We start from the raw sequence: 54,797 nt of genomic DNA, 5'->3' as shown, positions 1-54,797 counted from the left end.
CGCTTAGTTGAGTCAGCATCTTCAAATCTGTCAAAGGGTCGGACAGCAGCGTCAGTAACTCGCCATCGAGATTTCGTAAACGCATTTGAAAGCGCTACTCCGAAGGGCAACGAGAGTGCCCAATTCCTTAGGAATAGTGGATATTCGATTGCCGAGTTGGTATTGATGTCTAGGGCTCCTGCACCACAAGAGAATCCTGCATCTACCAAACCCTTCGCCAGATACTCGCTCTCACAGGCTGTAGTATAAAACATCCGCAGACGCTCATCGGCTTCTAAGTCGTCGAAGGCATTAACAATGTCGTCAACGTGATAGCTTCCCTTATGTGCAAGACTTTTTGTATAGCTCTCAGCACCATCTTCCGGTGCCATAGAAAAGAAGTAACCGTTATCTCTCTTAGAGCCGTGTCCATGCCAGATTAAGTCAATCTCTTCAACATCATCGTCAGATAGTACATCTTCAAAGAGTTTAATCAGTTTCGATAGAGTTGCAGTAGAGCCGGTGCATGGAATGATTTGGCTATATAGCTGAGATAGTACTCCTGTTGCGGCTGCGACACCTTGTCTTTCTACAAAACCGTACAACATTTCCATTACCTTCTTATCTTCTTTGAACTCATTAAATTCAGAGAAGATAATCAAAACTCTTTCACTAGTCCGAACGATGCGGTCTTCGCGTTTTTTCAAACTCACGCCATTAGATGACACACTCTCGGCAACAGTAGTGCCTTTATCAACGGCGTCTGTTACTATCCGAGTAGCATTCTGAACCCTGACTTGTCTGCGTTCTTTACGTTTCTCACGGCGTTCTTTACGTTTTGCTTTCTTAAACACTGGCATGTTTTGTTCTTCAGATTAAGCTTGCCTGTCTTTGAGTAGACAACCTCATTTAACCTTCCGCCAAAGGAGCTTAGTGGTACCCTTTAGGGTTATTTGTAGACCATAGGTAGTGCAAGCACAGCTACTTGCTCAAACAACTATTCGCCAAATCGGGGTATGGCCCAGACTTGTGCAAAATTTAGCCATAGGCTAATAGCACTGCGGTTAAAGACTCACAGCCATCAGAAATCGGCTTCTCAGAGAAAGTACTAACTGACGGGCAAAATAGTGCAATCACAGCCGATTTTTGCTTTGTCATATTTTGCTGGCGCAGTGTATATCGAAGATGTTGCATCAATAGAAAGCTGCCAGCAAATACAGTTTTTGACAGTCTCATTATCTAGACCTTTTTGAACATGCAGACAAATAGTGCAATCACAGCCGATTTTTGCTTTGTCATATTTTGCTGGCGCAGTGTATATCGAAGATGTTGCATCAATAGAAAGCTGCCAGCAAATACAGTTTTTGACAGTCTCATTATCCTGATTGGCTGACAAAAGTTTAATCAGGAACAAACTTAACGGTAATCACGCTGAAATCGAGCAAGCGCCCGGACTTCTTGTTGTGTTGTGGCCTAGAAGCCATCGCCGGTTGCGGATCAATGTGAGAGGTAAAACAAGCCTGTTTAATCACCTGCCAACCGTTGAGCAGAGCCGCCTTAGTCCACTCCAATCCGATGCGAAAGTAGCTGTTGCCTCTATCCCAGTGTGTGTCAATCCATCGCCTACGGCCTGATTGCACAACCGCTACGCCTTGAGCCGTGACGTAAAGCGTGGCTACTGCCAGAATAAACCATAAGCGAGAGAGGTCAGTGAGGCCTCGAATCTCAGAGCGTTGTAGATTCCAACCGGCGGACTGGTCGTCTAAAAATCCTTCCTCGATATCGAAGCGCAAGGCATATTCCATAAAGGTTTGCGGGCTAGTGGGCTGGTCGCTGACGACGGCCCAAAGTTCACCATTGATGTTGTTGCGCCCGATGATGACATGCACTGGGCCGTACTGTTCGTGACGATGGAGTCTGATGTGGTGGAAACATAGTGCCCGACCTCGTTCTAGGTGAAACGATTTAGGTTGACACCAGCCGGAACCGGGTCGCCAAATCCAGGTGTCACTTTTGATACGGATGCGGTAGTGCCAGCCGAGTTGTTTTATCAGCGTCATCGCACGGGTATGCACAAAGCCTCGGTCGGCCAACAGAATCATGTTTGCGTTTGAAGGCAAGTATTGCGTAGACTGCCTGAGCAGTTCTTCATAGGCTTCAAACGCAACAGAGGCACTGTTGTGTTCTAGAACTCGCCAAGCCAGAGGAATGGAGCGGCCTCGATACACCACGGCTAGCCGAATTAAGCAGTACTGCTCCCAAAACAGCGAGGTGTCTAAACAAAGATAAAGGCACTCGGCTTCCCAGGTCGCCAAGGCCGCTTGAATCAGCGGTTTGTACAATCGGTGGATGTTGATGCGGCTATTGCCTAACCAGCGACGCACCCGTCTTTGTTTACTCTGGGCGTAGAGACCGCGACAGGGCAAGTAGGTTGTCCACTTTGTCAGGCTGACGCTGCCGGTTTGAATCAGCGCAAACACCATCCAACAGCAGGTCGTTAGATGCGATAGATGTGCCCAGGGGCAATCTTGACCCAGCCAGGCTTTCAAGGCATCGTAGAGGCGGGAGTTTTTTTCACAGCGTTCCTTTGGTTTTGAGTTGCATCTAAATCTTAGAACGCTGGCTCCCCCTCGCAACCTTTGCGGCTCTCAAGTCCCTGTATGACAGCGATTCAACCTGGCTATTGCATCTTTTGTCAGCCAATCAGGTAGTAGGCCTGGTGCAAGCGTAGGTGTTACCAAGTGCAATAAGCTCGAAAGCATTGATACACAAGGGTTTTAGATTAGTCTATTTGTACTTGTTTTTTAGAGACAAGCTAGATTTTAGCTAAATTTTTAACGAGTCCTCGACGTTTCAGGCTTTGACCTAGTCCTTATTGCACTTCCTGACAGCCACGCTTGCACCATCCCTTACAGATAGTTATGCCGCAAGAAAGGAAATGTACAAGTCTGAGTAAGACTAGAGGGGAGAGAAATTCGTGATTGGAAGAGATCAGGTGAAGAAGATGCTGTCGAGGTTACTAAATGGCGGACTTCTCAACCGATTGCCTAAGAAGTTTTCTGATACAGAGTTGCTCATGGCATCAGCAGCATCGAGTTTTAGCGCGAAGCAACAATATTCTGAGCAGGAGGTCAATGACCATCTTGTAAATTGGCTTAGAGGATTTACCGACCCAACTGGATTAGATCATGTCACAGTAAGGCGTTGCTTAATTGACCTGAAATTTCTTCTCAGAAATCCATCAGGGTCTTCCTACTGGACGAACGAAGCGAAAATATCATCAGTCTTAGCATTAGAGGCTAGAAGCATTCATCCACGTGATGTCTTATCTGAAATACAACGTGAACGGGAAGCGAGAAAGCGAGTAGCACGAAACGATCATGAATAAATTAGCAGGTCTTACATTGAGTCTTCCTGGGTACTCAGTAAAGCTCCTCAGCCCAGAGGACGCGACAATGCTACAAAGCCTTTACGAACAATGCACGGAGTTTGCTCTTTTAACTGATGGTCAATCGCCCCCATCAACAGCAGCGCGTGACGAATTTGAGGCTCTGCCAGATGGAAAAACGACTCAAGACAAATATATTTTTGGTTTATTTGATAAGAACGACTTGATTGGGATGATCGAGTCGATTCGACACTATCCGGACAATCAAACATGGTGGCTGGGGTTGATGATGCTGAGTCCCGAGCAACGAGGTAAAGGATTGGGTTCAGAGCTTTATCAGGCGTTTGAAACCTGGGTAACAGCACAGGAAATCAAGCAAGTATCATTGTCTGTGGTTGAGGCTAACAAGCTAGGATTACAGTTCTGGAAAAGCTTGGGATTTGAGGTTGTCAAAAAAATGGAACCTCAACAGTTTGGTAATAAAACTCATGCAGTTTATGTAATGAGTCGTCCTGTAGCAACAACAGCATAGAGCAACGAAGGTGCAGACGGATTGAAATATCTACGTGTTTCTCAAAACGTACCAGCCGCCGCTCTCAACTCCACATGACGGCGCGTCTCATGATCTCTTTGACGTTTCAAGAAGGTAATATTGAGACATGATTTGAGACACACTTTTCACAGGGCCTCAAAAGGTATGCAATACGAGACATCGGGGATACGAGAAAATAGTTATTCCGTGATTATACAAACCGAGTTTATGTTCTGCTAGCTGACATTCGATTTTATGAATCTCCGTTCATCTTGGATGTATCCTCTTGCCTCATAAAAACGGTGGGCTGCTTCTCGATGGTCGCCGCTAGTAACTTCAATTCGTAAACAGTTATTTTCTTTGAACCACTTTTCCAAAGAAGATAGAAGCGCTGTTCCAACGCCGTGCTCTCGAAATTCTAATCCAACAACGAACACCGTTATCCGGCCCAAGCTTCCTGATTGATGCATGAGGGGAATGAGACTTCCCGCGATAAGTCCTGAAATTTTGTTCTCGTCTGATTCTGCAACAAGAAGTCTACAAAAATCAGATTTGTCATAGACGGTCGATTGCTCTCTGAAAATGTCTTCCGTAGTTCTATAGCCTAACTCAAGTAGCAATCGAATCAACTGATTACAATCGGATGGCTGAGCTGGTCGAATCTGCATTGAATAGTACCTACTTTACGCCAGGCTGGTTGAATTCTACTCAAGGCTTCTGCAAGTATCAGATGTCAATAGCTAACGGGGTTCGAGTAGTAATGGATGCTGTTGGCGAAGTCGAAACAGAAACTTAAGCACATGGCCTGAGCGCAGCGAATCGCGAAGTTCGGGTTTTTGCATGCGGAACGCCGTCAAGCCATCGCGCTATTCGCACGATGTTCATCGCCGCTGCTGTTAGCAGATGTTGTAAGTGTGTTTTGGCCAACCCGATGTAGCGTGTCTGTCTCATACCAAAGACGCGGACGCCTTGCGAGAGCGTCCCTTCAATTCCCGCTCTGACGTTGTAGCGTTTCTTCCACGTCTTGGTTGACTGCAATCGCCTATTGGCTTGAATAGCTTTATGTACAGCGTGAGGTCGTAGTGTGACTGACCTTGGTTCTGTTTTCCGCTTCGTGCACAAGCCCCGGTTTGGGCAAAGACGGCAATCTGTGCGGGAGAACTTGACCCGAATTGTATCGTTGTTCCAAGCGTCTTTAGCAGGCGTCCAGCCAATGCTTTTCTTTCCTTCCGGACAGACCATCTGCCGTTGCTTCCAGTTGATCTGAAAGTGGCTCAAATCATAGCCGTTATTAACTTTCCCCTGCCAGCTTACATCGGGTCGTACTGGACCAACGAGCTTAGTATCGAAAGCTTCAAGACTTTCAACTAAAAGCGAACCGTCTACATATCCTGCGTCTACTATGTGTTCTTTAGGCGAAAGCGCTTTACGACTCAAAGCTTCGTGAATAGGTTGAGTCTGGTCAGTATCTGAAAGATGTCCTTGTGTCGTTTCAACATGAGTGATTAGATGCACGCTCTTCTTATCGCAAGTTTCTGTCAGATGGACTTTGTAACCTGTCCAGGTAGTGCTGCGTTTGTTGCCGTATCTAGCTTGCGGGTCATAAGGCGAGTCGTAGCGCTGACCTGCTGGGGGCAAATCTTTCGCGGAGCGCAGTCGTACTTTACCTGCATCAACGAAGTACTGGTGAACCCATGTCTGTCTCAAAACTTCTACGGACGGAACTTGCCTGAGCCAATCAGGACCCTCTTCGTAGATGACGTTCAGCAATTGTATGCCGTCGCGTCCAACTGTCTCAGCATAGGTTTGGCGAGCTGGAATACCTTTTGGCAAACGATACTCTTCGATAGCGCGGCTGTAGCGGTCAAACCACTCACTGGGTATCCACGCTTGCAACCAATCAGGAGCAACAGTTGATAAGTCGTTGAGTGTTGCTCGCAGCGTTTCACCCACCCCCTCTAGTCGGTTCAGCGTGCGGATAGCGGCCAGAACATGGGTGGAGTCTGTTCTTTGTTTTTCGCCTGCTTTTAGCCAGCCCTTTTCTCTAAGACGTTCTAGCAAAAGATCGAGTATCTGCTCTTCTTGGCCGCCGCTCAGTAAACGAGTGCGAAACTCGCTGAGTACTGAGAAGTCAAAGCCAGGGTTGGCGAGCTTCAGGCCAAGCGCGTACTTCCAGTCAATTCGTGTCTTGACCGCTTCGGCAGCTTGCCGATCCGACAAGTCTTCTGCAAACTGCATCACAGAGACGAGAGCTAGCCGCCAAGGGCACTGGGCTGGTTGGCCGTGCGTTGGAAAGAGTGATGAGAAATTGCGATCGCTATAGATTGAACCCAGTTCGTCTCGTAGCGTCAGATAGCGGTTACCGTTAGGCAAAATTTGGCGAGCGATGCGAGCGGTCTCGGTAGGTACTAAACCAGCAGGCTGAACTTTCAACATAAACCCATTCCTCTCAGCGCTTCAGCATAGAGTACGGAAGTGATAGCTCGATTCTGACACGGACACCGCACTTCGACTTCGCCAACAGCATCCATTACTACTCAAACCCCTTAGCCCACCAAAAGCCACGTGTATATTCCGGTTTCTAAAAACGTTGGCGAAGCCTCTCCTACGGAGAATCGCGGACTGTCATTGAGATCGCGCTCTGTCATTTAGATCGCTGACTGTCGCCTTACATCACCAGTCTTACGGTGAGGCTGGTTAGTCTCTCTTAAATGTCAGCTAACACGACAACCTCTGTCATTTGGCCGCCGATGCCCTTGACGTTTGATACTGGTACGTTATCTCGTAAAAGAGAGAAAGTAAGATCGCCCGCAAGGAGCTTTTACAGTAGATTAACAGCGGTTTAGGAAGGCTATGCACCTGCTGAACCGCTGAGTCAATCACTGAAGGTGTTATCTCCGAGTATGTTATTGGCAAGTGAACGTAGGGTAAGCCCAAAGACTCTATCCGATGCTGATCTTCAGCGGTAGCTCCAGGTTCGGCGTAAGGACGTAGATTTATGACTGAGCGAAACCCTTGCGAGGCCAAAGACTCAAACTGGTTAGGGTCGGGCTGCCCTGCAACACTGATGAGATCGCTAATGTTGCGAATACTAAGACTCAAAAAACTTGCCTCCTCCTAAAATATTTATACAACTATATAGTAATATAATGCCTCAACCATGTCATCGGGACACATTACTTTTTTACTGAGCGTTTGCGCTTTAACTGCTCGGAGAAGCGGCTGCTAGCTCTTCGATTTGTTTGTTTTGCTCATTGAGCTGGATAGAAAGCGTTTCGCAGACAATTTCACAAAGCTGAAAAAAAGACTGATTCGCAATTTGATAATACGCTGAGACGCCGCGTGGTTCCCGTGAAACAATGCCAGCTTGAGCCAGTAGCTTTAAATGCTTCGATACGTTTGCTTGTCCAAGTCCTGTTTCCTCGATTATTTCAGTCACGTTGTGAGGACCTGACTTTAGAACACAGACAATTTGCAATCGACTAGGTTCAGACAGAACCTTGAAGAAGTTTGCAACCAATTCTAAGGACTCTAGTGAAAGCTGAGCCACTTTTGAGTCTGTCGATTTAGAGTTAGTGTGCTTACGTTTTAGGGTAGCTTTTCGTGGCATGGGGTACTTTTCTCAGAAAGATAAATTAGATCCCTCAGTCTCAACTATATTACCATATAAGAATCTAGGCTTGAGGTAGTGTAATTACCACTGCTATAACTGCGTACACGCTACTCGAACTGGTGACTGCGATAGCCTGTAACGAGTCGGCTTCCATCTTTGAACACATGCACTTCTACTTGGTCGCTAGCCCAGGTTATGCGATCTGCTAATGCTGGGTTAAATACATGCACCCGTTGATTACGAGAGGATACAGGTGAGCTCGGTTCATGAACGGCTAAAGAGTCAATGTAAGGCCCATCAATCAAAATATCGAGCTGATCTAATAGAGCCTGAGAATCCGTAGGGGCAGATTCTTTTTTCAGTTCTTCTAGAGTAAAGCCGCTAAAAGACATCACATTTAGCCCGTGCGCCTTAAGCTGACGAGAAACTGCGGCTAGGGCTGTGGCCTGCCAAAAGGGTTCGCCTCCAGAGAAGGTAATGCCTTCATTCTCAGGTTCATCGAGAACCCATTTCACCAGTTCATCGATAGAGAGTATTTGGTTTTCTTCAAAAGACCAGGACGCTGGATTAAAACAACTTGGACATTCTCTTAAGCAACCTTGTAACCAGACGACGGCGCGACGTCCTGGGCCATTCACCTCTGATCGGTGAATATAACCCATAATATTCAGATGATTGGGTGGTATGTCGGCAAGTTGCTCTAATGCCTGTTCAACTTTCATGATGACGTTCCTACTAAAAGAGGCAATTTGAGTGACAGATGTATCTTCAAAACCCTTATCCACAGTATTCACCGGAATTCTCCTGATAAAAAGTTATTTCACAGAGGATTTGATATGAGCTGGAATTTTGACTACTTTGTGAGCTAGACCCAGTGATTTGAGCAGCCAGATACTCCACCAAGTAACATCAATTTCCCACCATCGCCATCCAGCACGAGCCACATTGGGGTAGGCATGGTGGTTGTTATGCCAGCCTTCTCCGTAGGTAACAATAGCGGCCCACCAGAGGTTTCGAGAATTGTCTTTACTCTCAAAGGTACGATATCCCCACATGTGGGTAACAGAGTTAATGAACCAAGTACTGTGCCAAAGAAGCACTGTTCGCAGGAAAATGCCGTAAATAACAAAAGACCAACCACCCAAAGCATACAGGACTAGCCCAAGGGGAATTTGTAAAAAGATGAAGTAGCGATTGAGCCAGCGATAGAAGGGATCTTTGGCTAAGTCACGGGCATAGCGATGGTATTGGGTATAGTCAAAAAACTTGTCGTCGGGATATACCATCCACAGCATGTGGCTCCACCAAAAGCCTCGCTTGGCAGAATAGGGATCTTCTTGTTCATCTTCGGTATGGGCATGGTGTAGGCGATGGCCTGCGACCCAAAAGATAGGGCCACCCTGCAAGGCTAACGCGCCAATGAAGGCGATCGCATACTCTAACCATTTGGGAACTTGAAAACTGCGATGGCTGAGCAAACGGTGATATCCCAGGCAAATGCCAATACTGCCAAAAAACCAATGCAAGAACAACGCAATGCCCAGCGCAGGCCATGAGAAGAACCATGGCGAGAGCAGTGCAATAAGATGAACTAGGCTGAAAAAGAAGACAGCGATCCAATTAAGAGGGGAGTTGGGCACTGTCTGGGAGGGGGAAGTGGGAGTCGTGGTCATGCGCCTTTCGAATATAGCGGTTAATATCATTAAACTACTATATAGCGATATAATAACCAAAAGTCAATGACTTTCAGTCTTGTTATTTTGTTCTATTTAGCGCTCGGCTAATAGCGCTGATAGGTGCTCTGTGATTGCTGCCACAGCTTGAGATTCTTTGTTCTTCATGCCCAGAGCGGTGAGCAGCACGCCTAGTTCTACAGCATCGTCTGGTTGTAGAATGAGGCCCAATGATCGCGTCTCTTCAAGAACAGCTTTAAGATGGCTAGGCTGCTTCACGTCAAAATCCACATGCACAGCCGCCGGACTTTGGACACCATCTCTCACACTCCCTTCTATTCGAGCAACTTTATCGCCTGTAGCAGTGATGCTGGTAACATTGCTCATAATCGAAATATCGCCTGTATGCAGCGCTTGAGCGAGAAGTTTCTTCGTTGTCATGTCACGTTACTCCTATTGCTTAATAAATTGTCTCATCCTGAATATTGATCTTTGCAATAAATACAATTATATCGGCATTTAGTTATATAACGCTTAGAGATGATACATTTCAACATCTCTCTTCTTTGAGCCTTCCTAAAACTTATGAACCCCTCTGACTGGATAATTCAGCATCGCTTTGTAGACTTGCACACACCGTGGCTGAGGTTAATAGGTGAATACATAACAGACGATAAAGAACAAGCGTTGCAGTACTGGCACATAGAAAAAGCTGATTCGGTCGTTGTTTTGCCTATTCATCGGCAGCACATCCTGTTACCAATGCCCGTTTATCGGCCTGGCATCGGCAAAGCGACTTGGGATTTCCCCGGCGGACGTGTCCCTGACAACCATTCCCCTAGAACGGTTATCCCAAGTATTTTGCAGCGAGAACTCGGCATAGAACCCACAACAATGTCACACTTAATCCCGCTTAATTCAGTGGGGTGGCCGGTCAACAGCGCTTTCTCAAATCAACACCTCTACGGGTTTGTTGCCATGCTCGACTCATTTGCCGAGATTGACTCGGCGCTCATTGATCAACGAATTCCTGCGACTCAATCAGGCGTCCAAAAGCTGCGAGAACAACTCACCTGCTTACAATGCAGAGCTGTTTTATTGGAATGGTGGACGAATCAATAGTTAGCGCAATAAGTGTCTTTTATGGTCGGTTAATTGGGTTCATTCGACTAACTCAGTGTAAACACTTATTGCACGCTAGGGATTTGCACGGGAGTCGGCGAGAAAGAAGGGCACCCGGCACGTAACCGGTATAAATTTCTAGCTCAGCCTCGGAGGGTGTCTCAAAGAGAAGAGATTGATGGGGAGGTATAGCGCGTTCAAAGAAAAGATTGGGGATATTGACGATCCGAATGATTTGGAACTGACCGGTTTCATTTAGATAGTGGCAGAGGATTTGTTGAGCATGCTTGAAATCATAGAATTGGATAGGCCTTAATTGAATTTCCAAATAACTCATGGATTGTTTTTGTTCACTCAAAGCGTCTGTTGAATTAAACAGATTGGGAGAATTGACGATTTTTGAAAGTTTTGGGGCGAGAGACTGAGCGATCTCGCAAGTACACGTCAAAGACCGCTGCAATATTGCGAATCAACAATCGCCCGGAGGGTGTTACCTGAATATGATTCGGGGTGAGACTCACAAGCCCATCGGTGGATAACGCTTCTAAATCCTGTCGTTCGTGGGCAAAGTAGTCGTCAAAGTCCTGATCAAAACTGAGATGATATTTTTCCTCAAGGGCGGATTTTGACAGCTCAAATTGACACATGAGTTCCATAATTACCGCCCGTCTTAACCTATCGTCGTGACTCAGTACCAGTCCTCGCTTCAGAGGGAGCGTGTTCGCTGAAATCGATGCGGAAAAGTCTTTTAGTTGCTTGTGATTTTGAGTATAAATATGCTGAGCCATACTAATAGCCGTCATGCCAAAGGCAAACAGGTCTGCCTCTGGCTGAGTGGTGTACCCCTGAAAATTGCGATGAAGCCTACCTTCATTTTGCGCCAGCGTAAGTTCATCATTAGGCTTAGCAAAATGATCCATCCCAATAAACTGATAGCCCCCGGCGGTTAGCTCATCAATACTCATGTGCAAAATATCCAGTTTTTCAGCAGCGGCAGGCAGCGTCCGCTCATCGATGTGTTTGCGTTGGATCGGCAGCAAATGAGGCAGATAAGCAAAGTTAAAGATAGCAATACGATCTGGATTTAGCATCAACGTTTTGCGGATCGTATTGTGAAACGTCTCTAGGGTTTGATAGGGCAGACCATAGATGAAATCGACATTGACACTTTGAAAGCGCGCTTCTCGTATCCAGCTCATCACCTGAAAGAGCATTTCTTCCGACTGAGGGCGATTAATAGCGGTCTGTACCTGAGGATTAAAGTCTTGAATGCCAAAGCTAATACGATTAAAGCCGAGCAGTCGCAAACCCAACACGTAATCTCGGGTTAAATAGCGAGGACTGACCTCAATCGAGATTTCAGCATCATCGGCAAATGAGAAGCGCTTCTTCAGTTTCTGCATCAGCCGATGGGCCTGCTCTAGACTGAGATAGTTCGGTGTACCACCACCCCAGTGCATTTGGTTAACCACACGCTGAGGATCGCTTAGGGCAGCAACTTGTTCAATATTTCCTATTAAGGCAGCAAGGTAAGGATCTACCACAGCTTTGTTTTGGGTGATGATAGTGTTGCAACCACAAAAGTAGCAGGCACTGTTGCAAAAGGGGAGATGACAATAAAGGGAGATGGGAGTTTGTTGGTAGTTGCCAGTCGCCAAGGCGAGATTAAACTCTACCGGATCAAAGGTTTCAGTGAGTTCGGTCGCGGGTGGGTAGCTGGTGTAGCGAGGTAAGGGGCGGTTGTATTGGGTGATCAAATCAGCGTCAAATTCGACCGTTTGGGCTAAGGGGGACACAAGTGGTTTTATGGGCGATTTCATACTTCTTCTGCGGCAATGAGTTCGATGGAGGTTGCTCCCTGGCGGCGGTCTGTGCTGCCGGGCTTGTCTTGACGGGTAATTAAATCGAAGACGTGCTCGCCAACAGCCTCTTTTACAAGCGGTTCTAGTTCATGCATCACATTGCGATTCAGCTCGAAGGCAAGATTCGCTTCGTCAATAATTTTTTGGGCCATAGCTGCGTCAATCGGTAGTGCGTTTAGGGCATCGCGATATCGCCCTTTAATAGCTCGTCGCACTTCTACGGTGGGAATACCTTCAAATTCGTAGAATGCGGTACCTTCGCCTGCGGGTAGATCCAAAGCTGAGCGGATAATATTTTTCAGGGCCTGTCCGCCAGAGAGATCTCCCATATACCGGACATAAGCATGGGCAACCAGCAAGGCAGGATCGTGGTTTGCCACCTCGCAGATGCGCCCCACGTAGCGACTCCCTTCAGGAGAGGTTCTGACCTGATTACGCCAGTTCTCTCCATAATGAAAGGCGAGGTCTTTCTCTAACTGGGCGGTGCGCTCTAGGATTGGAAAGTAGAGCGGGCCAACGATGGGATCTTGCTGACGTGAGCGGATGTCTTCTTCTAGAGTGCTGTAGACAAAATATAAATTTGCGATCAGCTGACGGAGCGGTTCTCTCTCGAGAATACCTTTGAGGAAACACTTCATAAAGGCTGTGTTTTCGGCTAAGGTATGGGAGCGTTTTGTGCCTTCTCGTAGGGCTGAGGCTAGTTGGTAAGACATTATAAATACCTTGGAGTCAATGATTAGCAAGGTTTGTTGGAGTTCGTAATCGGATAAGCTGAGACTGTTGTGACAGGCCAGCAGTTGAATAGGCCAGAAAAGCCTTATTGTAATTCTATAAACATTATATAACTATACAGCTATTAAATGATTTTTCGGTTTGCGACTTCAGAAATGAGTCTAAAAAGTCCGCTGTTTGTTAGTCACGTTATGGATCTAAAAGCGTTCCGGTTAGGTCGGCACCCCTAAGATCGACCTCGCTCAAGTCCACGCCAGTTAGGTCGGCATAGCTGAGATCCGCGCCTTGCAAGTTCGCGCCGCTGAGCAGGGTCGGGAAGCCGCCAGGGTGAACGTCTTTTTTAAAGTTGGCTCGGCACAGCTTGGCATAAGAGAGATTGGCATTGCATAAAATAGCCCCGTTGAGATGCGCGTAGCTGAGGTCGGCATGGCTTAAATTTGCCTGACCCAAATCAGTCCGCTGATCGCTTGTTGAGCGCAAATCAGCGTCGCACAGCAAAGCACCAGAGAGATTGGCCTGGGCCAAATTAGCCCCACATAGGCTGGCTTTAACGAGATTCGCATGAGACAAGTTCGCGCCGGTTAAAATAGCCCCACTGAGGTCAGCTTCGCGAAGCTGGGCATCTTTTAAGCTGGCTGCGTGTAGGTCACTTCCCCACAGGAGAGATTCACTCAAATTGCTTTTCTCAAAATTAGCACCCGAAAAATGAGTTCGTCCCAAGCGTGACTGTCGTAAGTCAGATCCGCTAAAGTTGGCACCACAAAAGTTTAGCCCAATCAGCTCAATTTCGAGGAGCGTTAGGGCCGAAAAATCGCGCTCACCCGCGTTGTATTTTGATTGCAGTGTTTTGGCATCTATACCCATGTCTTTGAGCTTTCTGTTGTTGAATATTTTGCTATCGGATCTTCTACTATCTTGGCAGGGAGAATTTTAATCAGATCATAAGTGGCCAAGCGTGACTGTTAATGCTTAAAGCAAGGGTAACGGGTTGAAATGCCTGAATAGGTTTCAATTTCGGTAGCGAAGGCTTTGAGCGTTTCTGTACTCACGCATTTGAGTGATTGCAGGTGAGAAGGCTCTAATTCAAGAGTTTGGTTGCCTCTGGCGGCTAGCTGTCGAATGCGGGCTCTCGGGCGAGAAGGCGTATTGAGCTGCACTTCGTCGGGCATGAGTTGTTGCACCAGTTTGATGTATTGCTCGCGCTTAGGCGCATCCCATGGCGATAGCAGCATCGTTTGTAGCGCCAGCTCCCCTCGATAGCCTTCCGAAAAGTCTCTGATACCCGCAAAGATGGTGTCCCACGTCAGTCCTGCTACGGGTCGATTAACACCCTGCAACATCTGATCGGATCGGGCATCGAGTTTCACCGCTACCCGATCGGCTGATTGCAGTGCAGAACGAACCGATCTATCTCCTAACAAAGTGCCGTTGGTTAGTATAACAACGGGGCGATTGATCTGCGCTTTTGCGCAAGCAATGATGTCTGCTAAGTTTAGGGCCAGCGTGGGTTCTCCACTGCCACTGAGTGTGACAACATCAACAGTTGCCGGATCGATGCGTTTTAGCGATCGCTGAATATGGTCGGTGCTAACAAACACCTGACGTTGGATGGTTTGACGCTGAATGTTACCTAGCTGACAGTACACGCAGTTGAAAGGACAAGTGGAGATTGGGCCAATCGGATCGATGCCGAGCGATCGCCCATACCGCCATGAAGTGACGGGGCCATACACAGGATCAAAATCGGAAACAGGCGTCATAATAATTGGTGTCTCCTATTTCGGCGGTTGCCTTGACTGCCTTGACCATGTCCATGGTGCTGACCATGGTGCTGACCTTGCTGACGGCCTGAAGACAGCCGACGAGCACAGCGTTCAAAAGCGACTTTATGATTGTTTTGTGAAACCTGCTGTAATTGAGTAAAGGTCGCTCTCAAGTCAGGCTCTTCAACAAAGGTCAAGAATCTTTCGTACATTTGAGCGTCGGCGATTTCAGCTTCAATACCCATTTCGCAAGCAGCTGCGAGGGTTTCAGGCGCTTCTACATTGCCTGCAAAAGTGTCTTCAGGAATGGGTAAGCCGTACTGATTAAACAGTGACTGCCACCGTTGAACATGGCGATCTTCTGCTTGAACAATGTTACTAAAAGGCCGCACCGCACCAAATTTTTCAATGACTGCCTGATAGAATGCCCTAGCCCGATATTCGTCATTGATAGCCTCGGTCATGGCTTGCTGGGTTCTCTCATTAGGTGTCTCGTTGGCGCTGGTTGGCATAGTGGCTGCAATCGAAACTGCTCCTGCTGGTCTTCGTTGATGTTGGTTACCTTGTCTTCGTTGACGGTGATTACAGTGTTTTTTCTTCATGGTCTAAATAGTCCTGTTATAGCGTTTTCCACTCTTCTACTAAAGATGATGGCACCAGTATTTCTACAGGTTCAGATTGAGTTGTAGGTAAACTGAGTTTTAGGGGTAGGATCGGTTGAAGCTCAGAGATAATTGGCGCTAGGTCGTACTGGCCAACGTTGGGTTCCGGCGAGGCTTCATCAGTGAAAATTCTTGCCGATGCGTCATCCGCTGTTAGCACATTGCCAAGAGAGTTAGTGAGTACCAGCGGATGAGATCGGTCGATACTAGCAATACCTGGAAAAGCGACTAACCGAAGAAAAAGAACGGGATCTTTACCTGGACGAATGCGTTTAAAGGCAATAGCCTGCCAACTGTTACCATGTTGATCCTGTAGCGTCTGACGAGACTGATAGACAACTTGTCCAGGGGCTTCTTCTAACTGCCTGATAGCGGCTGTCGCGGGCAAAGCTGAGAGTGCTTCTACACCGCCTAGACAGAGGATTACAACGATGCCGCAAATGACAACCCTCAAAATAAGCTGACGTGCATTTTTCCACATGACATAAACTCCTTTATTCAGTCAGCGCTGATTGAACAGCTTCTTGAACATCGTCGGGAATAAAAACGGCATACATGCCGCGCAGATCACCTACGTTAAAGTCGAAGGCTAAATCTTGTGAATAGTTGTCTTTTACAAACTGAGGTCGATTGTCTTTTTGGCCATGACAAGCTAGACAGCTCGCTTCAACATTAATCCGCCGGTAGTAGCGAGTGCCCGCTTGATTGTCTAGCGTTTCGCGATCCCAAAAGCCCATAAGCTCGGGCGTTTGTTTAAACTTAGCCAAGGCCATTTTAGAGTGGAGGTTATCTGGCTTGTGTGCTGGGTTTCGGTATTTATTGGCGATCTGTTTTACCTGCCAGCCGTTCTCTTTACTGAGCGTTTGGGCCTGCATTCCGACTGGCTTGCAAACTTCTTTCATCGTCTCCATCGTTGGCGGTTCTGTCGCACCTTCTAGCGTAGAGGCCAAGCCTGAGCGGAGCGCATCTAAGTTTTCAATTTCTCCTACGGCCTTGGCGAGTTGTTCAACCGGGATAGTTGAGTTTGGTTGAGCTAAACTTGGCTGCGCGGCGGCGTTCGTAGGCCAGCTCACAGTCATGAGCAGTACTATCGCAATGCCCATCAGAGGTTGAAATAGCTTTGTAGATAGCTGTCTTGGCAATAAATTAAACAGTGTGTTGAACATAATGAGGTTTCTTTTCTAAAGAGATAACAATAGCGACTTGATGCAAGTTGAACAAAAATCTTTGTCAGTCACTCGATAGTACCGACAGAGCCCTACGCGGCGGCAGGCAACAACACCTGCCTGTTTGAGAGTCTTTAAATGCTTAGAAACATTGGGCTGGTTCAGATGAGTGCGATCGCATATTTCAGTCACGCTCCGCTCCTGTTGACAAATCGCAGAGATAATTCGCAAGCGACTAGCGTCACCTAGCAACTTGAACCGCTCAGCCACTCGCTCAAAGTGTTGCGCGTCAAAAACAGGAGCTATCAACAGTGAATTATCTACCACTGAATTCATAGATGTTTGATCAGAGGGTGTTTTCACGATCGACCGCCTCTATCCGTGGGTTGTATCAACAGTGATTTTCTCTTGATCTACTGAGGCCCTATTGGGCAACGTCACCGATAAGGGTTCGGACAAAGACTTCAGCATCTTTAGCCCGAACAACGTTCTTAGCCCTAGCTTCTCGAACCACGGCAGGCCGACCCCTGTACGCATCTTGACCATGAAGTACTCTTCAAAGGCTGCTTTTACCCACACAACCCATGGCCCCCTGACGGCATAGGAACGTTTTCGCTTTCCTGTTTTAAGATCGGCTAGCACAGGCGCGGCAATGTAGGCAATGCCAGTCTCGCCAAATTCTGCGAAGCAAAGCGCCTCCAGCGTAGGGACTTTCAGCGAATCTTTAATTACGCCTAGCTCCACAGCAATATTGTGAGCAACAGCCGTGGCCATCGCTTCGGCCATTTGTCCACTTTTAGGCAACCCAATGGGCACCTGAGTCTGATCGGGCTGGGCCATTTGGGTACTCACACCCGCTGCATAAATTTCAGGAAAGTCAGGATGGCGCTGGGTCGGCAAGATGGGAATAAACCCTTTTTCATCGCCTAGTCCGGGCACTTCTCTGATAAAGCCCGCACCCCGAAAGGCCGGTAAAATCATCGAGTATTTGAACGGGTAGATTCGTCCATCTCTTAAATGCACCGCCTGCTCGTCAACGGTGGTAATGGCCACATTTTCAACAACAGTGATATCTCTCTCCTGCATCAACTCAGCTGTGAGTCTGCGAGCGTGTTTCACGTTAGAGACGCCCAAATGACCTACATAAGGTTCGGGTGTGAGATAGGTAATAGAAACCTGATCGCGCAGTCCCTTGCGACGCAACTCATGGTCGGCCATGAGTGCAAATTCGTATGCAGGGCCAAAGCACCCTGCACCCGGTGCAGCGCCGATTACAATCGGCCCAGGATTTTCGAGGAAGCCTACCCAGGCTTGGCGGGCAGTGAGGGCATGGTCTGGCGTACAGATAGAGTGAGTGTAGCCACCGTGCGGGCCAAGCCCTGGAACGAGATCTAGGGCAAGAGATGCACCCGTGGCGATCGCTAAATAGTCATATTCAATCTCGGTGTCAGTTCCCGCCTCGCCTTCAACGGGCTCTCCTACGACAGTCAAACATCGCGTTTTCGGATCGAGCTTGACCACTTTACCGGGCATCCAGTTAAGGTGATGACGCTTTGCCAGCCGCGCTAAGTCTAATTGAACATGCGATAGCGGCTTAAGATTGAGCGCGACTTGAACCAGTCCGGGAATAAAAGTGAAATTTGGCTCGCTAGAAACTAGCGTGACCGTATGCTCTTTGGGTAGCAGGTAGCGCAACTCATAGGCTGCCGGAAGTCCGGCGAGTCCTGCTCCAACGACAACAATATTTGCCATGAGATTTATGAAAGCTCCTTTCTATTATTAAAGTCAGCTAACAAGCCTTGAATTTTAGCGGCTTGCACACTGAAACATTCGTATTTCTTCTGAAAACTCACCAGCCAAACCAAAATAGTGTTTGCTCGGCACTACTCTTCCAACAAACTTCTCAGCATCCACGCTGTTTTTTCATGCACCTGCATACGCTGGGTGAGTAAGTCTGCGGTCGGTTCGTCGTGAGTACGCTCCAGTGTTTGAAAAAGCGATCGCGCAGTACGAACAACCGCTTCTTGGCCTTCCACTAACTTACGGATCATGTCTTCAGCGTCCAGCACACCGACTTCTTCGCTGATTGAAGAGAGCTTGGCAAACTCATGATAGGTGCCTGGGGCTGGAAACCCTATAGATCTAATGCGTTCAGCGATTAAATCCACGGCCAAAGCCAGCTCGGTATACTGCTCTTCAAACATCAGATGCAGTGTCCGAAACATAGGGCCAGTGACATTCCAGTGAAAATTATGAGTCTTCAAGTACAGCGTATAAGTATCTGCCAGTAATCTAGAAAGACCTTGGGCAATCTCCTTACGATCCTGTTCTTCAATACCAATATCGATGGACATAGTCTGCATAACGTAAATCTCCTATTCGGCGGATAGAGTTGAGTGAGCTTTTAGCTCAGAGCCAGAACATTCCTTGGAGCATCCAACCGTTCTAGCTCAACAATTTGCAGAAAGTATGAGGAAGCACTGTCAGTTTTTACAGCGAAAGAATTGCAGTCGCCCTTATCTTTCAAGTCTATTTGAGCGTTCCTTTTTACAATACTACTAAATAGTAATATAGCAATTAAAATAAAAATGCTAGCCGCAGGGCGTATGTAAACAGCTCACAGAAACAGGCACAATTAGGCTCTGGCCGTGCAATATACAGATTGCTTAGGCCATTGGATGCGGTTAATAAGCTCTCATAGAGAAAAATCTATGAAATATTAATCTTGAGAGATTTATTCAAAACTGCGCCTATTAATTACTATCTGGTTATACAATCAAATTAGCTTAAAGATTTGTGATGTTTCGATTTTCTCCGATACAAGTCGTACACACAACTTCTACACAACTAGGAGCTATTAAAGATGTATCACTTTAGTAAGGTTGTAGATGTCTCGTTTGAAGAGGCAATCACCCAAGTAACAGAATCGCTGAAACAAGAAGGGCTTGGCATCTTAACTGAGATTGACGTTCAGGCTGCTTTCAAAAAGAAGCTAGGCAAGGATTTTCGCAACTACAAAATTCTTGGGGCCTGCCACCCCGGAATTGCCTACAGCATGATTCAAGAGGATGACAAAGCCGGAGCACTGTATCCCTGCAATGTTGTTGTGCAAGAACATGAGGATGGCAGAGTTGAAGTCTCGGCGGTCGATCCGCTGATGATGTTCTTGATGGTACACAGCCCAGAGGCGAAGGCGATCGCGCTCGAAGCCAGCGAAAAAATGCAGGCTGTTATTGAGCGATTGCCTGCTGCTGTGCCGATGGCCGTGGCTGCTTAGTTGTTTCCATTTTCACATAACACAATTCTATCTAACCTTTGGAGGGTTAACGCTATGTCTAGCAATGTAGGTACTGTAGACCGCTTTCTTCGCATTCTTGCCGGGAGTGTACTGCTGTATTTGGGTGTGATTGTCTATGCCGGTTCTAATGTAGGACTCACCCTAGATGTGGTGGGTACCATTGCGCTTCTCACTGGCATTATCGGCTTTTGCGGACTGTATAAACTGCTGGGAATTAATACTCGCCCAACAGATTCTCTTTCATGATCAACCTTTCATAATCAATATGCTGAGCTGGCAAAGAGATGCCAGCTCTAGCCGACACTAAGGAGGTTTTATACCAATGGATCAAGCACTTCCGTCCGATAATCTCTCGCCCGATATTCCGTCGCTCTCTAGACGGCAACTGCTCAACTTTTTAACTGGCGCAGCCGTCGCTGTCACCGCAGGTGGCGCACTCTACCCGGTGGGTAAATTCTTTGTGCCGCCCAAAGAGGTGTCAGAAGGCGGTGGTATTTTAGCTAAAGACAGATTGGGTAATCCGATTCCGGCCAGTCAAATTTTGACAGAGCCACCTGGTTCGCGCGCCCTAGTCGCTGGGCTGGCTGGAGAACCCACTTACATGACTGTGAATGAAGACGGTACTCTAAGCGATAGAGGAATTGTTGATAACTGCACGCATTTAGGCTGCACCTTTCCCTGGAATCCAAGAGATCAACAATTCCAATGTCCCTGTCACGGCTCTCTCTACGACCCAGATGGAAGTGTCGTTAGAGGGCCAGCCCCTTTGCCCTTGAAGATTGTTCATGTCGCGGTAAAAGAGGACGCCATTTGGCTCTATCCCTGGACTGAAACAGATCCTAGAACAAACCAGAAACCTTGGTGGGTTTAAACCAAAAACCGAAACAGCGACAGAAGCTCGTCACCTCTAACGGTATTGTACGCCTTCCCCACTCCAGCATTTGGTACAAGTATTGGCGCGACCCCTACCACCTATTGCTGACGATTCCCTGGTCAGGGTTTGTGGCCCTCATTGTCTGTTTATATGCGGCCCTAAATACCTTTTTCGCACTGATTTACTTAATCGGTGGAGCAGATGGAATCGTCAATGCGCGGCCTCATTCCTTCTGGGACGCATTCTTTTTCAGCGTTCAAACCCTTGCCTCTATTGGTTACGGCACAATGTATCCCAATACGCCGTTTACCAATACGGTAGTTGCAGTCGAGGTGTTGATTGGGCTAATCGGAGTGGCGATTGTAACCGGGCTTGCTTTCGCCAGATTTTCTCGCTCCACTGCGCGGATTATGTTTAGCCGAGTAGCTGTGGTGGCCCCCTATAATGGCTCACCTGCGCTGATGTTTCGGGTCGCCAATCAACGAGGAAATCAGATCGTTGAGGCACAAATGAGAGTGTATTTACTACGAGATGAAGTGAGCTTAGAAGGTCAGTTCATTCGTCGGCTATATCCACTGACATTGCTGCGCGCACAAACGCCCGATTTTTCATTGACATGGATGGCTATTCACCCGATTAATGCCACCAGTCCCCTGCAAGGACAGACGCCTGAATCGTTAGTTCAGCTACGTGCTCAGATTGTTGTTTCTTTAGGCGGCATTGACGAGACCGTGGCGCAGGCGGTTCACGCTAGGCATTTGTTTAATGCAGAAGATATTTTGTGGAACTATCGCTTGGTGGATATTATCCGCGATACCGCTGGAGGCGATCGCTACATCGACTTTACTCATTTCCACTCTGTTACAGGCGTAGCAGAGTGAAACCTAAGCTGTTGTCTTAGCATTTATTTGCACTTCACAAGTTCCACATTTTTGACCGCAAAAATCATAGATGGGAGTTCCCGTTCTCTTCTTTGGTTGACTCCCTTCAACCGTATTTAACCGCTTTCTTTTGCTACCTACACAAGCGGTCTGCAAAAACCGAAAAAATTACTAAATCTCGGAGGTTCTACCCATGAGTACTTCAATTAGATATAGACGCGGACCCAGTCTGAGCCTTTCAGACCTATGGGAGCAGTTTTGTGAGTGGGTTACCAGTACCCAAAACCGGATTTACATCGGCTGGTTTGGCGTGCTGATGATTCCTACGCTAGCAGTGGCAACCATTGTCTTTGCGATCGCCATTGTCTCAGCCCCACCCGTTGATCTAGACGGCATTCGAGAACCTATCTTTGGCTCTATTCTCACCGGCAACAATCCAGTCACTGCGGCGGTTGTGCCCACTTCTGCCGCCATCGGACTTCACTTTTACCCGCTATGGGAAGCTAGCTCAGTCGCTGAGTGGCTGTATAACGGTGGCCCCTATCAGCTAATTGTGTTTCACTTCTTGATCGGTATCTGGGCCTACTTGGGTCGCCAGTGGGAGCTGAGCTACCGCCTTGGCATGCGTCCTTGGATTGCGGTTGCGTTTTCGGCCCCTGTCGCCGCTGCGACTGCTGTTCTATTGGTCTACCCTATCGGGCAGGGCAGTTTTTCAGAAGGGATGCCTTTGGGTATTTCAGGCACATTTCACTTCATGCTCACGCTCCAATCCCGTCATAACGTGCTGATGCATCCCTTCCACATGCTGGGTGTTGCGGGTATTTTCGGCGGCGCTTTGCTCAGCGCACTCCATGGTTCTTTGGTCACTGCCAGCCTGATTCGTGAGACCTCTGAGATAGAATCTGCTAACGCAGGCTACCGCTTTGGTCAGCAAGAGGCGACCTACAATGTTGTTGCGGGCCATGTCGGGTTCTTGGGACATCTGCTTATTCCCAGTGCGTCAGTGGGCAACAGTCGATCGGTTCATTTCATGTTAGCCGCGTTGCCGACCCTCGGCATCTGGTTTGCCACGCTGGGCATCGGGTTGATGGCGTTTAACCTCAACGGGTTTAACTTTAACCACTCTATTCTCGATAGTCAGGGTCGCCCTATTCGCACCTCTGCTGAGCTGATCAGTCGGGCTACCCAAGGCATTCAATCGATGCACGCTGTGAATGCTCACAATTTCCCGCTGTTGCTATCTAGCGGTGAGGCAACGCCTGTGGCCTTGAGCCTTCCGGCTGCTCTGCCAACGCTTGCGGCAAGCTAGTCATGTTTCACCAGCGGCTGCATAACAACAGATTATGCAGCCGCACCTTTTATTCAAGCTTTGTTGATCCCGCTTGCTGTCTATTAATCAACCCTACTTTCTTTTTCAATACTACTCATGACATCTGTGTCTTCTACAACGCCGCACATCGTCTCTTTGTCTCCGGAAGAGTTCGTTCAGCTTGCCAGCCCACCGCGATTACTGGATGTGCGTACATCCGTTGAATATCGCTCTTTTCACGCGCCTACAGCATTAAACCTCAGTATGCAGCGCATTTTGCTCAGCCAGATTCCATGGCTGCAAAACTGGGTTCTCCCTCGGTGGTTTCGAGCACTGCCCAAAGATGAACCCCTTGCGGTAGTTTGTCTGACATCGCATCGGAGTCCGATTGTTGCTAAAGCGCTGGTGAAATTAGGCTTTTCGAATATCTTCAATATTTCGGGCGGCATGATGAGTTGGAAAAAAGCAGCGTTACCTATCCAAAACAACAAGTCTTCTCAGTAATCGTCAATGTCTCAATAGTTAAGGAGAAAACACCCTATGTGGAAGGTGTTGGGTTTCATTCAAAAGCATCTGGTTTGGTCTGTGCCGGTGTGCATGGTTGCAGGCATTATCGTTGGCGCGCTAGTTGATCCTTCTGCGCTGAAGGCGCTGATTATTCCACTCACCTTTTTGATGGTGTATCCGATGATGATCAACCTGCAAGTGCAGGAGGTGCTCTCAGGCGGCGATTACAAGGTGCAGCTCATCACGCAGCTGATGAATTTTGGCCTTATTCCCTTTTTTGCCTTTGGTATGGGCAAAGTGTTTTTTGCCGATCAGCCTTTAGTTGCGCTGGGCTTGCTGCTGGCTTCACTGCTACCGACTAGCGGCATGACTATTTCTTGGACAGGCTTTGCAAGAGGAAATATCAGCGCTGCTATCAAGATGACGGTGATTGGTCTTATCTTAGGCTCGGTGGCAACCCCCTTTTACGCGAAGTGGCTCATGGGGACAGTGGTAGAAATTCCCCTAGCGAGCATCTTCAAGCAAATTGTCATTATTGTATTTTTGCCGATGCTGCTAGGGTTCGTCACTCGCGTCTCGCTCATTAGAATTGTCGGTGAGCGTAAATATCATCAGAACCTAAAGAGAAAGTTTCCGGCCTTTTCAACGCTAGGCGTTTTAGGCATTGTGTTTGTGGCGATGGCGCTTAAAGCCAAAGACATTATTGCCAGTCCAATGGTGCTGCTGTCGTTTTTGTTGCCGCTGGCCATTTTGTATGTAGTGAACTTCTTGCTGAGTACGATTGTTGGCAAGTTGTTCTTTAATCGAGGAGATGCGATCGCTCTCGTCTACGGCACGGTGATGCGAAATCTCTCGATTGCGCTGGCGATCGCCATGACTGCCTTCGGCAATGAACAAGGCTCCGAAATTGCCTTAATCATCGCCATGGCCTACATCATCCAGGTTCAAGCCGCTGCCTGGTACGTGCGCTTTACCGGCAGAATCTTTGGCCCCGCTCCGGAGCCTAACCCTTCACTGACACGCTCTCCCTCGCATTAGCACAGGTTGTTCCAGTTATTCTCTACTCTTCATAATCACGTACTCCGCCTACCATGAATTTTTCTAGACTTCATCAGCTTCAGCAGCGCTTGTTTGCCTGGGGCATGTCTAAAGCTAACGCTGCTGATAATCATGCGATTCAGTTAACGGCCTGTAGCGGCTATTCAAACATGGCTGATTTGAAGCGATCGCTGCTTGCTAATCTCCAGGGCACTGTTCTAGAGATTGGCCCCGGCGCGGGCGCAAACTTGGCCTACTATCCTACTGACATTCACTGGATAGGTGTAGAACCAAATCTCTTTATGCATTCCTATTTGCGTCAAGAAGCTCAGCAGAGAGGGCTGCATCACGTTGATATACACGGCGGTGCTGCTGAAAGCTTACCTGTTGAAACGGCTGCCATCGATACGGTTGTCAGCACGCATGTTCTCTGTTCGGTTGATCATTTAGACACTGTTCTACAAGAGATACAGCGCATTCTCAAACCCGGTGGTCATTTTATCTTTCTTGAGCATGTAGCCGCTGAAAACGGATCTTGGACTCGTCGCATCCAAGACAAAATTACGCCCTTTTGGAAAACGCTCTTTGATAACTGTCATCCCAATCGGGAGACGCAGAAGATGTTAGTTAAAGCAGGATTTTCTTCTGTAGACTACGAACACTTTCAGCTTAATCTCCCGGTTGTCTCTCCTCATATTGTTGGCATCGCGACTAAAGCTCCAGATACCACTATCAATGCGCCTATGGCAACTACGGCATCACAGCTTGTTCATTAATTGTTCACTAGGTAGCACCACAGAAATCGCTATCTTCTACTGGAGACTCTTCCATGACTACGAAACCTAAAGACGGTGTATTCATTCACGTTAGCCGAGGTGCTGAATCTGCTCAGCGCGTTTTGATGGCCCTCACACTGGCTGAAAAGATGTCCGAGAATAAAGATGTCCTGCTCTTTTTTGATATTAAAGGGGTCGAAGTCCCGTTAAAAGATGCAGAGTCAATTGAACTCAAGTCGTTTGAATCTAGCCAAACGCTGCTGACCAGATTGATCGAGAAAGGCGTGAGTATCTGCATTTGTCCAATGTGCCTAAAGGCTGCCGATCTTACGCCAGAGTCTCTACTTCCGGGGGTTCGCTTAGCTGAGAAAGAAGCTTTTTTTGAATTTACGCAGGGGCGAATTTTATCGTTGGACTATTAAGCCTCCGCCTAGCTAACCGCTTTAAAATCTAGTCCAGGAAGTACGCGGTCCTAGATGCGATCAACTTCTCAATAGACCTATCGGAGGATTACTCATGCCAGTGAAAAGACCTATTGCATTTTTTGCTGCTGCCTTACTTTGCTTCACTCTGTGGTTAGGTGTCATACCGACTCCTTTGGCAAAGGCAGCTCCCCTCGAAGCAAACACTGCCTCCGCTCAATTACTTAGTCAGTTAGCAACAACCCCTACCAACAGCTCAGACTTCGCCGAAGTAGAAACTTTTCTCGTTTCGCTCCCTAACGACTATTACACGATCAAACGAATAGACCGAGTCAAGAAAAGCGTTGAGAACGGTACGGCTATGTTAGTAGATGTTCGAGAGCCTAACGAGTTCGCAGCTGGTCATATTGAAGGGGCTGTGAATATTCCGCTGCGAACTCTCACTACCAACCTCAAACAGATCCCTCAAACAAAGCCTGTAATTCTCTACTGCTCATCGGGATATCGCACCGGCATTAGCGTAATGACCCTAAGGCTGCTGGGATATGACAATGTTCGAGGATTTCCACCGAGCATTCAAGGTTGGAAAGAGGCTGGCGAACAGCTTGTCACATCAAAATGAGCGACTGCTATCAACTGACGGTTTATTCATATCTACCTGCAATTTAAGGCCGAGCCAACTGCTTAGGTAGCAGATATAAAAGAAGTCAGAAAAATTGTTTATATTTATATAGCTATTCAGTAGTATGTTATGCGTGCCACCCAAAAATCACGAATAATCTATCTCAATAGCTTTAATACAAAAGCTTTGGGGCTCATGTGAAGCTGCTACCTTTTCCCCCTTACCTAGTTTTTAACCGCTAATGGACTTCTTACCAGATTCCTACATTCTCTCTCGGATGCAGTTTGCGCTTACCGCAATCTTTCACATGCTCTGGCCAGTGCTGACAACAGGCATGGGCATCTACTTAGTCGTTGTCGAAATTCTTTGGCTAAAGACAAAAAATCCTGACTACTACTACCACGCTCGGTTTTGGTCAAAGCTATATGTGCTCAACTTTGGCATCGGCGTTGCAACGGGCATTCCCATGGAGTTTCAGTTTGGTACAAACTGGGCACCGTTCTCAGAAGCGGCTGGAGACTTTTTTGGTAGCATTTTAGGCTTTGAAGCTTCGATGGCCTTCATGTTAGAGGCTGGCTTTTTGGCATTATGCTGTTCGGATGGGAGCGGGTGAATCCCTACGTGCATCTGTTTTCTACGGTGATGGTTGCCTTTGGTGCAAACCTCTCTACCTTCTGGATTTTGATCGCAAACTCCTGGATGCAGACGCCTGCTGGCGGTGAATTTATTGACGGCAAGTTCATTGTCCGCGACTACTTTCAGGCTATGTTTAGCCCGTTTATGCGCACTAGCGTGCTGCATATGTTCTTTGCCACTTTGGAAACCTCGCTGTTTGTGATTGGTGGTATTAGCGCGTGGTACGTGCTAATAGGACGAAGGTGCTTGATGGCGACTGGCGTAAAACCTTTGAGCGGTGGTATCCAGAACTCGCTACTCAAGCGGCTTGAACGGCTGATCAACGAGTTTCCGGGCTTTCCCACACTTTTTTTCGGTCTCTTCGCCAACAGTGTCGTATAGAATCGGAGAAATTTTGGCCTTTAAGGCTCAGATTCAGTCATGCACAAGGGTTTGAGGTCTAACTTTTAGCCGCTCCGCTCCGCCTCATAGAAATGAGCTTCGTAATTTTTGAGGCGTTTTTGGTACGTTACCCAAGAAGACTAGAGGAAATATTAGACGGTCTTTATTAGCTTAACTGGCGTTACTTTGAGAATACGGCTTGCGTTAAAGATAGCCAGCAGCGCAACACCAACATCAGCGAATACGGCTTCCCAGAGTGTTGCTAATCCAATTGCGCCAAGTCCAATAAAGACAGCTTTCACCGTCATGGCAAGGATAATGTTTTGCCAGACGATGCGAAGAGTGCGACGGGCAAGGGAGATCGCCTCAGCGACCTTAGAAGGTGCATCCGTCATAATCACCACATCTGCCGTTTCAATCGCCGCATCCGAGCCTAGTCCACCCATCGCCATACCGACATCGGCTCTGGTAATGACAGGGGCATCATTGATGCCATCACCAACAAAGACAACTTTCTTCTTAGCGTTAATAGCAGGTTGTAGGAACTCTTCTAAAGCATCTACTTTGTCTTCTGGTAGCAGCTCGGCTCGGTACTGATCAAGTCCTAAGCGCCTAGCAACTGCATCCGCAACCGATTGGCTATCCCCAGTGAGCATAATGGTCTGAATGCCCTGCTGCTTCAAAGCACTGATAGCTTCTGCAGCATCTTGTTTAAGCTCATCAGCAATGATGATCCGCCCTGAATACGTTCCATCAACAGCGATGTGAGCAACCGTTCCTTCTACACTGCAAACATCGTGAGGAATGTTTTCTCGGTGCAGCAATCGGTCATTCCCGGCTAGAACGGTGCTCCCGTTGAACTTGGCCCGAATGCCATGACCGCTAATCTCTTCGTAATCTTGCAGAGTAGAACTGTTAACAGGTTTGCCGTAGGCTTGCTGAATTGACTGAGCCACTGGATGATTAGACTGTGACTCGACTTGTGCGGCTAGTTCCAACAGTTGATGCTCATTTAAGCCATTTGCAACAACAATCTCGTTGACACGAAAGTTTCCCTTGGTTAGTGTTCCTGTTTTATCAAAGACAACTGTATCTACCTGAGTCAGCGCATCGAGAAACTTGGAACCTTTGACTAAAATGCCCCGCTTGGCCGCGCCGCCAATGCCACCGAAGTAGCCTAGCGGAATGCTGATGACCAAGCCACAAGGACAGGAAATAACGAGCAGGACGAGCGCTCGATACGTCCATACTGCTGGCGATGCATCAGCGATAAAAAGTGGTGGCAGTATGGCTATTGCTAAGGAAAGCAGCACCACAACAGGGGTGTAGTATCGAGCAAAGCGTGTGATGAACTTTTCAGTATCAGCCTTCTTACTACTGGCGTTTTCTACCAGCTCTAATATTTTAGAGATTGAGGACTCGTTGAACGGCTTAGTGACGCGAAGCGAAAGTACACCAGATTGGTTAATCATCCCAGAAAGTACGGTTTCACCTGTGCTCACCTTTCGAGGGACAGATTCTCCTGTGAGAGCAGAGGTATCTACTTGAGAGCTGCCATCTAAAATCTCGCCATCGAGTGGGACTTTTTCGCCAGGGCGGACGATTACGACATCGCCTACGTTGACTGACTCAGGAGAAACTTCGCGGATTTCGCCGTTTACTTTCAAGTTGGCAGTGTCAGGACGCACTTCTAATAGCGATTTGATAGACTTACGCGATCGCCCCACAGCATAATCTTGAAACAGCTCTCCTACCTGAAAGAACAGCATCACCGCGACGGCTTCAGGTATCTCGTGAATGGCGATCGCCCCCAATGTCGCAATCGTCATCAGAAAGTTTTCGTCGAACACCCGACCTCGCAGAATGTTGCGTCCGGCGGTGGTGAGCACATTCCAACCGCTGATGATATAGGCCGGAATAAGGACAGCGTATTCTGCGATCGCAAGGGGCGTGTTATGCAGTGGCTCGTTGAAGATGAAACCAGCTAGAAACAGAACACCAGCGATAGCAATAGGGGTCAACGCCTTACGCAAGTTGAATTCACCGGAGCCGTGATCGTGACCGTGGTCGCAGCAGTGACCTTGAGATGATGACATAGGGCAACCCGCCAGAAAAGATGAATATATGAATATCTATTCAGATAATATACGATGTAGGAAAGAGTGCTTGCGTCAATATGGAGACATGGAGCTTAAAATCCCACCAGTCGCTATCATCGCTGGGTTTGCCGCGCTAATGATAGCCGTGACCTTGTTGCTGCCGGGTCTGACTTGGCTAGTTCCAGGACGGCTGGTTATAGCTGTCGTCCTAGCTTCAATAGGTAGTGCGATCAGCCTGTCTGGAGTGGTTGCTTTTCGTCGGCATCACACTACGGTTAACCCAATGGCCCCAGCGACAGCAACCACCATCGTTTCCACTGGCCCCTATCGATTTACACTAATCGATCCGAGCTAAGTTCTTTGAACAACGCAGACAGCTCAGCAGACGGACTAGCCAAATCTAGGTTTCATTCAAATGCTCAGCCACTACTCGATAAATGGTCATGATGTGTTCATCGGCTAAACTGTAGCAGACGTTTCGGCCTAGCTTTCGATATTTGACCAAGCGATGCGATCTCAGCACCCGCAGTTGATGAGACACTGCCGATTCGCCCATCTTTACAGCCGCCGCCAAATCGCAGACGCATAGCTCCTGCTGTGCTAATGCAGATAAAAGTTTCAGTCGGTGAGGGTCTGACAGAGCACTAAAGAACTCTGCCATGTGCTGTGCCTGCTCGGTTGCAATTACCTCCGGCTGCACTTGCCGTACATTATCAAGATGTACCAACGAGGCTTCGCAGCTAGGTGCATCAGCCGATGCCTCTCTTCTATTTTTTTTGTTTGTAAACTCCTTTTTAGCCTTCTTCTTTCTTGCGGGCTTGGAGCTAGCCATTCTTCATCAGCACTGTGCAACTCTTTTATGATACTGAGAATCATTCACATCTGAAAACCTGTTCAGATAATGCAATATCGGAAAATAGCCAAGAAATAGCTATGTCGGCCCACCTTGCTGAACCTGCTGGATAAAATAGACTGTCTGCTGATAGCTCTGCTGATCGCCTCTTGCTTGAAATAAGTTAGCAGCCTGCTGCAAATCCTCGATGGCTGCATTGGAGTCGCCGAGCTGATAGTGTAAGAGCCCACGATTGCCAAAGGCTTCTGCCAAGTTTGGGGCGAGTTCAATCGCTGTGCCAAAGTCTGTCAATGCTGCTTCCGCATTGCCTAGTTCGGTGTAGACTTTACCTCGGTTGTAATAGGCATCGGCATTGTCGGGGGCAAGCGAGATTGCGCTGTCTAAATCGCTTAGAGCTAGTGGAAACTGTCCTGTAACCGCCAAAATGATGCTGCGGTCTATGTAAGGCTGAACAAAGTCGGGAGCTAGCTCTATCGCCTGCGATAAATCCGACAAGGCGGCGTTGATATCCGGTGTGTGAGAGTAGGCTTCGCCCCGATGATACAGCGTCTCTGGGTCGTTGGGCTGAAACTGAAGAGCCGTTGAAAAATCGTCGATCGCCTGTGAGTAGTTACCCAAGTCGTGATAGGCAAGACCTCGGTAGCGGTAGGCTTCAGCGTTTTGTGGGTCTGCTTGAATGGCTCGATTGTACGTAGAGATCGCCTCTTCAAGCTGTCCTTGCTCAGCTTCCTGTCTACCTTGCTCCACCAAGCTATTTGTAGACGTTACTGCTATGTGGATTGATGACTGTGGCAGTTGAGCATACACCGCCTTTTTGTGCTCGGTCGCTCTTGCTCGGTTCCCTACAGCGGCCATCATCACTGTCGCCCCTAAAAACATCCCGATGAATTTGCTAGGTTTCATGGTTTCTTCCCGAGTAATACGCTATTGCGTATCATGTTGACTCAGTGTAACAAGGATATCTGTGTATCAAATTTGCGCTGCCACTTGGCAAAAGAAACACCAGTAACCATTAAGGCCCGCGTATAGGCACAGAGAAATTTTAACAGATAAGGCTAAAACGCTTTACTGACAATGGCTTCACCACTAAGCATCTATGCTCATTAAAAAATTGTACTTAGCTTTGGCAATGCCTGTAACCCTTGAGAAATCGGCAATAGAATCTGAAACAATGAGCTTATCTGTCAGAATTTCTCGGCTTCTATGCATAGGCGAACCTGAAGTACTATCTAGGAAAGACGATACAACAGTTCGAGAGCCTATGAGATGTGGTTGACGATGCTTTTAGACATATGTCCTAGATGGCTATTCGGATGCAATAGCGCTCTTCAAGGGTTCTCGGAAAGTGATGGCTGAAACGACGGTAAAATCGTTACTTGATGAACAACAACTCATGCGAGATTTCAGTGCTTACAACGGTTTGATCTCCAAAGTCATTTAAGAGCGATAGGTGAAACTTGAAACGACTAGCTCACTGAACTTTTTCGAGATAGCATCAAGATTAGGCGTTTTCATTTTCTGAGAAGGATTAGCACTGGCCAAAACAGCGCCGCTGAGCAGTCCCTCGGTTAGTCCGGTTACCTTCGATAGATTGGCTCCAGTGAAGTTGGCTCGGGCCAAATTAGCCTGCGTAAGGCAACATTGTTGCAAATTAGCCAAAATTAAAAAGGCATTCGTCAGATTTGCCTGGGTGAGATCCGCTTGGTTCAACTGCGCCAAAATTAAAAAGGCTCCGCTAAAGTCAGCCCGTTTCAAATTGGCTCCACTGAGGTCTGCGCCCATCAGCGAAGCGCCTCTGAGGTCTGCGCAGCTAAGGTCAATACCGCGCAGACACTGATCGCGTAAGAAAACGCCCTTGAGCTTAATTCCACGGAAATCTCGCTCTCCAGATTGGTATTGTTGCAAAAGTTCTTCTGCGGTCATGCAAGTGCTCATGCTTTATGTCACCGGAGCATAGCAGAATCTTTTTAAGCGCAACATCCGCTGGGGGGGCATCAGACCGAGTGCGATTTGTTGTTTTATAGCAATCCGCCGTAGAGTAGGGACATAATAGTAGGGTCGTCAGTTTGTGTGATCGCCTATGCCTGCCCCCTATGGTCAAGACCTACGCGAGAAAGCGATCAAAGCCGTATGTTAAATGTCAAGAGGGCTAGGCTCTTACCAGCTTTTGGTGAACATATGGTGTTCGCATAAAGACCTTTCCTTGGTTAACTACTTTGAGCGCTGGAACCCTTGTTTTTGCACGAATCACTTCAGTCAAAATCTTAGCTTTTGAGGCCAAATTCCTCGGATCACCAAAAGTTCGGAAGATCCCTACTCCGCCTGTGTATAGAATCGGAACAATTTTGGCCTTTAAGTATGCTGAATACTCAATATTGAACGAGCTTTCAATACTTTCAGGCATCTATTCTGTATGTAACAATTAATTATAAGTATAAATACTTACCCTAGAAAGCGTTGCTATGCGAGGGTTTTAGGCTTAAAGGCCAAAATTTCTCGAACTCTATACACAGGCCTCGTACCCCTCACTGGATATTTTGTTTGCCAGATGAATTCAAAAAGCGAATCGGGAACAATGATAGGTAGAGGTGTGATCGCTTGCTAGTTAAGTTATTGCCGTGCTAGACGATTGCCCCTCACCATAATTTTGGGGGGAGAAAGCTGTCATATGGGTCACTATGGAAAACCTCCCTATTTACGTGGAAAGGATCTGCGCGGAGAGAATCTGCGCGCAGCCATTCTATTCGAAGCCAACATAGCATCGCCTAGATCTGCGCGAAGCTGATCTAGGCGATGCTATGTTGAGCAACGCCGACCTGAGTGGAGCCGATCTGCGCGGGGCCAACCTGAGCGAAGCCAACCTGGATGGAGCCACTCTGGACAAAGCCAATCTGATGGGGGCGAACCTAAGTGAAGCCGACCTAAGTGAATCTGACCTGAGTTCAGCCGACCTGCCCGGAGCTACCCTTCATAACGCGACTCTTCAGAACGCCGACCTGAGTGGAGCCGATCTGCGCTCAGCTGACCTGTTTAGAGCGGACCTAAGTGAAGCCAACCTGAGGTCAGCCGATCTGAGTTCAGCGGACCTACGTGGAGCGGACCTACCCGGAGCGAAGCTGATCGGAGCGAATCTGATTGGAGCCAACTTGAGCATAGCCAATGTCACTGGGACTCAATTTGGTACAGGCAAAGGTCTATCACTTGAGGAGAAGCAAAACTTGATTGAACGTGGCGCAATCTTCGATGAAGGGATAGAAATAGAAGAGATAGAGACAGAAAAGACAAAGACAGAACAGATAGAAACAGAAGAGAAGGAGATAGAGAAGCGCTCGCCTCTACTACTACTGGTCTTAGCACTCCTGGCAGTGACAGCAACAGGTGTCACTGCTGCCGCTGTCGCCTTGAGATGGATATACGAGTATTTTATGACTTATCTAAATGCGTAAACGGAGAAATCTGCCAAGAAGCGACAACGCTTGATACTTGCTTCATTGGCTTTGCATTTTCATCATTCAGATAGATTTGAAATCATTAACGGTGTGAATGGGAAATCCCTCTGACGCGAAGCGACTGTGGTGGGATGAGAGCGAATGCTGTCAGAAAGGGATGTATCGATAGCTTGGAACGGCAGATCGAAAGGTGGGAAGACCCGAGACTTGTAACACCTTTGAATTTGGCTTTGGTATACATCCATCGCCCAATACGTATATTTAGAGATGCCGTAAGGACTTCGAGATGCTGAATGGCGATCGTGCTATTGACGCTGATATGACATATAGGCTTGGTCTTGCAACTAGAACAACGGCTGAAAGCTGGTTAGATATGCGGCCTTCGGCAAACTGAATAGAAGGGAGACTATACAAGAATTCAAGAGCTGGTAATAGCTTGATTGGAGCAACGGGCCTGGTCAATATTCAATATCTGCTGTAGAAGGGAGTGGTTGGTTACTCATTCAGTCAATGCCCAGCTCAATACGCAGACCGACCTATAGATCAGTCACCCCACCGCCGACAGCAACTCGCGTAGGTAAAACGATAGCGCCTTACTCTCAGCCAGCTCTTAGCCGCACAGGGCAGCCTGGTAACTCTCGGCTGGATAACCCGAACTGGAAGCCCTATCGCAATAGCCAGGAATTAGCGCTGAAGGTCTACGAGATGACTCATCCGCAACAACCTAGTGCTTACGACAATGGTGTAGGGCTATCCTAGTCGGATGGGGAGACTATCGAATGGCCTAGATCAACCTCCTGATGCAGCAATCACCGCAGTACGCTGTTGGTATGCAAGCTTTCGACGTGATAGCTGCTTCAGGGGGCTAGTGGCTTCGGTTCTGTGTGAGTAATTCCTGCTATTGCGAACAATGAACTACTGCTATTATCACGCGCATTGCTATGAAGAACACCCTCCAAATTTTTAGGTCGTCTGCTGCTTCCAATTCACTTCTAGAAATACCTCTCAGGGTGAGTGATTCTGAGTATGCTAACTTACTGGCATCCTACAAGTTTGAACCACTTTTAGCAGAGAGCAGTCAGTGGTTCGAGGTCTATGCAGGCGTCGAGATACGTATGGAGATGCAGACTAGATATTCTAAATCTGCATCTCGAATGTTTACCCGCAATACGGGAGATTTACCAATAGATGAAATTAGCTTCTACCTCGACGCAGAGGAATATTACGACGGTGTTGAAAGAAGCGGCTGGACCGCCCAATCGTATCAGACCTTTACCAAGGTAGCTTTTTCTCCCATATCAGTTAGTTCGCTACCGGATATTCCAGCCATCGAGTTCTGGGCTGTTGATGGTAAGACTGTGCCATCCTACTCAAAGCTAATTGTGACTGTGGCTTCGATTACTCTGAATGGGAAGGAAGAAAAGCCACAGATGCAAAAACAGATCTTTCCCAGTACCTGAATAAACCTTACGATCAACTTAAGCATCAACTTAGTCTGAAGTATCCTCATCAGACCAGCCTAATTTTTGAGCGATCGCGCGGCGGCAAACTTCTTGCCAGTCTGGTATAGCTCCGGCTTTTATCGCTGCTTTCATTGCTGGCGGCATCCGAATCGTCATTTTCTCAGTACAAGGTTCTGACCAATCGTGCTTTTGTTTAAAACCATGGTCAGCTATATCAGGATTGCCGCCTGGTCTCCCTTTTGCCATATTTCCTCACTAACACCTCTTGAGGGATTCCCGCTAGAGCTAAGCATACGTAGTATAACAGCCTTGATTTAGTGAGACGGTCACACTATAATGGATTTTGTTGTAAGACTACTAAGTATTCAATCAAGCTGTTCCAACCGTTCTTAGGAGTCTCTATAATGTCTTTTAGTCAACAGGCACAAAGGTTTCTAGTTCTCTATCCTCACACACCCACGGTATTCGATGAGTAAAGACATAGATTTCTTAGTAGAACTAGCTGAATTATCTACAGCGTCTGAAGAGACTTTACCCACTGAAAAAACTGACGAGTCTATGTACAGGCGTTGCAAAGTTGCGTCTAAGCTGATAAAACCAAAGCTTAGACAAGCGGCTGCCGACGGTCAATACGATAGTATTGCGATTCTGAAACTATATTCTTCTGATTTTCAATCGGTGAAACCTTTCCGAAGACCGCGTAATTCTGATGTCGATAGTGAAGCTTTTCAGATTTTTACATGGGACTTAGCGGAGGAAGGCTTTCGGTGCTTCATTGATCGTCCAGGACTGTCCTCGTCGCTAGTAGCCTTTCAACACTGCGGCATCTCGAAGTCAGCACAATCGGATAGATGGGTACTGTACGTTTTGTTGCCGCAACGTGAACCCCCTCGACGCTACTGGACTAGGACTCTCGCATTCCATGCGAAAAAGACGGCTATGCATCTGCTAGGTTTTACCTTTGCTTTTACCGCTATTGCATTGACAAGCTTTCTAATTATTTTTACTGGAGTGCTATTGGCGCGTGAAGCATACTCTGAAATCCAAGCAGGTAATACAGCAGTGGTTATACTTTACGTGGGTTTGGCAGTAACCACCATGCCTGTTTTGGTTGGTCTTGGACTTTCTGTTTTGTTAACGCTTGTCGATGACTAAGAAGCCTTTGCCAACCAGTCTGAGGAAAACAAGTAAAGAGAATCATGCACTATCCCATAGCTACAAGCCAACCTTCAGAGATAGGAATAAGTATCACCGACAACATAGCTGAGGCTCCAGACTTGTGCCTTCGCGCGCTTGAAGAGACAGTAGGGCATCACCTCAGCTTAAGCGAGTATGTTGTTGCGAAACGCTCAGTTCTAGAATTAATTGAAACAAAAGACCGCATTGTACCGCTCGACCTGAAAGAACTATGGAGCGACTCTCCTGAACTATCCGAGTTTGCCGCTATGATTAACAAAGTTATCCTTTGTGGTTGACCTAGCCCCTCGCGGAATTAAGTCATGCGATTCCCTTTCTCCTTTAGAAAACTATCTACAAAAGAACGAGAATACCGCGAGAAAGTGTATCAACACAGGCGACTACAAGCAAAGAAACTTCATTATGAGTTAAGTTACAAACCAACTCCAAGTATCGACTGTGAGCTACATGAGATTGAAGAGTGGCTGCATAAGTATTACGCTGATTTGCATGCGATCAAACTCCAAGAGCAGGCTGAATATGAAGCGGCACTTGCAGAACTAGATGCCGAAATTCCTAGACAGTAGACGCCAATACTGTTTGGCAGCAGGTGTTGCTGTTCGAAAGTAGGCGATCGCGTACCTCAAACGAACTAACAGTACCTTCAGCACCTAACTCTCAGAATCTCCTTGAGCCGTGTCGTATACCGAGGCGATCGCCATTGCTGTCTCATTCCCCAAGACTTTCGCTGCTTGCCCTTCTCTAGTCCTTGTGCCGCAAAGCAACCATAACTACAATCGTAAGATTATGGAGGAAGCCATAGTTCAGTGACAACTAACCCTTCTGACCGCTTTGACGCTATCAGCCCAACTGCGATGCTCGTTGCGTATGCAAGACAATTCAGCGATATTCCGTTTGCGGTTGAATTGGCTCGACTAATAGATGTTTCAGCAATGCTTAGGCTATTTCCGATTAACAGTCAGAACGATATTCTGCTTTTATCAGCTTTGATAGAAGCTCGTTACAAGGCCGTTGACGAGGCAATTTCCTCATTTGAGAACAAACAAATTTTTGAATTAGCCTCAGGCTTACTACCACGCGGGATGAAGATGACCCAAGACTCGGAAGTGGTTTTCGTCGAAAGCGATTTACCTGCTGTGATTCAACTGAAACAAGCGCTAGTTGCACAAGTTGTTTCAATGCCATCTAACCTACGATTTAAGGAAGCGGATGCAGCTAGTTATCCCAACCAACTGCTGATAGGTGCAGACTACCTGAAAGACAATGAGCCAGTGACCATTCTTTGCGAAGGACTATTGCAGTATCTTAGCCTGACAGAGAAAGTTCAACTTTTTGCGAATATTCGAGAGATGCTTCAACGATATGGAGGTGTTTGGATTACTTCTGATCTTTCGACGAAGCAAAGTCAGGCCCAAGTTATGGAACATAGTCCAGCTTCTCACCAGTTGCATCAGTCTATTATCCAAACATCAGGCAGACATCTATTGAACAATAGTTTCAATGACCGGGTGGAGATTAAACAGTTTGTCTCTGAACAAGGATTTCAGATTGAGGAGCACAGCTTGATTGGTGTTATGAACCGATTGAGTTGTTTTGATATTGTTGGAGATAAGCCTAAAAACTTTGAAGCTTTTCTTGAGACAAGGTACATTTCCATCCTCACTTTAGAGAGCCGTTGAAATAAATGTTGTGGAAAGCAAAGGTGTCTTCTTCTACTTAACTATTTGGGATAAGAACTATTAGTAAGGATCCGAAAAAGTGCGGGAAAGCCCGGAATTTTATTGACTAATAACTGAAATCAGTCCTCTTATAGCCCTACTCAGTCTCTGTAGTACGTTTAATCTTCTCGTAATCAAGACCTTTCGAGGCATGAGAAAATTGTGTCTCATATCACGTATCAGAATAGCCTTTTCAAAAGGTCTTAAGTGTAATAAGACGTTTTCTAATTATCACCAAGAGCAGTCAGCCATGCATTCTGTAAGCTTCTACTGTTTGCCAATCCCTAAACTGCTGCAACTACCGAAGCTCTTCGACTATGGACTTTGATTGAGCGATCGTATGGGGGTGCGTCAAGAACCAGCGTTTGACAGTGAGTAACTTCACTAATCCTCAGGAGCGCTCTCCCTTTGGATTAGTGAATTGTTGCTAGACGCCATTGGCCACGAGGAATAGAGCATCATTATGCTTGGTAAAATCAGTAACCAAAAACCAGATACTGGCATTAGGAAAAGTCCGATAGCAGTAGTGCTAAGTAGAATGATACTTATAGAAGTTGGCAACAAAAGTTTCTGCTGATGTGCCCAAAAGCACAACTGGCCTATCACCAACAAAAATGGAGTCGCCATCATGAACCAGAAGGCATCTTCACGATCAAAGATGGGGGCGAACGGGTTGGGTGCTATGACGTTGAACCAGCCAGATTCCGCAATTATCTGCCACTGCGGCCAATATACAACCAGGCCAAATAGTAAATGAATACAGGCAACTACTGTCCAGAGAGATCCAACAATTTTTAGCATAACTGAGATCTTGCACCACTCTCAGAAAGGGTTGCGTAGCGGGTCAAAGTCTGAAAGAAAGGGCGTAAGTAAAAAAGAAGACGGTCAATACAACCATGCTTCAGCACGCCCAAAGGCTAGTTTATAGCCTAATTTCACTCATGCCTAGTCACTATCAAGAAGCCAGTCTCAAAGCTCTGTTCGCTCGATTTCTCCCAGAACAAGGCCACGCTTTGCCTGAACATACACCGCTCAAATCGCCTAGCTCGCTCAGCCGCTTCCTCAATCGCTATAGCTGGTCTACCCGCCAAATCATTCGTACCACTCGCGCAGCAGTCTTAGACCAGCTAGCCGTTCATCCGGTGGGGCCAAACGTGCCCGTTCGGTTATTGATAGACCTGACAACGTTGAGAAAGACTGGGAAGTTCTGGCATCTGAGTACACCGACTGAGGATGTCGATGCGCCAGAACCTTGGGTGAGAATGCTAAACGGCAAACGAGGGCTGCACCTAGTGGTGCTGTATCTGGTCATCGGTGAACGGCGCATTCCTTGGAGCTTTCGTATCTGGCACGGCAAAGGAGAAGCGAGTCCATCGCAACTAGCTTGTAAGCTCCTGGCAACGGTTCCAAGGCGACTTATCCAAGGTCGCACTGTCATCGTACAAGGAGACACAGAGTTCGGCACCGTTGCCTTCTTCAATGCCGTACGGCGACGGCGATGGCGAGCCGTTGTGGGTGTCAGGAACAATCGCCTATTGCAGGATGGGCGTAGGCTCAAGGACTTACCGAGATGTGCAAAACGAGGCTTACAAGTCCGGCTAAAGGACATCGACTACCCGCTTACCATTTCCTGGTTTTGGCTCAAACGTGCAGACGACAAACGAGAGCTACGGTTTGTCGCTTCTACCTATCCTTACACGGGCATCTATCTGATTCGACTAGGGCGCAAACGATGGGCGATAGAAGGCTTCTTCAAAACAGTAAAGCATCAGTTTGGTCTACATTGCTTTGGCCAGGGAACAAAGCTAGGCGTTTACCGTTGGCTGATTCTCTCATTCATTGCCTATGTACTGGCTCACTGGATTGACCTATGGGCGTGCCCACCTGCGTTGAACTGGAAAGCAACCTCGCGGCTAACGATAGAGAAGTTGTTGCCTTCCGTTCTACTACTTAAGCACATCAGACGTGATGCTGGTATGCCTGCCCAGTACGGCTTTGAGATTGTTCTCAAGTCTCTGCCTAGCTCTGCCTAATGAGACTGGTGCAAGATCTGAGTTGACCTACGTACCATATAAACTGGTTAGCATCGGCGACGATATAGATACTTGAGACGGGCGGCAGTAGGTATCTATCTGCGAATAAAACCGAGTTCCACTGCTGCCATTCCACTTGCTAAGTACACCTGCTTCATTCCCGACACTCGCAGCGTTCCCAAAGGCAGCATTTCTATCCCTGACCAAAGAGTCTTACTAAGCTCAAAGATCTCACGAGCCTATGTCAGCCAAAACTTGTTTGTGGCAGCACTTGTCTTTTCAAAACTTCTATCCAAGTGCAGACGTCTGCACTTGAGTTGCACATTTTCACAATTTATTGTTCCAATACGTCTCTCATCAGATATGATGCTGCTGTGAAATCGCGCAGTGAAGTGACGATTATGATTATTGCAATCGCAGCTATCAAAGGAGGCGTTGGCAAAACGACGCTTACTTTTTGCTTGGCAGCCACGCTTACCAAGATGGGCAAAAAGGTATTGTGCTTAGACCTTGACCATCAAGGCGATCTTTCTGCGGCGATGGGTGCAAACAAAGACGACTCAGAACCAAGTATAGGTCAGATACTATATGCGCCTAAAAGAGAACAAGCAGAGATGCTTGCTAGAGGAATTATAGATATTCCAACTTGCTGCCACTTAATTACTCCAGGCTCGAACTTAGGCTCCTACCAAACAGAGATTGAAAACGGTCTGGCAAGCGAAAGCCGCCTAGCAGACGCACTGGATGGATTCAATAGCATCTACGAGAACTACGACTACGTTCTTCTCGATACGCCAAAGGGCGAAGGGCTGTTCACTAAGAACGCACTGGTCGCTTGCGACAATGTCATCGTTCCAGTGCAAACCGAGTACTTTGCACTCAAAAACATCCCAGAGCTACTGGGACTAATTAGCCAGATAGCAGACCGTGCCAATCCTGATGTATCGGTGGTAGCGATGGTGCCTAGTCGAATGAAGCAAACAAGTCTACATAAAAGCATCCATAAGCAGCTATTAGAATGGGACGTTCGCGAACAGCTACCATACCAGCAGCATCAGGCTTGGATAGCGCCACCCATCCGGGATCTGACCATCTATTCTGAGCTTTCAGCCCAAGGAGAATCGCTGTACACATACTCAGGTGTGAAGAAAGCGCACCGTGAGCCTTTCATTGCGATCGCAGAGCATTTAGAATCGCTTAGTTCGAAGAGCACTCAACGCGAGGTAGAAACTGTTGGCTAAGAAGTTCTCAAGAGTAGCGGCTGTTCCAAAGCAAGCTGTTATCCCCCAGCCAGTAGCTGAGGTTGTCCAGCTACCTCAGAACGCTGTTATCAATCTTGAAAGGATAGATCTAACTGACCGGGAGAATTGGCTCAGAGCACTGGATTTCTGCAAGGCAAAAACAGAGCAGCCCCTGGACACATTACTCCATGAGATCAAGACTTACCAAGGGCAAATTGATCAAGCTCTGCAAACTGCGCAGGCTCAAAGCACAATCTACGCCTATGCCATTGGCACCCGACTCGATGCAATTGAAGAAAAATCTCTTTTTCAAGAAAAGGGGTATGGCAATCTCACGGCGTTCATCAAAGGGGGTGAGGTTAAACGTCCCAATGGGCAATCCATTACCACTCGTCAAGTATGGGCTTACCGGCGAGTAACCAGAGGACTGAATGAGTTCCTTAGCATGGCGGAAGAAATTCGAGACGGAAAGCCCTTATCTCCTGATCTAGAGGCCCAGCTATCCTCACTCGGATCGAAGGTTAACCAAGATATTGTGGTTGCTTTTCTTAATTCCTATGCCGAAAGTATCGCTGGCGTTCTTGAGCTAGGCGTTAGCAAGCTTGAGCAGGTATACCGATTACCTAAACCATTAGCTATGTCAAGTTTACTAGCTGGCAAGCTTGCCCTTGAAGAGGAAGTCGTGGAAGTCCACGAAGTTCCCTTTTCTACCCTGCGAAAAGCTATCAGTTCGCATGAGAAGAAAAATAAATCTAAGTCGAAAGCCAAACGCACTGTCAATATTGATGGAACGATAGACCACATACGCGATGCTATTCAATCTCTTCGCGGCGAGACTTTAGGTAACAAACAAAAAAAGAGACTCAAGCAGCTTTCAGCAGTTATGCTCAAGCTCACCGAACGGACAGAACCTAGCTAAAACAAACCACTACCCAATTCAGAGCGCTCAATCAAGTCGTTGAACGCATCTTCAGCCTTCTTCTCCAGCGCTCTTTTGGTGTACCGTTCAGAAGTCACAGGTGACTTTATCCGCATCAACTTCCGCACATAATCCGGCGACATATCATTCAGAACGAGCTGCGTACCAAACGTATGACGCAATCGATGCGGATGTACGTTCTCAGTTGTCTCAACAATCGCTCCTAAATCCTTCACCATCTCGTAGATGCCCCAGTAGCCCAGCCGCTTCCCATAGCCGTTCCTCGATAGGCTTCTAAACAGTGGCTCACCTGAACTAGTATCAAACCCTTTGCGTACGCACCAGCCCAGATAGCTGTCTAGCGCCTGACGAGCGTTCGGCGCTAGCGGTACCGTTCCATCGCTGCGCCACTTCGCTTCACTGACCTGAACGGCCTGACCGTTGTAATCCCCGATGTTCAGCTTGCTAACTTCTGTCGCTCTAAGGCCATGCTTCAGCAGCTCAAAGATAGCCGTGTCTCTAGTACTCAGCTGCTCACGCTGTCCCCGATACTCCAGCCCTTCTGCTAACTGCCGCACTGCCGCTACTTCTATATCCTTCGTCTCAGTCGGCGCGGCGGGCACCTTCTCCACATTCAACGTCGGGTTGTAGGTGATGTAACGCTTCGTCGCCAACCACTTAAAGAAGCTTTGAAGCGTAGCGATTGCCTGGTTAACGCTAGCCGGAGATAGCCCTATTTTCCCCGCTTTAGTGGGTTTGTTCTTCAGATGCACCTTGTACCGACTCACATCAGCCTCGCTAACGTCGCCCCAGTGCTTGAACTCGCACCAGACTTGAAAGCCCCGTAGCTGTCTCGTATAAGCCTTCTTCGTATTAGGCCTAATCTCGCGATCGCCCAGGAACTCATCTACCCAGTCCCCATTCAGCGGTTTCTCTGAGCCACCCTCAGCAGGCACGGTAGGCTTCGCGTTCACCCCCACTTCAATAAACGTCGGAACAGGATCAGGTTTTGCCATAATTTCAACCCCAAAATGCAGCCCAAACCGCTGCGAAAATGCTCCCGATTTCTAAGCAGTAATGCTTTCTGAAAGGTGCACTACTGCGTTGTCGTTTCTAACGTACCCTATTTAACCCCAAATAATTATATTTATTTGGGTTACACTAAAAATTACACTACAAATAAAACTGGATTGGCTAGGGTACAATAAAGCCAGTCGCCATCAGCTTTTTAGCCTCTAGGCTGTAGCAGGCTGAGTTGGCGAACAGGGCTGAGGTTCAAATACTGACTGGAGCAGCAGAATGCTTGAGCAAATCAGAACGGTCGATGGGGAAACCCTGCTACCGATACCTGCGGACGCACTGGCAGCGATCGGGCTGCAACCAGGCGGCCAAGTAGAGGTCACAGTGGTAGGGCAATCTCTGATGGTATCTGTACCACCAGAGGAAAAGCCTTCTGAATCTGAGTTTGTGCAGACCTTTCAGGGCGTGATGGACAAGCGCCGCGATGCTTACCGAGAGTTGGCTTAGGGAAGCGGGCTAGGCGTAATGGAGTTTCCAACGCTATCTGACGTTTTATCGATTCATCGACTGATTGTGGCTGAAACGGGTGGTCAGTCCGGGCTGAGGGATCAGGGGTTGCTGGAATCTGCTTTGAAAGCAGCTGAGAACCGGCACTACTACGAGGAAGCTGATGTGATTGCCTGCGCCGCGACCTATGCTTATCACCTCTGCATGGCCCATGCTTTCATTGATGGCAATAAACGGGTTGCCGCAGCGGTATCAGAGACGTTCCTATTGATCAACGGCTGGCAGCTAAGAATGGAAAATGTAGCGCTAGTGGATATGTTTTTGAAGATTGCGGACGGTGCCCTGTTAAGAGATGCGATAGAAGAAGCCTTTCGGCATCATGCCGTTGCGATAGGAGGGTGAGCACTCATGCCTCGTCGTGTTGATAAGAAATGCGTCGCTTGTGCCCAGCTTTCTGCGTCAGATGCGCGGCAGCTGCACGGAAAGGGGAAGGAGGGCGACGGCTGTTGGAATGAGAAGCGTTGTCCACGCAAGCGGTCTCACTATCGCAATCGTCAGCAACTGAATGAAAAGCGGCGGTTGGAATACCAACAGGTTTCCGATGCTGCTTCCAAAAAGGGACAGGTAGAAGAAGTATCGCTGTCGGTGGCCGAGGGGTCGATGCCTTACGCCAACCTGTACATCTGGCGAGAGAAAAGGAAGGATGCACCCGTCCATGCGATCGCTGCCTCTGTCTTCCAAGATGGTGCCAAAGTGTTGGAAGTGGCCCCGATCCACTGTGCTGGCTATCGCAAACGTCAGCTAGAGAAGTATGTACAGAAGGATGTGATGGGCTATCTGAATGCGCGGTTTGGTATCGCCTACTTTGCTGAGGAGATTCGGCTAGAGCCAATCGAGTGTCCCATTGAGAACTGTCCCTATCACAATCGGTTTGAGCCAGGTGAGGTAGCGCATGGTTAGTGTGCGGCAGCTAGAACTGAACTTAGAGGTTGCGATTGAGGAAGCGGCTACGGCTCCAGAGACAGCAGATGTTCTCGGTCTATGGAAGCAGTTTGAAGAAGAACTATCTGAGCTAAAGCAGCGCGATCGCCTTCGAGTCGCTGGCGATGTTCTGATGCAGCTAGCTGGACTGTGTGAAACCAAGTCAGAAGTACTCTGGGAAGATTGGCAGGATGCGAACAACGCAGAAGGGCCAGTTATGGATGGCGACTGGCTTCAGGGAGTGACTAGACAGACCCAGGAGCTAGACTTCTCAGAATTAGTGAATCGTTTCTATCGCACGACTAGTGAGCTAGCCAATGAAGATAAAACTGATGAGGATTCTGTTGCAGGTGATGTAGAGAAACTGTCGGTCTTGGACATGCTCGAAGCGTTGGAGGATGCTGGGCTCAAGAGTCAGGCGCTGGCCGTCTCGCATGCTGAGCATGTGTCTGACTGGGTGAAGGCGTTGGCAAATGAACAGACAAACACACCGCAGCGATTGGTTGATCTGCAAAAGCAACTAGAGATGCCGCTGATAGAGGTGTGGATTGCCGCGTTGCTCGGCGGGTTTCCAATGGAACAACGCGGTAGTTTTTATCAAACGCAGGAAGTTTGGGTTAGTAGGGGTAGTTGACGCCTGAGCAGGAGAGCATGTCAACTGGAAAAGCGATAAGAGCTGCGTTCCCCTCTATGCCAGTCGCCATTGCGAGCACCCCCCGAGAGAATGTTCGAGACACGGTTTCGAGCCTTTAGATATTGACTTTTGGGCATGTTCTCTTTGAACAAAGCAGACATCACCTCGGCAATCTTGAAGTCCTGCTTCGGCTTCTGTTCGAGGACTAACTGTACAGCATCAGGTAGCGAATAACCTTTCATGGCAGGAAGCAGATACTTTTGCCAGTTCCCTGCGCGTCCGTCTTTCTTCCGCTTCGTGCTTTTGGCCTTGGTAGCTTTTTTAGTTCTAGTCGCTTTCTCAGTCTTCTCTTCTGGTTGTTGAACAGTAGGGGAAGCAGTCTCTTCATCAGTGAGGTCATCTTTTGCTTCAGTGGCAGCAGGTGAAGCATCAAACATATCGATGACTGAGAGAATAGCCTTTCGCTTCTCTCGTACTATCGATAGTTGCTGTTCGATAGACGCTGCTTCAGCTTCTAACTTGGAACTGACAGTTTTGAGCTGGGGTAATACCTGATTGGCTGACAAAAGTTTAATCAGGAACAAACTTAACGGTAATCACGCTGAAATCGAGCAAGCGCCCGGACTTCTTGTTGTGTTGTGGCCTAGAAGCCATCGCCGGTTGCGGATCAATGTGAGAGGTAAAACAAGCCTGTTTAATCACCTGCCAACCGTTGAGCAGAGCCGCCTTAGTCCACTCCAATCCGATGCGAAAGTAGCTGTTGCCTCTATCCCAGTGTGTGTCAATCCATCGCCTACGGCCTGATTGCACAACCGCTACGCCTTGAGCCGTGACGTAAAGCGTGGCTACTGCCAGAATAAACCATAAGCGAGAGAGGTCAGTGAGGCCTCGAATCTCAGAGCGTTGTAGATTCCAACCGGCGGACTGGTCGTCTAAAAATCCTTCCTCGATATCGAAGCGCAAGGCATATTCCATAAAGGTTTGCGGGCTAGTGGGCTGGTCGCTGACGACGGCCCAAAGTTCACCATTGATGTTGTTGCGCCCGATGATGACATGCACTGGGCCGTACTGTTCGTGACGATGGAGTCTGATGTGGTGGAAACATAGTGCCCGACCTCGTTCTAGGTGAAACGATTTAGGTTGACACCAGCCGGAACCGGGTCGCCAAATCCAGGTGTCACTTTTGATACGGATGCGGTAGTGCCAGCCGAGTTGTTTTATCAGCGTCATCGCACGGGTATGCACAAAGCCTCGGTCGGCCAACAGAATCATGTTTGCGTTTGAAGGCAAGTATTGCGTAGACTGCCTGAGCAGTTCTTCATAGGCTTCAAACGCAACAGAGGCACTGTTGTGTTCTAGAACTCGCCAAGCCAGAGGAATGGAGCGGCCTCGATACACCACGGCTAGCCGAATTAAGCAGTACTGCTCCCAAAACAGCGAGGTGTCTAAACAAAGATAAAGGCACTCGGCTTCCCAGGTCGCCAAGGCCGCTTGAATCAGCGGTTTGTACAATCGGTGGATGTTGATGCGGCTATTGCCTAACCAGCGACGCACCCGTCTTTGTTTACTCTGGGCGTAGAGACCGCGACAGGGCAAGTAGGTTGTCCACTTTGTCAGGCTGACGCTGCCGGTTTGAATCAGCGCAAACACCATCCAACAGCAGGTCGTTAGATGCGATAGATGTGCCCAGGGGCAATCTTGACCCAGCCAGGCTTTCAAGGCATCGTAGAGGCGGGAGTTTTTTTCACAGCGTTCCTTTGGTTTTGAGTTGCATCTAAATCTTAGAACGCTGGCTCCCCCTCGCAACCTTTGCGGCTCTCAAGTCCCTGTATGACAGCGATTCAACCTGGCTATTGCATCTTTTGTCAGCCAATCAGGGGGTAATACTGTGGCCGACATCTAAATAAGTGTTGCTTTTCCGCTCTTATAGTAGCAACATGATTAGCGAATAAGAACTAGATACCATCCCTATAGTCATGTGATCGCTCTATTGAGTCAAAAACGCGAAGTCTCGAACACACCGAGATGGAGAAGCCCGCACTGTAGCTTTTGAGTTTATCTGTGATGATGACTCTGGGTGCAAAGCCGGTTGATTTGAGTAGTTTGCGGAAAAATCTGTACGCAGCGGCTGTGTTACGACGGCGCTGCATCAGGATATCGAGCACTGTGCCATGCTGGTCAACGGCGCGCCACAAGTAGAATTGCTCACCCTTGATGGTGATCACCACTTCATCAAGATGCCACTTATCACCGGTTTTGGGCCGCTGCTTACGGATTGTATTGGCATAGCTCTGAGCGAATTTGAGACACCACCCTCTGATCGCTTCATAGGTGACTGTGACATCGCGATAAAGCATCATTTTTTCGATGTCACGAAAGCTTAACGGAAACGTATGGTACAGCCACACGCAGTAGCTGATGGTTTCAGATGGGAAGCGGTGCCCCGGTAAGGATTAGTCATGAGTGTAGCTTCCCAAAATCACCGGTATACGGTCAAGCTTCGCTAAGTTGACAGTGCCTACTGGCACTATGAGGACTTGAAAACTGCTCTCAATAGTGCCAAAAACGAAGAGTTTTGACTAGTAGATATGTACTTCAGGAGGCAATCTATATCAACTAGCGTCAAGCCAGCTCATCCGTTCTTCCGCATAGCGTTCACCAGACGTAGCATTGTCGGAAGCAATGCGTTCTAGCCGCGATAGGTCTTCTTCACTCAACGCAACTTCAGTCGCAACTGCATTCTCCTCTACATAAGCAGGTCGCTTTGTTCCAGGAATAGGAACAATGTCTTTCCCCTGATGCAGTAACCACGCCAAAGCAATTTGAGCGGGTGTTGTCTCTTTCTCTTTCGCAAGTTTTTCAACCTGCTCAACCAGCTTCATATTCTTCGTAAAACTATCTCCTTGAAACCGAGGGTCTTGACGGCGATAGTCACTCTCAAATGACTCTGCTCGCTTAACCTTTCCTGTTAGGAAGCCTCTACCTAAGGGACAATAAGGTACGAAGCCAATCTTCAGCTCTCTCAATAGGGGCAATACCTCAGTTTCTACGCCTCGCTCCCAAAATGAGTACTCGGACTGAAGGGCGCTGATAGGATGAACGGCATGGGCACGACGAATGGTGTCTACGCTTGCTTCTGATAGTCCTAAGTACCTAACCTTTCCTTCGGCTACCAGTTCTGCCATTGCGCCTACCGTCTCTTCTATAGGCACCGCCTTATCTACACGGTGCTGATAAAACAGATCAATGTAATCGACACCCAGCCGCTGTAGCGAGTTATGACAGACTCGGCGTACATTTTCCGGAGTGCTATCAAGGCCAGAAATCTTACCGTTGTTGATTTTGAAGCCGAACTTAGTCGCAACCGTAACCAGGTCACGCCGTCCTTCGATAGCCTTGCCAACGAGCTGCTCGTTGTCGTTATAGACTTCTGCTGTATCGAAGAACGTAATGCCTAGATCAATCGCCCGATGAATTGTCTCAACTGCCTGTGCATCTTCTCTACCTTCATAGGCAGAACTCATACCCATACAACCAAGTCCTAGCGCCGATACCGTTAGTCCTTCAGTGCCAAGATGACGTATCTCCATAGTCATTTTTCTCCTTACTCTTTCTTGTTTCTATCTGCAATCTCATCTCTTTCTGCAAAAACCGACTTCGCCACAGCGATGCCGTTCAGCGCAGCGGGGAAGCCAGCGTAGACGGCCATCTGAATAATCACTTCAATCACTTCTGCACGAGTACACCCTACGTTCAAAGCACCGTGAAGATGAACTTTCAGCTGTGGTTGAGCATTTCCAAGTGCCGTCAATGCAGCGACTGTAGCAATCTCTCTAGACTTCAAATCTAGTCCTGGTCTGTTATATATATCTCCGAAGGGAAACTCAACAGTGTAACGAGCTAGGTCAGGGGCGACACCCTTCAGGCTCTCAATCACCTGCTCACCAGCTTCGCCATCGACCTCCTTCAGCTTTTGCCAGCCCCGGCGGTAACGTTCACTCTTCTTCTGTGAAACATCACTGTTTTCTTTCTCATCGACTACTGACATCCTGTTCCTCCTCTAATTGTTTGTAGTGTTGAATCTTCTCAGCTAAAACGTCTGCGTTTTGCTCAAGCGCTGCTATCTGCTGAGCTATCTGCTGTTGGTGCGCCTCTAGTAGATGACGCCGCTGAGCAAACGTACGATCTCCCTGCCGTCGTAGTTCGGCAAACTGCTGCATATCTCGAATTGACATGCCTGTCGCTCGCAATCGAGTGACGAATTCAATCCAACCAATATCCTGTTTTGAATATCGGCGGTGTCCGCTCGACGCTCGACCCACTGGATCGAGCAGTCCAATTCGCTCGTAGTAGCGAAGAGTATGAGCGCTTAGTTGAGTGATCGTTGCAACTTCTTGAATCGATAATTCTGTAACCATGCAAACACCATAATTCTTAGAGTGCGCTCTAAGTCAAGTCAGTCAATTACTTAGCTCGTTTAAGACGAAAAGAAGCGAATCAGCATCTACTACTAACCTACGGGTATCAAGCAAATGCCACATACAGTGTTCATCACAGGAAGGCTGTATCCTCGAACGGCTCCGGTAGGCAGCATCTCCAGAAAGTACCGTAATTTCTATAGCTTCTATACTCTGAGCTTTTCCGTACTGCCTATAGCAGTCGTAGAAGACCTAGGCCCATTACTTAGGGATTTTGGGACTGTTAGCGTGTTGTGTTTTAGCTGATAAATAGTGTCTAATAGCTAGACCGGGAAGAGCCAAAATGTCTGGGAATGCAGAAAGGTATGAATGCTCAGCCAAAACTTTGGGAATATGCTGAAGGACGTCCTGGCAATGGCCTGAAAGACCGGGTCTGTTCCTACAGTGGTTACTCTGAAATGACCGCACAAGTCGTCCACCGCCTCGAAGTTGTCAAAAGTCGAGTTGTCATCATCATCGGTTTTGGGGACAAACTACAACTTACAGAAACAACAGATAGAACGACAAACATGAGCTGTCAGGCTTTCGCAGTTAGCTTGCAAAGCTCTCCACTCCTTGTCAAACATCATGGTGTCCAGCACTGTGTAGAGATAGAACTTCTGCCTTGGGCCGCACGCGAACTTTTCCATGGCGCTTTTATGGAGCCTGGTGAAGGCGTTATCGATCTCGTAGAACTGTGGGGTAACGATGTACTGCTTCTGGCGGAGCAGCTCAGCGAACTAGACCAGTGGCAGCAGCGCTTTTCTCTGGTCGATAGATTCTTATCTCAACGAGCTTCAGAAGCACGGTGTGTCACCCGCTCAGAAATTAAGTGGGCATGGCAGCAGCTTGAAAAGTCCGGTGGTTGCCTTCCTATTGGGCTATCAGTAGCATCGGAACAGAAACGCACGCTAAGCACCCGTAGGGACTGTACCAGTTGAACCCCTTTGGTAGAAGAGGGCTGAGATCCTTGATATACCGTTCTACTTTCCTGTAACAATTGAGGAAAGGTTTTTAGTACTGTCCAACAAGCACTATGGCAGAGGTTATAGACAGTTGGCCTGGCTGCGTGCAGTGTAAATAACCTTTGTGTAGTAGCTCTTTGTCAATCAATCAACAGGTCTCAATAGGAGTGATGTATCAGTCCACCCGTAGGCATACTCAATGAGAGTGCTACCTCTCATCTCAATACTTTTACTCCGTACGATCTGCCCTCCTAACGCTTCGTAGAATTTGCAAGCAGGATTATCTTCTAGCACCCAGACCAACATGGACTGAATATCCATCTGCCACAGTTTTTTTACTGCCAGTCGAACCAGTTCGCGGCCAATCCCTTGGTGTTGATGACTGCTCAGAATGTAGATAGCGTTGATTTCACCTCGGTAAAGTCGGTCATCTGTGCGCTCTCTACCACCATCTATAAATCCAACGACTTGGCCGTTTTCATCCTCTGAAACGTAGGTAAATCCGTTTGAGTCAGCCGCCTGAGCAAAGACTCTTTGCCATGAATTCTCTCGTTTCTCGTAGGATAAATCGGCCAGCACCTCATCTGGAATGATGCCTGAATATGTGTCTCTCCAGGTGTCTACGTGAACTTGTGCAATGACAGGTATGTCATCGTAAGTTGCCTCCCTCGTCAGAGTCATGATCAGCTCCTAGAACACGTTCGCTTAGTAGCATGTTATCTAGGTATCCCGGTTTAAGAAGAGAACGACAGTTTTTTAGCCCTAAACACAAATATCCTCGCATAGCCTCATTATCTAGACCTTTCTATACTCTCGGGAAATATGTCTCATTGCGCGTCTCAAAACTCCTTTCTCAAAACGTCTTAGAGGATACTGTTGGCGAACTAAATATCGATGGCTGGACCCATGAGTTTTTGTTGACTTAGGAAAGGAGACTACCACGAATTTACTAGGTTTTAGCCGCTTGAACGGAGTTCGCCAACAGTATCGTCTTAGAGATTTTAAGGCGTGCTCGTGGTGCCATGCCTCGCACTAAACTAAGCCCTGTCAGTCAACTGTCGAACTGCACTGACAATTAACTCAGGCTGATCGAGCGGGATAAGATGCCCGCTATCTTCTGCAATAACATGCTGGCTACACGATGATAAATTGGTCAGATCTAACTGAAGTGCTGCCCATCTCTCTACTCTTTCAGCACTCACCGTTGAATCTTTGGAACCTTGACTCAACACAATCAAAGGTAAGCTACCCAGCGACGAAACAGATCGAATTCCCTCTAGGCTTTCTTTGATATTCGCAAGTTCACTCGATGCCGCTGCCCAATAGTCAGGACGGTAGCAGAAAGACTTAAAGGTGTCGAATAAGCTCTGTACTGCCAATGGGTAATTTTGCGTCTCTTGCTTAATCTCCTTGAGAACGGGTAGCAGATTCATTTCCCCAATTAGGCGCAGCAGTCCAAATTGACTGACTATCCTAAAACCCTGATACAGCCAAGACGTCATTTTTATGCGCCGCTCCATTTCGGATGTCATCTGATTTTCATGGGAAGAATCGACTAACACTAATCCGGCTATATCTTCTAGATGCTGGCTCGCATACAGCCGCATATTGACTCCACCCAGTGAGTGGCCTACTAAAATGTATGGAGGCTCAATCTCAGCTTTGCTCAGAAGTAGATGTAATTCATCAGCGCTCTGCTGGCTGGTTCGAGCTGCGCTGAAATTTGGTTCACTCCAACCGAACCCTGCGCGATCATAGATGCAAACACGGGCAAATTTAGCAATTTCAGAAGGAACTAAGCCCCATGCAATTGAGGGCGCACATCCTCCTGCATCCATAACAACCGTTGGTGTTCCCTGTCCCATACAGTTGAGGTGTAGACGGAATCCTCCGATATCTATCAGCTCGCCTTGTGGAGGATATCTGCGTTGATCTATGGCTGTACTCACGACTTGATAGAGGATTCCTGTAAGCAGTGAGATTGCAACGATAATTAGAGCAAGCATAGTCAAGTTTCTCTAGCTATATACAGTAGCCGACTTTGAGTGGTGGCCGGGGCCGCAAATAGGCAAGGGCAAGCTCATCGCTTTAATTGCTGCTAACCATATACTTAAGCAAGTGACTTCAACATCCACTGTCTGATAGAGCGCTATCTTTATGACTGAAGAACTTATCCCCATCTTTCGCGTTGCGGATGCCCGTGAAACTGCAAAGTGGTACGCTCGGCTTGGGTTTATCATCGAAGGAGAACACCAATTTTCTCCGCAGTTCCCGTTATATTTGCTGCTTCGCCGTGGCCTAAATGCGCTTCATCTATCTGAACATGAAGGCGATGCTCAACCCGACACGCTCGTATATCTATACGTCAACAATATTGATGAGATCGCTGCCGAGTTTAGCACTGAAGTTAAGGAACAACCATGGGCACGAGAAGTGCATCTGAGCGATCCTGATGGCAATCGATTACGCATTGGACAGTTGATTGACGATACACATCAGTAGAGATCGCCTCTACTCTCGTTTTCCTAAGGCGTAAAACAATGGTTCAGGATAATGGCTTTAGCGTGTGACAGTTGCTTTGCCTAGATTAAAAATGGCTGCTAGACCAGCATCAACGCAGATAGCTCACATACAATACGGCCATGATGATTGGAGAAAGACCGATGTCCTCAACTTCTATCTGGCGCAACCTTGGGTTTGGTTGGTTCTGTCTACTCTCGATGCTGACAGCAGGCGTCATCGTCTCAATGGATTATGAGATTGGAAGCTTGCAAAGCGCTCTCACCACTTACTTGTCTTCTACTGTCATGGTAGCTATATTCATCGCACTGATGGCAGTATGGCCACTTATCGTATTCAAGAGAAGGCAGTGGGTGCGCGGACTACTCACCGCTTTTGGGATGGGAGTCATTTCTCATATATTGCTACAGATGTGGGCCACCTCATCAGCTTTACCAACCGTCCAAGAGTCTCTACTATTTGTCGCCGTAGCGGGCATCTGCTGGAGTCTAATCGCTCTACCGTCAGCACTCTTTCTCAGTAGACCCTAGTGCCGTCTTACCAGACTTCCAATATTGACCTGTTTCTCTTTGTTCTAAGAAAGAATAGCTCTGATGATAGTAAGATCTTCTGCTACTACGCAATCGTTTATTCTCAGTGCTGTTAGCCTAAGCATTGCGATGTTTTCTATGCGAAACTGTCAAATCTCAGTCGCCAAATCGAGCCGAAGCTTCTTAATGCGATCACCCCCCGCTTGCATCTGGCTTAAGCCGCCTGGAATAATGCTTTCAATTCTTTAACGCCTTTTACGAACCGCTCCCTGCGCTCAGCTAAAGACACGGATTCTCCCATACGTAATCGCGGCCTCAAAAAATTGCCTACTTCATCGACCGCTCGACAGAATCTCTGTGCCGCATCGAACTCACCGAATCCCAGGGTAGGATAATAGCGGTGCTTGATTCGCCGATGACTTTGTTCAACTGGGTTAGCAGTGCAAGGCCGCACCTCATGCTCAACTGCCTCGCCAAGTTCTTCTTTAATTGCCCGAGGGTAGGAAGCCAAGCCATCGGTGGCCACCTTCTCTGGCGCATCATCATGAAGCCCAATGGCTTGAGCAAAGAAGGCTTTAGTTCCAGCCATATCTCGGGTCTTACTGAGGCGGGCATCGACCAAATTGCCATCTTCATCAATGCCGCGATAGAGATAGCACCACTCACCCTTTACTCGAATGAACGTTTCGTCGATCAACCATACTTTGCCGACTTTGCCTTTCCGTTTCTTCCTAATTTGTTCGGTGAAATGGGGTAGAAATCGTTCGTCCCAAAACCTCACGGTTTCGTGAGTGAACTGGAAGCCCCGCAGCAGAAAGAACTCGGCCACATCGCGATAGCTGAGCTTGTATCGCACGCGGCAAAGCAACACCTGAAAGATAATGTCGGTGGGGACTTCAATAAAATTGAACGGTGTGGCCGTGCGCTTGTTGAAAGTACGGCCACACCGCTTACAACGAAACATCTCGTAACCCA

At 47.8% G+C, this 54,797-nt stretch carries 67 protein-coding genes and 3 pseudogenes (1 of these 70 running past the window's edge); 32 read left to right on the top strand and 38 right to left on the bottom strand.

Translation table 11 applies throughout. The features are described from left to right. From S7335_RS22945 to S7335_RS22935, 3 genes are all read right to left on the bottom strand, one after another. Positions 1-839: the 5' portion of a hypothetical protein gene (locus S7335_RS22945; RefSeq protein WP_006458063.1), read on the bottom strand. 49 nt of this gene lie to the left of the window's left edge; the window shows 839 of its 888 coding nt (coding positions 1-839); it begins with the start codon at positions 837-839; its stop codon lies off the left edge, out of view. 248 nt (positions 840-1,087) lie between these two features. Further along, complete coding sequence (locus tag S7335_RS28140; RefSeq protein ID WP_157620656.1) at positions 1,088-1,375, bottom strand: hypothetical protein; 288 nt, start codon at positions 1,373-1,375, stop codon at positions 1,088-1,090. Between the two features lie 4 nt (positions 1,376-1,379). Next, complete coding sequence (locus tag S7335_RS22935; protein WP_038019365.1) at positions 1,380-2,462, bottom strand: transposase; 1,083 nt, start codon at positions 2,460-2,462, stop codon at positions 1,380-1,382. Between the two features lie 494 nt (positions 2,463-2,956). Between S7335_RS22935 and S7335_RS22930 the strand changes: the two genes are divergently transcribed. Both S7335_RS22930 and S7335_RS22925 read left to right on the top strand, forming a co-directional pair. After that, positions 2,957-3,367, top strand: a complete 411-nt coding sequence (locus S7335_RS22930; RefSeq protein WP_038019553.1) for a DUF2087 domain-containing protein — start codon at positions 2,957-2,959, stop codon at positions 3,365-3,367. Then, complete coding sequence (locus S7335_RS22925; RefSeq protein ID WP_038019552.1) at positions 3,360-3,899, top strand: GNAT family N-acetyltransferase; 540 nt, start codon at positions 3,360-3,362, stop codon at positions 3,897-3,899. Before S7335_RS22930 ends, S7335_RS22925 begins: the two co-directional genes overlap by 8 nt. A gap of 236 nt (positions 3,900-4,135) precedes the next feature. Here the strand turns inward: S7335_RS22925 and S7335_RS22920 are convergent, their stop codons facing one another. The 7 genes from S7335_RS22920 to S7335_RS22890 form a co-directional block, all read right to left on the bottom strand. After that, a complete protein-coding gene (locus tag S7335_RS22920) occupies positions 4,136-4,567 on the bottom strand; it encodes a GNAT family N-acetyltransferase (protein ID WP_083785167.1) in 432 nt (143 codons plus the stop codon). A 124-nt stretch (positions 4,568-4,691) separates the two neighbouring features. Continuing rightward, positions 4,692-6,335, bottom strand: a complete 1,644-nt coding sequence (locus S7335_RS22915; RefSeq protein ID WP_006458160.1) for an IS1182 family transposase — start codon at positions 6,333-6,335, stop codon at positions 4,692-4,694. Positions 6,336-6,635: 300 nt separating this feature from the next. After that, a complete protein-coding gene (locus tag S7335_RS22910; protein ID WP_006458120.1) occupies positions 6,636-7,001 on the bottom strand; it encodes a beta-lactamase hydrolase domain-containing protein in 366 nt (121 codons plus the stop codon). Positions 7,002-7,101: 100 nt separating this feature from the next. Continuing rightward, entirely contained in the window at positions 7,102-7,509 is a 408-nt protein-coding gene (locus S7335_RS22905; protein WP_006458189.1) for a helix-turn-helix transcriptional regulator, read from the bottom strand. Between the two features lie 110 nt (positions 7,510-7,619). Further along, the gene (locus S7335_RS22900; RefSeq protein ID WP_006458182.1) at positions 7,620-8,306 is read right to left on the bottom strand and encodes a 4Fe-4S single cluster domain-containing protein; all 687 of its coding nucleotides are present in this window, start codon (positions 8,304-8,306) and stop codon (positions 7,620-7,622) included. A gap of 21 nt (positions 8,307-8,327) precedes the next feature. Further along, positions 8,328-9,185 carry a fatty acid desaturase gene (locus tag S7335_RS22895; RefSeq protein WP_038019550.1) on the bottom strand — a complete coding sequence of 286 codons (858 nt, stop codon included), beginning with the start codon at positions 9,183-9,185 and terminating at the stop codon, positions 8,328-8,330. 96 nt (positions 9,186-9,281) lie between these two features. Beyond that, positions 9,282-9,626, bottom strand: a complete 345-nt coding sequence (locus S7335_RS22890) for a hypothetical protein (RefSeq protein ID WP_006458256.1) — start codon at positions 9,624-9,626, stop codon at positions 9,282-9,284. A 144-nt stretch (positions 9,627-9,770) separates the two neighbouring features. On the opposite strand from S7335_RS22890, the gene S7335_RS22885 reads away from it, so the two are divergent. Then, entirely contained in the window at positions 9,771-10,307 is a 537-nt protein-coding gene (locus tag S7335_RS22885; protein WP_006458243.1) for a hypothetical protein, read from the top strand. A 52-nt stretch (positions 10,308-10,359) separates the two neighbouring features. Here the strand turns inward: S7335_RS22885 and S7335_RS29615 are convergent, their stop codons facing one another. The 11 genes from S7335_RS29615 to S7335_RS22835 all read right to left on the bottom strand — a co-directional run bounded on the left by S7335_RS29615 (position 10,360) and on the right by S7335_RS22835 (position 18,846). Then, positions 10,360-10,644, bottom strand: coding sequence for a DUF1830 domain-containing protein (locus tag S7335_RS29615; protein ID WP_071777050.1), 285 nt, complete (start codon positions 10,642-10,644; stop codon positions 10,360-10,362). Positions 10,645-10,678: 34 nt separating this feature from the next. After that, positions 10,679-12,103, bottom strand: a complete 1,425-nt coding sequence (gene hemN, locus S7335_RS22880) for an oxygen-independent coproporphyrinogen III oxidase (RefSeq protein ID WP_006458128.1) — start codon at positions 12,101-12,103, stop codon at positions 10,679-10,681. A 20-nt stretch (positions 12,104-12,123) separates the two neighbouring features. Continuing rightward, the gene (locus S7335_RS22875; protein WP_006458052.1) at positions 12,124-12,882 is read right to left on the bottom strand and encodes a heme oxygenase (biliverdin-producing); all 759 of its coding nucleotides are present in this window, start codon (positions 12,880-12,882) and stop codon (positions 12,124-12,126) included. 208 nt (positions 12,883-13,090) lie between these two features. Then, positions 13,091-13,765, bottom strand: coding sequence for a heterocyst differentiation pentapeptide repeat protein HetL (gene hetL / locus S7335_RS22870; RefSeq protein ID WP_006458026.1), 675 nt, complete (start codon positions 13,763-13,765; stop codon positions 13,091-13,093). Positions 13,766-13,863: 98 nt separating this feature from the next. Next, the gene (locus S7335_RS22865; RefSeq protein ID WP_006457896.1) at positions 13,864-14,661 is read right to left on the bottom strand and encodes a radical SAM protein; all 798 of its coding nucleotides are present in this window, start codon (positions 14,659-14,661) and stop codon (positions 13,864-13,866) included. Further along, positions 14,658-15,176, bottom strand: coding sequence for a DUF2202 domain-containing protein (locus tag S7335_RS22860; RefSeq protein ID WP_006457735.1), 519 nt, complete (start codon positions 15,174-15,176; stop codon positions 14,658-14,660). The genes S7335_RS22865 and S7335_RS22860 overlap by 4 nt, the downstream gene beginning before the upstream one ends. Positions 15,177-15,282: 106 nt before the next feature. Beyond that, a complete protein-coding gene (locus tag S7335_RS22855; RefSeq protein WP_006458395.1) occupies positions 15,283-15,807 on the bottom strand; it encodes a DUF3122 domain-containing protein in 525 nt (174 codons plus the stop codon). A 13-nt stretch (positions 15,808-15,820) separates the two neighbouring features. Then, complete coding sequence (locus S7335_RS22850) at positions 15,821-16,492, bottom strand: DUF3365 domain-containing protein (protein WP_006458217.1); 672 nt, start codon at positions 16,490-16,492, stop codon at positions 15,821-15,823. Between the two features lie 15 nt (positions 16,493-16,507). Further along, complete coding sequence (locus S7335_RS22845; protein ID WP_050766042.1) at positions 16,508-16,828, bottom strand: helix-turn-helix transcriptional regulator; 321 nt, start codon at positions 16,826-16,828, stop codon at positions 16,508-16,510. 39 nt (positions 16,829-16,867) lie between these two features. After that, a complete protein-coding gene (locus tag S7335_RS22840; protein WP_006458476.1) occupies positions 16,868-18,244 on the bottom strand; it encodes an NAD(P)/FAD-dependent oxidoreductase in 1,377 nt (458 codons plus the stop codon). 131 nt (positions 18,245-18,375) lie between these two features. Further along, positions 18,376-18,846, bottom strand: a complete 471-nt coding sequence (locus tag S7335_RS22835; protein ID WP_369791697.1) for a Dps family protein — start codon at positions 18,844-18,846, stop codon at positions 18,376-18,378. Positions 18,847-19,355: 509 nt separating this feature from the next. Here S7335_RS22835 and S7335_RS22830 point away from each other — a divergent pair. From S7335_RS22830 to S7335_RS22780, 11 genes and pseudogenes are all read left to right on the top strand, one after another. Then, complete coding sequence (locus tag S7335_RS22830; protein WP_006457965.1) at positions 19,356-19,769, top strand: DUF302 domain-containing protein; 414 nt, start codon at positions 19,356-19,358, stop codon at positions 19,767-19,769. Positions 19,770-19,823: 54 nt separating this feature from the next. Beyond that, complete coding sequence (locus S7335_RS22825; protein ID WP_006458448.1) at positions 19,824-20,036, top strand: DUF2892 domain-containing protein; 213 nt, start codon at positions 19,824-19,826, stop codon at positions 20,034-20,036. A gap of 76 nt (positions 20,037-20,112) precedes the next feature. Further along, positions 20,113-20,661 (top strand): cytochrome b6-f complex iron-sulfur subunit, encoded by a 549-nt coding sequence (petC, locus tag S7335_RS22820; protein ID WP_006458422.1) that lies wholly within the window; start codon positions 20,113-20,115, stop codon positions 20,659-20,661. Continuing rightward, on the top strand, positions 20,652-21,545 hold the full coding sequence (locus S7335_RS22815) for an ion channel (RefSeq protein ID WP_038019546.1): 894 nt from the start codon (positions 20,652-20,654) through the stop codon (positions 21,543-21,545). The genes petC and S7335_RS22815 overlap by 10 nt, the downstream gene beginning before the upstream one ends. 193 nt (positions 21,546-21,738) lie before the next feature. Next, a complete protein-coding gene (gene psbA, locus S7335_RS22810; RefSeq protein ID WP_006458236.1) occupies positions 21,739-22,854 on the top strand; it encodes a photosystem II q(b) protein in 1,116 nt (371 codons plus the stop codon). 117 nt (positions 22,855-22,971) lie between these two features. Further along, the gene (locus tag S7335_RS22805; protein WP_038019543.1) at positions 22,972-23,358 is read left to right on the top strand and encodes a rhodanese-like domain-containing protein; all 387 of its coding nucleotides are present in this window, start codon (positions 22,972-22,974) and stop codon (positions 23,356-23,358) included. A 36-nt stretch (positions 23,359-23,394) separates the two neighbouring features. Further along, a complete protein-coding gene (locus tag S7335_RS22800) occupies positions 23,395-24,399 on the top strand; it encodes an arsenic resistance protein (protein ID WP_006458455.1) in 1,005 nt (334 codons plus the stop codon). 53 nt (positions 24,400-24,452) lie between these two features. Next, the gene (locus S7335_RS22795) at positions 24,453-25,175 is read left to right on the top strand and encodes a class I SAM-dependent methyltransferase (RefSeq protein ID WP_006458474.1); all 723 of its coding nucleotides are present in this window, start codon (positions 24,453-24,455) and stop codon (positions 25,173-25,175) included. Between the two features lie 53 nt (positions 25,176-25,228). Beyond that, positions 25,229-25,597, top strand: a complete 369-nt coding sequence (locus S7335_RS22790; RefSeq protein ID WP_006458059.1) for a DsrE family protein — start codon at positions 25,229-25,231, stop codon at positions 25,595-25,597. 94 nt (positions 25,598-25,691) lie between these two features. Next, positions 25,692-26,219, top strand: a complete 528-nt coding sequence (locus S7335_RS22785; RefSeq protein WP_006458472.1) for a rhodanese-like domain-containing protein — start codon at positions 25,692-25,694, stop codon at positions 26,217-26,219. A gap of 241 nt (positions 26,220-26,460) precedes the next feature. Beyond that, positions 26,461-27,095, top strand: a pseudogene (locus tag S7335_RS22780) (cytochrome ubiquinol oxidase subunit I); the annotation flags it as partial. A gap of 293 nt (positions 27,096-27,388) precedes the next feature. On the opposite strand, the gene S7335_RS22775 reads toward S7335_RS22780, so the two are convergent. Continuing rightward, complete coding sequence (locus S7335_RS22775) at positions 27,389-29,332, bottom strand: heavy metal translocating P-type ATPase (protein ID WP_006458167.1); 1,944 nt, start codon at positions 29,330-29,332, stop codon at positions 27,389-27,391. Positions 29,333-29,420: 88 nt separating this feature from the next. On the opposite strand from S7335_RS22775, the gene S7335_RS22770 reads away from it, so the two are divergent. Then, a complete protein-coding gene (locus tag S7335_RS22770; RefSeq protein ID WP_006457848.1) occupies positions 29,421-29,690 on the top strand; it encodes a hypothetical protein in 270 nt (89 codons plus the stop codon). Positions 29,691-29,735: 45 nt separating this feature from the next. Here S7335_RS22770 and S7335_RS22765 read toward each other — a convergent pair whose 3' ends face one another. The 3 genes from S7335_RS22765 to S7335_RS22755 form a co-directional block, all read right to left on the bottom strand. Next, entirely contained in the window at positions 29,736-30,167 is a 432-nt protein-coding gene (locus tag S7335_RS22765; RefSeq protein ID WP_006458451.1) for a helix-turn-helix transcriptional regulator, read from the bottom strand. A gap of 99 nt (positions 30,168-30,266) precedes the next feature. Beyond that, positions 30,267-31,091 (bottom strand): tetratricopeptide repeat protein, encoded by an 825-nt coding sequence (locus tag S7335_RS22760; RefSeq protein ID WP_006457849.1) that lies wholly within the window; start codon positions 31,089-31,091, stop codon positions 30,267-30,269. Positions 31,092-31,625: 534 nt separating this feature from the next. Continuing rightward, entirely contained in the window at positions 31,626-32,111 is a 486-nt protein-coding gene (locus tag S7335_RS22755; protein ID WP_006458320.1) for a pentapeptide repeat-containing protein, read from the bottom strand. Between the two features lie 848 nt (positions 32,112-32,959). On the opposite strand from S7335_RS22755, the gene S7335_RS22745 reads away from it, so the two are divergent. The 3 genes from S7335_RS22745 to S7335_RS22735 all read left to right on the top strand — a co-directional run bounded on the left by S7335_RS22745 (position 32,960) and on the right by S7335_RS22735 (position 35,097). Further along, positions 32,960-33,634, top strand: a complete 675-nt coding sequence (locus S7335_RS22745; RefSeq protein WP_227500108.1) for a pentapeptide repeat-containing protein — start codon at positions 32,960-32,962, stop codon at positions 33,632-33,634. A gap of 513 nt (positions 33,635-34,147) precedes the next feature. Further along, positions 34,148-34,396 carry a hypothetical protein gene (locus S7335_RS22740; protein WP_006457973.1) on the top strand — a complete coding sequence of 83 codons (249 nt, stop codon included), beginning with the start codon at positions 34,148-34,150 and terminating at the stop codon, positions 34,394-34,396. Between the two features lie 182 nt (positions 34,397-34,578). Then, entirely contained in the window at positions 34,579-35,097 is a 519-nt protein-coding gene (locus S7335_RS22735; protein ID WP_157620654.1) for a hypothetical protein, read from the top strand. A 30-nt stretch (positions 35,098-35,127) separates the two neighbouring features. On the opposite strand, the gene S7335_RS22730 is transcribed toward S7335_RS22735, so the two are convergent. Next, positions 35,128-35,346 (bottom strand): hypothetical protein, encoded by a 219-nt coding sequence (locus S7335_RS22730; RefSeq protein ID WP_038019542.1) that lies wholly within the window; start codon positions 35,344-35,346, stop codon positions 35,128-35,130. Positions 35,347-35,568: 222 nt separating this feature from the next. Here S7335_RS22730 and S7335_RS22725 point away from each other — a divergent pair, with 222 nt between their 5' ends. From S7335_RS22725 to S7335_RS22715, 3 genes are read left to right on the top strand one after another with little or no spacing between them, the layout of a single operon-like run. After that, a complete protein-coding gene (locus S7335_RS22725; RefSeq protein ID WP_006458423.1) occupies positions 35,569-36,255 on the top strand; it encodes a hypothetical protein in 687 nt (228 codons plus the stop codon). A gap of 44 nt (positions 36,256-36,299) precedes the next feature. Next, positions 36,300-36,575, top strand: coding sequence for a hypothetical protein (locus S7335_RS22720; RefSeq protein WP_006457839.1), 276 nt, complete (start codon positions 36,300-36,302; stop codon positions 36,573-36,575). 24 nt (positions 36,576-36,599) lie between these two features. After that, a complete protein-coding gene (locus S7335_RS22715) occupies positions 36,600-36,863 on the top strand; it encodes a hypothetical protein (protein ID WP_006458392.1) in 264 nt (87 codons plus the stop codon). A 77-nt stretch (positions 36,864-36,940) separates the two neighbouring features. On the opposite strand, the pseudogene S7335_RS27115 reads toward S7335_RS22715, so the two are convergent. Further along, a pseudogene (locus tag S7335_RS27115) lies at positions 36,941-37,045 on the bottom strand (DUF4113 domain-containing protein); the annotation flags it as partial. Between the two features lie 58 nt (positions 37,046-37,103). Between S7335_RS27115 and S7335_RS22710 the strand changes: the two are divergent. Then, the gene (locus S7335_RS22710) at positions 37,104-37,976 is read left to right on the top strand and encodes a class I SAM-dependent methyltransferase (protein WP_006458405.1); all 873 of its coding nucleotides are present in this window, start codon (positions 37,104-37,106) and stop codon (positions 37,974-37,976) included. A 423-nt stretch (positions 37,977-38,399) separates the two neighbouring features. Here the strand turns inward: S7335_RS22710 and S7335_RS29610 are convergent, their stop codons facing one another. Continuing rightward, on the bottom strand, positions 38,400-38,816 hold the full coding sequence (locus S7335_RS29610; protein ID WP_006458258.1) for a DUF6463 family protein: 417 nt from the start codon (positions 38,814-38,816) through the stop codon (positions 38,400-38,402). A 95-nt stretch (positions 38,817-38,911) separates the two neighbouring features. Between S7335_RS29610 and S7335_RS22700 the strand changes: the two genes are divergently transcribed. From S7335_RS22700 to S7335_RS22690, 3 genes are all read left to right on the top strand, one after another. Then, positions 38,912-40,048, top strand: coding sequence for a transposase (locus tag S7335_RS22700; RefSeq protein WP_006458421.1), 1,137 nt, complete (start codon positions 38,912-38,914; stop codon positions 40,046-40,048). A gap of 401 nt (positions 40,049-40,449) precedes the next feature. Then, the gene (locus S7335_RS22695) at positions 40,450-41,289 is read left to right on the top strand and encodes a ParA family protein (RefSeq protein WP_006458333.1); all 840 of its coding nucleotides are present in this window, start codon (positions 40,450-40,452) and stop codon (positions 41,287-41,289) included. Beyond that, positions 41,282-42,208, top strand: coding sequence for a hypothetical protein (locus tag S7335_RS22690; protein WP_006457887.1), 927 nt, complete (start codon positions 41,282-41,284; stop codon positions 42,206-42,208). Before S7335_RS22695 ends, S7335_RS22690 begins: the two co-directional genes overlap by 8 nt. Here the strand turns inward: S7335_RS22690 and S7335_RS22685 are convergent. Further along, positions 42,205-43,224: a tyrosine-type recombinase/integrase gene (locus tag S7335_RS22685; protein ID WP_006457788.1), complete on the bottom strand. Its 1,020-nt coding sequence runs from the start codon at positions 43,222-43,224 to the stop codon at positions 42,205-42,207. The two genes, S7335_RS22690 and S7335_RS22685, sit on opposite strands and share 4 nt — an antisense overlap. Positions 43,225-43,507: 283 nt before the next feature. Between S7335_RS22685 and S7335_RS22680 the strand changes: the two genes are divergently transcribed. Genes S7335_RS22680 through S7335_RS22665 form a run of 4 tightly spaced genes read left to right on the top strand, consistent with a single transcriptional unit; the run spans position 43,508 to position 45,350 of the window. Continuing rightward, complete coding sequence (locus tag S7335_RS22680; RefSeq protein WP_006458091.1) at positions 43,508-43,735, top strand: hypothetical protein; 228 nt, start codon at positions 43,508-43,510, stop codon at positions 43,733-43,735. 18 nt (positions 43,736-43,753) lie between these two features. Continuing rightward, on the top strand, positions 43,754-44,137 hold the full coding sequence (locus S7335_RS22675) for a type II toxin-antitoxin system death-on-curing family toxin (RefSeq protein ID WP_006457785.1): 384 nt from the start codon (positions 43,754-43,756) through the stop codon (positions 44,135-44,137). A gap of 6 nt (positions 44,138-44,143) precedes the next feature. Beyond that, complete coding sequence (locus tag S7335_RS22670) at positions 44,144-44,695, top strand: hypothetical protein (protein WP_038019538.1); 552 nt, start codon at positions 44,144-44,146, stop codon at positions 44,693-44,695. Next, on the top strand, positions 44,688-45,350 hold the full coding sequence (locus S7335_RS22665) for a hypothetical protein (protein WP_006458113.1): 663 nt from the start codon (positions 44,688-44,690) through the stop codon (positions 45,348-45,350). Before S7335_RS22670 ends, S7335_RS22665 begins: the two co-directional genes overlap by 8 nt. 20 nt (positions 45,351-45,370) lie before the next feature. On the opposite strand, the gene S7335_RS22660 is transcribed toward S7335_RS22665, so the two are convergent. From S7335_RS22660 to S7335_RS22635, 6 genes and pseudogenes are all read right to left on the bottom strand, one after another. Then, positions 45,371-45,916 (bottom strand): hypothetical protein, encoded by a 546-nt coding sequence (locus S7335_RS22660; RefSeq protein WP_006458309.1) that lies wholly within the window; start codon positions 45,914-45,916, stop codon positions 45,371-45,373. A gap of 4 nt (positions 45,917-45,920) precedes the next feature. Then, complete coding sequence (locus tag S7335_RS22655) at positions 45,921-47,003, bottom strand: transposase (protein WP_038019365.1); 1,083 nt, start codon at positions 47,001-47,003, stop codon at positions 45,921-45,923. 383 nt (positions 47,004-47,386) lie between these two features. After that, positions 47,387-47,770, bottom strand: a pseudogene (locus S7335_RS22650) (IS6 family transposase); the annotation flags it as partial. A 192-nt stretch (positions 47,771-47,962) separates the two neighbouring features. Next, the gene (locus S7335_RS22645; RefSeq protein ID WP_006458179.1) at positions 47,963-48,940 is read right to left on the bottom strand and encodes an aldo/keto reductase; all 978 of its coding nucleotides are present in this window, start codon (positions 48,938-48,940) and stop codon (positions 47,963-47,965) included. 14 nt (positions 48,941-48,954) lie between these two features. Then, complete coding sequence (locus tag S7335_RS22640; protein ID WP_006458384.1) at positions 48,955-49,398, bottom strand: carboxymuconolactone decarboxylase family protein; 444 nt, start codon at positions 49,396-49,398, stop codon at positions 48,955-48,957. Further along, on the bottom strand, positions 49,382-49,768 hold the full coding sequence (locus S7335_RS22635; RefSeq protein WP_006458191.1) for a MerR family transcriptional regulator: 387 nt from the start codon (positions 49,766-49,768) through the stop codon (positions 49,382-49,384). Before S7335_RS22635 ends, S7335_RS22640 begins: the two co-directional genes overlap by 17 nt. A 365-nt stretch (positions 49,769-50,133) precedes the next feature. Between S7335_RS22635 and S7335_RS22630 the strand changes: the two genes are divergently transcribed. Then, positions 50,134-50,748 carry a hypothetical protein gene (locus tag S7335_RS22630; protein WP_006458326.1) on the top strand — a complete coding sequence of 205 codons (615 nt, stop codon included), beginning with the start codon at positions 50,134-50,136 and terminating at the stop codon, positions 50,746-50,748. 168 nt (positions 50,749-50,916) lie between these two features. On the opposite strand, the gene S7335_RS22625 is transcribed toward S7335_RS22630, so the two are convergent. After that, a complete protein-coding gene (locus tag S7335_RS22625) occupies positions 50,917-51,453 on the bottom strand; it encodes a GNAT family N-acetyltransferase (protein WP_006458184.1) in 537 nt (178 codons plus the stop codon). Between the two features lie 356 nt (positions 51,454-51,809). Continuing rightward, positions 51,810-52,778, bottom strand: a complete 969-nt coding sequence (locus S7335_RS22620; protein WP_006458150.1) for an alpha/beta fold hydrolase — start codon at positions 52,776-52,778, stop codon at positions 51,810-51,812. A gap of 151 nt (positions 52,779-52,929) precedes the next feature. Here S7335_RS22620 and S7335_RS22615 point away from each other — a divergent pair, with 151 nt between their 5' ends. Both S7335_RS22615 and S7335_RS22610 read left to right on the top strand, forming a co-directional pair. Continuing rightward, positions 52,930-53,274 (top strand): glyoxalase superfamily protein, encoded by a 345-nt coding sequence (locus S7335_RS22615; protein ID WP_006457775.1) that lies wholly within the window; start codon positions 52,930-52,932, stop codon positions 53,272-53,274. A gap of 161 nt (positions 53,275-53,435) precedes the next feature. Beyond that, positions 53,436-53,822, top strand: a complete 387-nt coding sequence (locus S7335_RS22610; protein ID WP_006458285.1) for a hypothetical protein — start codon at positions 53,436-53,438, stop codon at positions 53,820-53,822. Positions 53,823-54,036: 214 nt separating this feature from the next. Here S7335_RS22610 and S7335_RS22605 read toward each other — a convergent pair whose 3' ends face one another. Next, a complete protein-coding gene (locus S7335_RS22605) occupies positions 54,037-54,786 on the bottom strand; it encodes an IS6 family transposase (protein ID WP_227500098.1) in 750 nt (249 codons plus the stop codon). Between the last annotated feature and the right edge of the window lie 11 nt (positions 54,787-54,797).

Origin of the sequence: Synechococcus sp. PCC 7335 (assembly GCF_000155595.1) — a bacterium.
Taxonomy (GTDB): Bacteria; Cyanobacteriota; Cyanobacteriia; order Phormidesmidales; family Phormidesmidaceae; genus Phormidesmis.
Note: the sequence above shows the minus strand (reverse complement) of the source record. Positions and strands in the feature narration are given on the sequence as shown.

Bases quoted from the DNA above. Each gene is read 5' to 3' on its own strand.
- S7335_RS22645 (WP_006458179.1), bottom strand. From the start codon at position 48,940: ATGGAGATACGTCATCTTGGCACTGAAGGACTAACGGTATCGGCGCTA.
- S7335_RS22765 (WP_006458451.1), bottom strand. From the start codon at position 30,167: ATGGCTAGCTCCAAGCCCGCAAGAAAGAAGAAGGCTAAAAAGGAGTTT.
- S7335_RS22840 (WP_006458476.1), bottom strand. From the start codon at position 18,244: ATGGCAAATATTGTTGTCGTTGGAGCAGGACTCGCCGGACTTCCGGCA.
- S7335_RS22770 (WP_006457848.1), top strand. From the start codon at position 29,421: ATGGAGCTTAAAATCCCACCAGTCGCTATCATCGCTGGGTTTGCCGCG.
- S7335_RS22685 (WP_006457788.1), bottom strand. From the start codon at position 43,224: ATGGCAAAACCTGATCCTGTTCCGACGTTTATTGAAGTGGGGGTGAAC.
- S7335_RS22845 (WP_050766042.1), bottom strand. From the start codon at position 16,828: ATGAATTCAGTGGTAGATAATTCACTGTTGATAGCTCCTGTTTTTGAC.
- S7335_RS22760 (WP_006457849.1), bottom strand. From the start codon at position 31,091: ATGAAACCTAGCAAATTCATCGGGATGTTTTTAGGGGCGACAGTGATG.
- S7335_RS22610 (WP_006458285.1), top strand. From the start codon at position 53,436: ATGTCCTCAACTTCTATCTGGCGCAACCTTGGGTTTGGTTGGTTCTGT.
- S7335_RS22715 (WP_006458392.1), top strand. From the start codon at position 36,600: ATGCGATTCCCTTTCTCCTTTAGAAAACTATCTACAAAAGAACGAGAA.
- S7335_RS22790 (WP_006458059.1), top strand. From the start codon at position 25,229: ATGACTACGAAACCTAAAGACGGTGTATTCATTCACGTTAGCCGAGGT.
- S7335_RS22755 (WP_006458320.1), bottom strand. From the start codon at position 32,111: ATGACCGCAGAAGAACTTTTGCAACAATACCAATCTGGAGAGCGAGAT.
- S7335_RS22935 (WP_038019365.1), bottom strand. From the start codon at position 2,462: ATGGTGTTTGCGCTGATTCAAACCGGCAGCGTCAGCCTGACAAAGTGG.
- S7335_RS22925 (WP_038019552.1), top strand. From the start codon at position 3,360: ATGAATAAATTAGCAGGTCTTACATTGAGTCTTCCTGGGTACTCAGTA.
- S7335_RS22665 (WP_006458113.1), top strand. From the start codon at position 44,688: ATGGTTAGTGTGCGGCAGCTAGAACTGAACTTAGAGGTTGCGATTGAG.
- S7335_RS22675 (WP_006457785.1), top strand. From the start codon at position 43,754: ATGGAGTTTCCAACGCTATCTGACGTTTTATCGATTCATCGACTGATT.
- S7335_RS22700 (WP_006458421.1), top strand. From the start codon at position 38,912: ATGCTTCAGCACGCCCAAAGGCTAGTTTATAGCCTAATTTCACTCATG.
- S7335_RS22680 (WP_006458091.1), top strand. From the start codon at position 43,508: ATGCTTGAGCAAATCAGAACGGTCGATGGGGAAACCCTGCTACCGATA.
- S7335_RS22860 (WP_006457735.1), bottom strand. From the start codon at position 15,176: ATGCCAACCAGCGCCAACGAGACACCTAATGAGAGAACCCAGCAAGCC.
- S7335_RS22605 (WP_227500098.1), bottom strand. From the start codon at position 54,786: ATGTTTCGTTGTAAGCGGTGTGGCCGTACTTTCAACAAGCGCACGGCC.
- S7335_RS22775 (WP_006458167.1), bottom strand. From the start codon at position 29,332: ATGTCATCATCTCAAGGTCACTGCTGCGACCACGGTCACGATCACGGC.
- S7335_RS22620 (WP_006458150.1), bottom strand. From the start codon at position 52,778: ATGCTTGCTCTAATTATCGTTGCAATCTCACTGCTTACAGGAATCCTC.
- S7335_RS22785 (WP_006458472.1), top strand. From the start codon at position 25,692: ATGCCAGTGAAAAGACCTATTGCATTTTTTGCTGCTGCCTTACTTTGC.
- S7335_RS22730 (WP_038019542.1), bottom strand. From the start codon at position 35,346: ATGGCAAAAGGGAGACCAGGCGGCAATCCTGATATAGCTGACCATGGT.
- S7335_RS22695 (WP_006458333.1), top strand. From the start codon at position 40,450: ATGATTATTGCAATCGCAGCTATCAAAGGAGGCGTTGGCAAAACGACG.
- S7335_RS22655 (WP_038019365.1), bottom strand. From the start codon at position 47,003: ATGGTGTTTGCGCTGATTCAAACCGGCAGCGTCAGCCTGACAAAGTGG.
- S7335_RS22850 (WP_006458217.1), bottom strand. From the start codon at position 16,492: ATGTTCAACACACTGTTTAATTTATTGCCAAGACAGCTATCTACAAAG.
- petC (WP_006458422.1), top strand. From the start codon at position 20,113: ATGGATCAAGCACTTCCGTCCGATAATCTCTCGCCCGATATTCCGTCG.
- S7335_RS22635 (WP_006458191.1), bottom strand. From the start codon at position 49,768: ATGGTTACAGAATTATCGATTCAAGAAGTTGCAACGATCACTCAACTA.
- S7335_RS22890 (WP_006458256.1), bottom strand. From the start codon at position 9,626: ATGACAACGAAGAAACTTCTCGCTCAAGCGCTGCATACAGGCGATATT.
- S7335_RS22905 (WP_006458189.1), bottom strand. From the start codon at position 7,509: ATGCCACGAAAAGCTACCCTAAAACGTAAGCACACTAACTCTAAATCG.
- S7335_RS22920 (WP_083785167.1), bottom strand. From the start codon at position 4,567: ATGCAGATTCGACCAGCTCAGCCATCCGATTGTAATCAGTTGATTCGA.
- S7335_RS22670 (WP_038019538.1), top strand. From the start codon at position 44,144: ATGCCTCGTCGTGTTGATAAGAAATGCGTCGCTTGTGCCCAGCTTTCT.
- S7335_RS22825 (WP_006458448.1), top strand. From the start codon at position 19,824: ATGTCTAGCAATGTAGGTACTGTAGACCGCTTTCTTCGCATTCTTGCC.
- psbA (WP_006458236.1), top strand. From the start codon at position 21,739: ATGAGTACTTCAATTAGATATAGACGCGGACCCAGTCTGAGCCTTTCA.
- S7335_RS22640 (WP_006458384.1), bottom strand. From the start codon at position 49,398: ATGTCAGTAGTCGATGAGAAAGAAAACAGTGATGTTTCACAGAAGAAG.
- S7335_RS29615 (WP_071777050.1), bottom strand. From the start codon at position 10,644: ATGAGTTATTTGGAAATTCAATTAAGGCCTATCCAATTCTATGATTTC.
- S7335_RS22725 (WP_006458423.1), top strand. From the start codon at position 35,569: ATGAGTAAAGACATAGATTTCTTAGTAGAACTAGCTGAATTATCTACA.
- S7335_RS22885 (WP_006458243.1), top strand. From the start codon at position 9,771: ATGAACCCCTCTGACTGGATAATTCAGCATCGCTTTGTAGACTTGCAC.
- S7335_RS22865 (WP_006457896.1), bottom strand. From the start codon at position 14,661: ATGACGCCTGTTTCCGATTTTGATCCTGTGTATGGCCCCGTCACTTCA.
- S7335_RS29610 (WP_006458258.1), bottom strand. From the start codon at position 38,816: ATGCTAAAAATTGTTGGATCTCTCTGGACAGTAGTTGCCTGTATTCAT.
- S7335_RS22915 (WP_006458160.1), bottom strand. From the start codon at position 6,335: ATGTTGAAAGTTCAGCCTGCTGGTTTAGTACCTACCGAGACCGCTCGC.
- S7335_RS22630 (WP_006458326.1), top strand. From the start codon at position 50,134: ATGAATGCTCAGCCAAAACTTTGGGAATATGCTGAAGGACGTCCTGGC.
- S7335_RS22740 (WP_006457973.1), top strand. From the start codon at position 34,148: ATGCCCAGCTCAATACGCAGACCGACCTATAGATCAGTCACCCCACCG.
- S7335_RS22795 (WP_006458474.1), top strand. From the start codon at position 24,453: ATGAATTTTTCTAGACTTCATCAGCTTCAGCAGCGCTTGTTTGCCTGG.
- S7335_RS22895 (WP_038019550.1), bottom strand. From the start codon at position 9,185: ATGACCACGACTCCCACTTCCCCCTCCCAGACAGTGCCCAACTCCCCT.
- S7335_RS22615 (WP_006457775.1), top strand. From the start codon at position 52,930: ATGACTGAAGAACTTATCCCCATCTTTCGCGTTGCGGATGCCCGTGAA.
- S7335_RS22800 (WP_006458455.1), top strand. From the start codon at position 23,395: ATGTGGAAGGTGTTGGGTTTCATTCAAAAGCATCTGGTTTGGTCTGTG.
- S7335_RS22855 (WP_006458395.1), bottom strand. From the start codon at position 15,807: ATGTGGAAAAATGCACGTCAGCTTATTTTGAGGGTTGTCATTTGCGGC.
- S7335_RS22835 (WP_369791697.1), bottom strand. From the start codon at position 18,846: ATGTCCATCGATATTGGTATTGAAGAACAGGATCGTAAGGAGATTGCC.
- S7335_RS22735 (WP_157620654.1), top strand. From the start codon at position 34,579: ATGAAGAACACCCTCCAAATTTTTAGGTCGTCTGCTGCTTCCAATTCA.
- S7335_RS22830 (WP_006457965.1), top strand. From the start codon at position 19,356: ATGTATCACTTTAGTAAGGTTGTAGATGTCTCGTTTGAAGAGGCAATC.
- S7335_RS22805 (WP_038019543.1), top strand. From the start codon at position 22,972: ATGACATCTGTGTCTTCTACAACGCCGCACATCGTCTCTTTGTCTCCG.
- S7335_RS22720 (WP_006457839.1), top strand. From the start codon at position 36,300: ATGCACTATCCCATAGCTACAAGCCAACCTTCAGAGATAGGAATAAGT.
- S7335_RS22875 (WP_006458052.1), bottom strand. From the start codon at position 12,882: ATGTCTTACCAACTAGCCTCAGCCCTACGAGAAGGCACAAAACGCTCC.
- S7335_RS22625 (WP_006458184.1), bottom strand. From the start codon at position 51,453: ATGACTCTGACGAGGGAGGCAACTTACGATGACATACCTGTCATTGCA.
- hetL (WP_006458026.1), bottom strand. From the start codon at position 13,765: ATGGGTATAGATGCCAAAACACTGCAATCAAAATACAACGCGGGTGAG.